This is a genomic window from Psychrobacter okhotskensis (genome assembly GCF_013248965.1).
GTDB lineage: Bacteria > Pseudomonadota > Gammaproteobacteria > Pseudomonadales > Moraxellaceae > Psychrobacter > Psychrobacter okhotskensis.
The window spans coordinates 1-57671 of sequence record NZ_JABRVQ010000015.1 but is presented as its reverse complement, the minus strand read 5'-3'; the positions used below and the strand labels follow the sequence as shown (position 1 = coordinate 57671).

Here is a 57671-nt window from a genome sequence, read left to right as displayed (position 1 = left end):
CGCTGATATCGGCGACGTACCTATCAATACCTTCAATCTCTTAAAAAGTATCGATATCATCGAAAAGTTCTATACAGAAAAAGTCGTGAATCATGGTGCTATCCCATTGACATTGGGCGGCGATCATACCATTGCTTTGCCTATTCTGCGTGCACTCGCCAAAAAACATGGCCCTGTCGGTATGGTACATATTGATGCGCATGCAGATATCAATGATGAGATGTTCGGCGAAAAAATCGCTCATGGTACGCCGTTTCGCCGTGCTGTCGAAGAGAACCTTATCGATGGTAATCGTGTGGTACAGATTGGTCTGCGTGGCACTGGATATAGTGCTGAAGAATTTGATTGGTCGACCCAACAAGGCTTTCGCGTGGTTCCTGCCGAAGAGTGTTGGTATAAGTCGCTGACGCCATTGATGGCAGAAGTCCGTGAAAAGCTTGGTGACGGTCCTGTCTATTTAAGTTTCGATATCGATGGTATTGATCCGGCATTTGCACCGGGTACGGGAACGGCTGAAATCGGTGGCTTAACCTCGACGCAAGCTATTGAAATTATTCGCGGTATGCGTGGCCTTGATGTCGTCGGAGGTGATTTAGTAGAAGTGTCACCACCGTACGACCCATTTGGTAATACCTCTGTATTAGCCGCGAACTTATTGTTTGAGATGCTGTGTATCTTGCCAGGCGTCCGCTACGACGATAAAGTCAAAGCAGTCTATTAATCATCATTCGTTATCTTTTCGCCAAATTTATCCTTTGTTAATAGGGTGATATTGGTTTTTATATTAGATTTAACGATTTTTTTATACGATATTGAATTTTTAGGATGATTAACTCATGACGCAAATGATGCAAACGCCTGCTTCAGCACCAGCCATGCCGTCTCTAACCTGCGGTGAGCTGCTCGTGCAATGGCTAGAGTATTATGGGGTAGAGACGGTATTTGGTATTCCGGGTGTCCATACGGTCGAGCTATATCGAGGTCTACCGAGTACCAGTATTCGCCACGTGACACCGCGTCACGAGCAAGGTGCTGGATTTATGGCTGATGGCTATTACCGTGCATCTGGCAAAGTTGGCGTCTGCTTTATTATCACTGGTCCCGGTATGACCAACATCATGACTGCTATGGCGCAAGCTTTGGCTGACTCTATTCCAATGCTGGTGATATCTAGTGTCAATAAGGTAAAAGATACGGGTAGCGGTGAAGGGCACTTGCATGAATTGCATGACCAACAAGGCATGGTTAGTAAGGTAGCGCTCACCAGCAAAACCATCTGGCAGCCTGAAGCATTACCGAAAGTCATCGCCGAAGCTTTTGCTTTGTTTAATGGCGCGCGTCCGGGCCCCGTGCATATCCAGCTACCTATTGATGTGATTACCGCCAATGCCAGTCATGTCGCCAAGCCTCCTAGCTTGAGTCATATTGCAAAAGGTCAAGATAATACGAATGGCTTGACCTTTCCGCAAGTGATGCGACCGCTGCCCAATCCTGCGCAATTAGATTTGATTGTTGAAACTTTGAAAGCCGCAAAGAATCCCGTGATTCTTTATGGTGGTGGCTGTGTTGACGTCGACCATGATGCACAAAAACTGGCAGAGCTTATCGATGCCCCAACCTTTTTGACCATCAATGCTAAAGGGTTGCTACCACCTAATCATCCGTTGAGTTTGGGTAGCAATCAGTCATTAGATACCGGCCGTGCTGTTATTAGCGAGGCTGATTTAGTATTAGCCATTGGCACTGAGCTGGGTGAGACTGATTATGACGTGTTCTTTAATGGTGAGTTTAAAATCAATGGCACGCTGATTCGCATTGACTGCGATGCTCAGCAATTGCAGCGTCCTTTTAGAGCCGATATCGCCGTATTATCCGATGCGCAAGTGGCTATCAGTGGTCTCTGCACGCGTTTAAAAAATCAAACGCTCGATCATCAAGCAGTAGCGCGAGTAGCTGATGCAAAACAGTCACTTATAGAAAACATGACACCAGATTTTGCGGGTCAAAATGCGCTGCTGCAGCTGATTCGGGATGAGGTAGAAGACGTTATCTTTGTTGGTGATTCGACCCAGCCTGTCTATAGCGGCAACCTTGGCTTTGAAGCGTTGGCAACGCGTCGATGGTTTAACTCATCGACTGGATTTGGCACGTTAGGCTATGGTTTGCCTGCTGCAATTGGGGCTATGATTGGCTCAAACAGTCCGGTGGTTAGCTTGATTGGCGACGGTGGTATTCAGTTTACGATTGCCGAGCTCATCTGCGCCGCTGAGCTTGAGCTGCCGTTAATTGTCCTGCTGTGGAATAACCAAGGCTATGGCGAGATTCGTCGTTATATGGAGGAGGGCGGGTTGCCACTGATCGGGGTTAATATTAAGACGCCGAATTTTGAGCCATTAGCCGCAGGCTTTGGTGCTGGTTATCGTAGAATTACAGCCAAACAGCAACTGCTCGACGCATTGAAAGAAGATATTAAAGGCAAGCAACCTATTATTTATGAAGTTGATGAATCTGATGCATTTCTAACCGAAATGGGTAAGAGTTTTAGTTGTTTTAGTTAAAGGTTAAAGGCAGTGACATTAATAGTAAGAACACTAACAATAGTGAGGCTGGCTATATTAAAGTGTGCTGAATGAAGGACATAAAGAGGCAGATAAAAAACTCATTGCTAAACATGGTATCGATCATACGGTATCGTTATTTATTTAAGAAATTGAAAAACCGAACCATCAGAAATTTACTCATAAGAAACTGAATCGACTCATTCGCTCAACCCAAGGATCGGTCAAAAAGCGAAAGAAACATTGGCGGTCGTCGCCTATCATGGAGGAATAAAATGACGAGTCATATTAGTAAGTCACAGCAGCCAGTTTTAGGAAACAATGCTGTCGATCCCAGAACACCAGAGGGGATACAATGGCGAGCAGCATTGTGGAAATTCCTGTTATTTTCCGCCCTTGGTATCGCCTTATTTATCATTCCATTCCAGTGGGATGGCAAGGTTACTATTTTATTAGGGGTATTGACCGATGCGCTGCAAGGCTGGATAGGCGACTATGTGGTTTACGTGGCCTTAGCGATTGTTACTACCTCCTTTATCGGTGCACTTGCTATTAAGCTGCTACGACCTACTTTGCAGCAAGACTCGATGCTAAAGAAGCTCTTCGATGTTGAATGGTTATGGCTCGCCGCCCGTTTTTTAGGCGCAGTATTTATCTGGATGATCTTTTTACAAGTAGGCCCTGAGTTTATTATTAATCGTAATACTGGCGGCGTTATTTTTGAAGATTTGATTCCGATTTTGATTCCTCTCTTCTTTTTCGCCATCTTATCGTTACCGTTTTTGACCGATTTTGGCTTGATGGAATTTTTAGGGACGCTATCGAGCAAGGTATTTATCAAGCTGTTTAAACTGCCCGGACGCTCAGCGGTCGATGCGATGTCTTCTTGGTTTGGCGCGGCGTCTATTGGTTTGCTCGTGACCATGCAAGAGTATGACAAAAGCTACTATAGCCAGCGTGAAGCGGCGATTATTGCCACGACTTTTTCGGTGACCTCAATTGCCTTTACGTATGTCGTTGCCAAGACTATTGGCGTTGACAATAACTTTGTCTTCTTTTATCTCACCATCGCGTTGACCGGTTTTGTCGCGGCCATTATCATGCCACGTATCCCGCCATTGTCATTAAAGGCCAACACTTACCATTCTGGCAAATGTATGCTAGATGAAGAGATTCCTGCGCAGTATAGTATGCCGCAGTGGGCGCTCAATCGTGCCGTGACGCGTGCGCACTCTATGCCCAGTCTGGCGAGCGTATTTAAGCATAGCGTAAAGAATCTATTTGATATTTATTTCGGCTTAATCCCTGTTATTTTCGCTATCGGCACCATTGGTCTGGGGCTAGCAGAGTACACGCCTGTATTCAACTGGATATCCGCGCCCCTCGTGCCAGTGCTTGAATTGTTAAAGATTCCAGAAGCGGCAGAAGCTGCGCCTGCCATGATTATGGGCTTTGCTGATATGTATCTACCAGCGTTGGTTGGTAAAAGCATTGAAAGTGAGATGACACGATTTATCGTTGGAGCGGCCTCTATTACCCAGATTATTTATATGTCTGAGGTCGGGGCGTTAATTTTGAAATCAAATATCAAGCTCAATGTGTTAGAGCTGTTTATGATCTTCATTCTCCGTACTTTAATTAGCTTAGTTATTATCACCTCAGTAGCCCATCTTTTATACTAGTTAGATATATTGATACTTAGTCAAAATTATCAGATATAACTGATGATTTTGGCTAAGTTTGACGCGATTAATTCTACTTCTACATAGGCTTAACCAATTTTTAGTGGTTGTAAATAATAACTTTTGACTGGTGTTAAGCTATAGTTTATACAATTTAAAAAAGATAAAAAGTGACTGAGTGCCGATGTATATGTAATAACTCAAGCACGCTTAATAGTGTAATTTTTTTATAGTGAATTGACTGTTTTTAAATAGGTTTGATATCAAGCTGATGATGGTTATTTAGTTAAAATCCGACGAAAAATATATGCTACGATTAAATAAAGCAGTGCAATATAGTCAAATAAAATAATGGTGTTCTTTTCACTCTAATGGACTAGATAATAATATGAATATTAACTTCCCTGACCTCGAAAAGCTGATAAAGATAGCTGAACGCTCTAACATAAATTCCTTAGAAGTAACGGATGGTGACGCGCGTATCTTTATAATATGCCGATCTGATGGCAACGAGAGTATCAGTGATAACAACAAGCGCAATCTTGCTAGCACTTCCGGCTCAAAACAGCGAGCGAATATAAGCGCTGAGAGCAATCAAAACGATGTTGGTAATGATGACGCAGTTCTCAATAAAAAAGAGGCAAATGAAGACGCCCAAAAACAAGTAACAGCACCTATGCTAGGCACTTTTTATCGACGCTCAGAGCCTACAGCTGACGAGTTTGTTAAAGTAGGGGATAAGGTAGACAAAGGACAGACGCTATGTATCATCGAGGCTATGAAAATGATGCACGAGGTCAAAGCTGAGTTTCCATGCACTATTAAAGAGGCATTAGTTGATGAAGGTGATGTCGTAGAATATGGACAGGCCTTGTTTGTCATTGAACCAGCCAGCTAAGATTAGCGTACATTGCTTACGTACTATACTTTTTAGGAATATCAGCTTAGGAAAATCGACATGTTCTCAAAAATCTTAATTGCTAACCGTGGCGAGATTGCCTTACGCATTGTGCGAGCTTGTAAACAGTTGGGTATCGGGTCAGTCATAACCCATTCGGAGGCGGATAGAGACTCGCTACCAGTCCGCCTCGCCGATGAGAGGATATGTATTGGTCCTGCTAATGCGACACACAGCTACCTAAATCAAAGAGCGATTGTCTCTGCGGCAAAAATGACCAACGCCGACGCCATTCACCCGGGCTATGGGTTTTTGTCCGAAAATGCAGAATTTGCGGATTTGATTGAGAAGTCGGGTCTCGTTTTTATCGGGCCGACCGCAGATAATATTAGACAGATGGGAGACAAGGTCGCTGCTAAAAAGCAAATGATTGCCGCGAGTGTGCCTTGTGTACCTGGTTCCGAAGGTGCTTTGCCCGCAGATAGCGATCAGATAATCAAGATTGCAAGTGATGTTGGCTATCCTGTCATTATCAAAGCGGCGAGTGGTGGCGGTGGCCGTGGTATGCGAGTCGTGGAACAAGAGGCTGATTTATTATCCGCTATTTCTATGACGCAAACAGAGGCTAAAGCCAATTTTGGTAGTGCTATTGTTTATCTCGAAAAGTACCTACAAGCGCCGCGCCATATCGAAATCCAAGTGCTGTCTGATACCCACGGCAATGCTATTTATCTAGGTGAGCGCGATTGCTCTATGCAGCGCCGCCACCAAAAAGTAATAGAGGAAGCGCCAGCACCAGGGATTACTGATGAACAAAGACAGCGGATAGGTCAAGCTTGCGCGACTGCCTGCCAGCAAATGAAATATAGAGGGGCGGGCACGTTTGAGTTTTTATATGAAAACGGTGAGTTCTTTTTTATCGAGATGAATACTCGTATTCAGGTTGAGCATCCTATTACCGAGATGGTCACTGGGGTCGATATCGTTCAAGAACAAATACGAGTGGCTGCAGGGTTAGAGCTAGCGCATAAACAAAGTGATATTGTTATCACTGGACACGCTTTTGAGTGCCGTATTAATGCTGAAAACCCTGTTACCTTTTTGCCCAACGCTGGCCGTATAGACTACTGTCATATGCCAGCAGGGCTTGGTATTCGAGTGGATAGCCATATCGAATCAAACTATACCGTTCCACCCTCTTATGACAGTTTGATAGCGAAAATATGCGTGCATGATCATTCAAGGGAAGCGGCGATTGAGAAGATGCAAGCGGCATTATCAGAAGCGCAAATTACAGGCATTGATACCAATATCAGCCTTCACGAGCGACTGTTTAAAGATGAAGCATTTTGTCAGGGTCAAGTAAGTATTCATTATCTGACCGAATGGATAAAAGAGAATATCTAAGTTAAGTTTTAATATCTAAAAATAGATCTGAAGCCGACATGAAAGACAAAGATAACGGAGCGTGTGGTAATGGAATTACAATGGCAGCTATGCAGTGAGACCAATCTAACGTTGTTTTTTCCTAAACCTATAACGTTAGAGAAGCAGCAACAGTGCTGGGCGCTCGCCGACAGCATACAGCAGATGCCAGAAGTCTTAGAAGTCGTCATCGGCATGAATACCCTAAGTGTCTTTACCTTCTCCTTGACATGGATCGAGCTTGAAGCGTTTAAAAATAAACTGTCAGCTCTGCTTGGTGACATTCCTTCAAAAACCATAAACGGTAAGCATATTGAAATTCCCGTACATTATGGCGGCAAATATGGCCCTGATTTAAAAACACTGGCCACTGAATTGGGTCTCTCTGTTGAAGTGGTTGTCAAATTACATACCGAGGCGACCTATACCGTTTACTTCATTGGTTTTCAGCCCGGATTTCCTTATCTTGGCGGCTTATCTGAATCCTTATATTTTCCAAGACATGCGACCCCAAGAACCAAAGTGCCTGCAGGTTCGGTTGGCATCGGTGGTGAACAAACCGGTGTCTATCCTTTTGAATCCCCAGGTGGTTGGCAGCTGTTAGGCCAAACTGATATACCTTTATTTGATTTAACAAAAGCGTCTCCTACTTTGCTTAACGCAGGCGATACCTTGAAATTTACCGCTATTGATATTTATGAATAAAACACCTTTAAATCAGGTATCTGCTAATACAAATAAATAGAGGCTATCAATGAAGATTTTAACCACTAGTGCGCTTGCTAGCATCCAAGACTCGGGACGATTCGGCTACCGAAGCATGGGCGTGGATAGAAGTGGGGTAATGGATAGCTGGGCTTTGCAAGCAGGAAATGCGTTGTTAAAGAACGACCTTAACGAGCCTGCTATCGAAATAGCGGTCGGCAGTCTCACGATACAGTTTGAAGAAGATGTGAGTTTTTGCTTAACGGGTGCGCTGTACGAGGCATATATAGATGATAAGCGCATTCCCTGCTATTGGCGTATTAATGCGCAGGCAGGGCAAACGCTTAAACTGCTGCGTCCATTACAAGGTATGTATACCTATCTGTGTGTACATGGCGGCTTTGATATCGAGCCAGTCCTACAATCGTCCAGCACCAATCTAAAAGCCAGTTTTGGCGGTTTTAAAGGTAGATACCTTAAAGCAGATGATGTTCTAAAAGTGAGAACATCCTCAAGCTTACGGGTTATAGGAGTGGCTCGCCTTGAGCCAACCAATAGGATTAGAGTAATAAAAAACAGTGAGTATGAGTACTTTACCTCTGCCTCAAAAGCCGCGTTTGAATCACAGCAATGGCAACTACAAAGCAGTAGCAACCGTATGGGCTATCGCTTGGATGGTAGCGCACTTGAGTTTAATGAAGCTATGCAAATGAGCTCGCACGGTGTCGATATTGGCATGATTCAAGTACCGCCGCAAGGGCAGCCGATTGTTCTGATGGCTGATGCCCAAACGACGGGTGGCTATCCTAAAATTGCGACGGTAATTAACGCTGATATAGGGTTAATGGCGCAAATTCGGTTTGGTAAAACTTGTCAATTTGTCGTCGTAGAGGTAGAGCAAGCATTGCGTGAGCAGCAAAAAAGACAACACTATATTGAGCAAATTAAGGAGTACGCCCATGAAAGTTGATTTAAATGCCGACGTTGCCGAAGGCTGCGGACAAGACGATAAGCTGATGACCATAGTAAGCTCGGCTAACGTGTGCTGTGGATTACATGCCGGTTCTTATGCCGAGATGCTAATCACCTTACAGTTGGCAAAAGAAAATAATGTCAGGGTAGGGGCTCATCCCAGTCTAGACGATAGAGAGAACTTTGGTCGCAGTGATCAAGTTTTAGACGAAGAAGGCTATCGTGCCTTAATGCGGTATCAGTTGGGAGCGACCAAAGCGCTTTGTGACTTGGTTGGTGTGCCGTTAGAGTATGTGAAACCGCATGGCGCTTTATATAACCAAGCCGCTGCTAATGAATCATTAGCAGATATTCTGGTCAGTGAAATTAAGAATTTTGATTCCAATTTAAAAGTGATGGGTTTGTCGGGTGGCTATCTGGTCAAGTCAGCAAAAAATCATGGTCTAGAGGTGATATCTGAAGTATTCGCTGATAGGAACTATGAAAAAGATGGCTCGCTAGTCTCGCGTAGCAAAGACAATGCTCTAATAACGGACACGGATGAAGCGACCAATCATGTGCTACAAATGATTACTGAAGGGTTTGTAACCAGTGTATGCGGTGAAAAAGTGCCGGTAGATGCCCAAAGCGTCTGCTTACATGGCGACGGTGAACATGCCATTCTTTTTGCTCAAGAAATAAAAAAGCAGTTAGAGTTGAAAGGTATTGAGATATCAGCTTAATATCAGATTAATAATAACTTGAACGACCTACTCTGTATAAAACAAGGATGTTTATGAGTACCTTAAAAAAACACAATACCGCTATTTTAGGTGCCGCTTTTTTGATGGCAACCTCAGCAGTAGGACCAGGGTTTTTGACACAAACCGCCACTTTTACCGAAAGCTTGATGGCAAGCTTTGGTTTTGTTATTTTAATCTCTATTGTCATGGATATTGGCGTCCAGCTTAACGTTTGGCGAGTAGTCGCCGTATCCAAAAAGCGCGCGCAGGAAATTGCTAACTTGGTGTTTCCTGGAGTGGGCTATTTGCTCGCTTTCCTGATTATTGCTGGAGGCTTAGCATTTAATATCGGTAATATTGGCGGCGCTGGGCTCGGTATGCAGTCGATGTTCAATATCTCACCCATTACTGGCGCACTGATCAGTGGGGTAATCGCTGTTGCTATATTTCTAGGCCGCGAAACCGGCCCTATCATGGATAAGTTCACTCAGCTAATGGGCTTTATTTTAATTGTGTTAATTATCTATGTAATGTTTAAGTCTGATCCACCATTAGCTGAAGCAGTTACCAAAACCATTATGCCTGATAAGATAGATGCGGTAGCGATCGTAACCTTAGTAGGCGGTACGGTTGGTGGTTATATTACTTTCTCTGGTGCTCATCGGTTGTTAGAAGCAGGCGTCAGCGGAGAAGAAAACCTAGACTCTGTGACCAGAAGCTCGGTCTCTGGCATTTTGATTGCCTCTGTTATTCGCGTCTTCTTATTCCTTGCTGTCTTGGGCGTGGTCTCCAAAGGTATCGCGTTAGACCCCTCAAATCCAGCAATGTCGCCTTTTCAGTATATCCTAGGCAATACTGGTAAAGTTGTTTTTGGTATGGTGATTTGGGCGGCCTCAGTGACCTCTGTTATTGGCGCTGCGTATACTTCCGTATCTTTTATGACCAATTTTCATCCCTTTATCGAGACCCATAAGCGCTATTTTATTATTGGTTTTATTGTCATCTCGACATTCGTCTTTGCCACTATCGGCAAGCCAGCTCAAGTACTTGTATTAGTCGGGACGTTAAATGGCTTAGTACTACCTATCGCTATGGTGATTATACTTATTGCGGCCTATAGAAAAAATATCGTCGGTAATTATAAGCATCCTGTTTGGATTGCTGTCTTTGGTTGGTTAATTGCTATTGCGATGAGTATTCTAAGCGTGATGACTATCGCTCAATATCTTGGTATCAGTTAAGGAGTTTATGATGGATATAGAACAAGTGGCACGGGTGGTTAAACTCGTTGAAAGCAGCCAACTGTATAAAGTAACGATTGAAGATAATGGGCAGTCAGTTACGGTAGTTAATAACGTAAACCAGCAGAAGACTGCCAGCCCTGTAAAATCAAAGATTATCCAAAACAGTACGGATAAAAACAGTGCAGATCAAAATGCTGCAAACCTTGATAGTGCTCTATCACAGGTACGCGCGACGCATGTTGGTCGGGTTTATTTAAGTGAAGATGGTGCAACTGATCATTTAGTTAGCAAAGGCGATCAAATTAAAAAGGGTCAACCGATTTGCTATATTGAAGAATTGACTCGACTGCTACCTGTGGTCAGTGACAAAGAAGGGGTTGTGAGCGATATATTAGTTGAGAATGGGCAAATTGTTGAATACGGGCAGCCTATTTTAGCTTTGGAATTATATTAAAATGATCGTTAGGATCATCGATGATTAGGCGAGCTTAGCATGTGAAGTATGGCTTACATGCTTTAGCTAATATACATATTACTCTCAATATTATTCTTCATATGCAGTAGACGCGGGGCAATGTCTTCTTCTAGTTTAGTACGACTAAGAACAAAACTAGGTGCGCCGCAATTAAAAGTCAGTAAGCCCTCAGTTGGATGCATGATGGCAGTGGCGACAGCGTTGACGTCTTTTTGCCATTCACTAATCGAAAAGCAATAACCATAGTCGTCATAATCTCTAAAGGCTTTATCCAGTCCGCGTCTAATTTTCAGCCAATCATCTTTATACTTACTACGGATGGCATCAAGGATAAATTCTTGCTCAGCAGCGGGCATACTGGCTAAACACGCACGTCCCATTGAGCTTAAATGAATGGGTAGGTATGAGCCGACATTACGTCGCATGGTAGTCGTCCCAGACCCTTGTACGACATTGAGATATACCATCCTCAGGCGATCACGGGTTGCCATAGCGACCGCACTATTGGCATAATCTGCCAGTTCTTCCATATAGGGGGTGACTAAATTGTTGATAGAGATATTCGCCATCATCGTATAGCCAAACCCTAAGACACCGGCAGAAAGCTGATATTTACTACTGTTGGTCGATTGCTTTAGATATCCTAACTTCACAAGAGTATAAGTCAGACGCGTAATTGTCCCTTTAGGCAGCCCAGTTAATTGGCTTAAGTCTTGATTACCCAGATAAGGGCGCTGCGGGGTAAAACAACGCAGCAGCTCTAGCCCGCGTGCCAAAGCGGTAATGAACTGCCTATCGTTTTTATCTCTCATGTCACTAATCGGCTCTAACAGCTCAATATGTGTTGATTTATTAGAGTCTTCATCAGCAAGGATATTAGTTGTCATATACGATTTGTTGCTCTTAGTTAAATTGATTTAAATAGCATAGAATTCACTACTTTTAGGGCGTGTCTTCAATTCACTCGATAGTCATCTAAATGGGCTAAAAATGGCTAAATTTTGCCAAACATCGTCAAATAGCTGGTTAATATCCCGATATTATCTGCACTATTTTTCTTGTTTGACGGCAATTTATCTCATTTTTATCACCATTTTTGAAATGAAGACACGCCCTAGTACTTTGCAAGCCAATAGTTGTACACTGATAGTAGTTTGTTGCTTTTAATAACACTCTATTAATGTACATTGAAATTATTAACATAGCTATTATAAATATAAAGTATTTCGCTATGCGGTATATATGTACTCAATAGTATTACGCCTTCTGTGGATCATATTGCTGTTCTTTGATGAACAACGTTGGAATAAGACCACATAAGAAATACGCGCCTGCCATAAGTAACAGACCTGCGCCGATAGAGTTTTGCATAGCCATATAACCAATGGCAACTGGTGCAATAACTGAGCCCAGTCGTCCGATATTGAACGCACCGCCAATGGCCGTACCTCGAATAGCGGTAGGAAAGCTTTCCGTCAAGTAGGTGGCATTGATCGCATAAGGGATGCCGTATAAGAAACCAAAGGTTATCATTAACCAACCGATGTTCTCTGGAGTATGCATATAGACTAACACTGGAATAAATAGCGCTGTGCCCATAGTGCCGAAGGCAAATACTATTTTGCGACCAATTCTATCAGCCACTAAACCTGCCACGACTTTAGCAAACATCATCGTCAAGTAAGTACCCGCCATATATAGTGCCATCTCCTTAAACTTGATACCCAGTTCAGTTTCTAGATAAGACGGTAGCCAGTTACTTACACCGAAATAACCAAATAGTAATAGCCCTGAACTCATGGACCATAAAATGAACATGATGCGATGTTTTGGATTTTCAAAGATGGCTTTATAAGGGTTTTCAGGTTTTGTGAGTGAGTTTTTCGTACCACTAAGTTTGAGAGCACGAGCCTCTTTCCAAGAATTTGGTTCAGGGATAAGGAAATACATCGATATCGAGAGAATGATAGGTAAGAATGTTAAGAGATATAAGGTACGCCAACCATAGGTAGGAATAATCCAAGCCGAAATGCTTGTGATCACTAAAGACCCTAATGTAAAACCTGTCATCAGTGCTGCAAGTACCGTCGTTCGATGTTTGGTAGGTACCATTTCAGACATCAGGGTATTAGTGGCAATATATAAACTGCCAAGACCCAAGCAAGCGGTGAATCGCAATGCTACAAACTGCTCGTAGCTCTGTACAAAGCCACTAAAACCAGATAACACAGAGAACATCGCTGTCGCAATCACGATAACACGTACTCGGCCAAAACGATCACAGGCCCAACCACCGAAAAATCCACCGATGGCCATGCCAAATAACGACCAACTCCCCAAAGCACCCGCTTGTATATTGGTCAATCCAAACTCTAGCTTGAGACTTGACAGGGTAAAGGCGAGAATCCCAATATCAGCCCCATCACATAACAGCACTAGAAAACAAAAAAAGAAGGCCAATTTCCAAGGTTGCTTTTGGATAGAGCTTGAGCTTGGAGTTGACGTTATAGCAGCACTTTTCACAATGTATATCCTTATTGTTGTGAGAAAGAAATTTTATGGTAACAGCGATATAAACCAGATATCTGCGTCCTAGCAAATACCTCGATATGCTTTGATAATGTAAATACCTTTTAATAATCAAATAAATAGCATTCAAATAAATGACAACTACTCGCTAACTTCTTTAATCATATTGCGGGCAATAATGATCTGCTGGATTTGGGTCGTGCCTTCATACAAACGATATAAGCGCACATCACGATAAAAACGTTCAATGCCATAATCGGCAATATAACCAGCACCGCCATGAATTTGCACGGCTCTATCAGCAACACGGCCACACATTTCGGTGGCAAACATCTTGGCACATGACGACTCGGTAACGACATCTTTGCCATCATCGCGCAAGCGTGAAGCATCTAATACCATCGATTTGGCCGCATAAATCTCTGCTTTTGAATCAGCAAGCATCGCTTGAATCAGCTGAAAATTGGCAATGGGTTGACCAAACTGTTTACGCTCGACGGCATAGCGTAGCGCGTCATCTAACATGCGAGTGGCTGCGCCTGTACTCGCTGCAGCGATATGTAAGCGGCCTTTATCCAGAACCTTCATGGCGGTTTTAAAACCTACGCCTTCTACACCACCAATCAAAGCATCAACAGGTACGACGCAGTTATCAAAAATGACATCACAAGTATGTGCGCCTTTTTGCCCCATTTTTTTGTCGATTTTACCAAGTGTAATACCAGGGGTGTCGCTCTCAACAATGAATGCTGAAATACCGCCCGATCTTTTGTTTTCGGGGTCAGTGCGTGCCATCACAGTAAATATACCGGCTTGAGGGGCATTGGTGATATAACGCTTGGTGCCGTTGAGTACGTAAGTATCGCCGTCTTTAATTGCAGTGGTTCGCAGCGATGCCGCATCGGAGCCTGACTCAGGTTCGGTCAAGCAAAAAGAGCCGATAATTTCACCGCTGGCCAGTCTTGGTAGGTATTTTTGTTTTTGCGCTTCAGTACCATCGATGACCAGACCAGAGGAACCAATACCGTTATTAGTGCCTATTAATGAGCGAAAAGCAGGTGAGGTGCGCCCTAACTCAAATGCCAATGTGACCTCTTCTTCCATCGTAACGCCAAGTCCACCGTACTCTTCAGGAATGGTCAGTCCAAATAGACCCAACTCACGCATCTGACTAATAATCTCTTCTGGCAGGCGGTCATTTTCTGCCACCCAATCTTCTTTTGGTATTAGTTGGTTATTCACAAATTGACGAATAGTTTGGACGATATGGTCGAGTACTTCCTTATCTCTAATCATGTAGTTCTTCCTTGTTGAAATAATATCTAATATTGCTAATAGGGACTTTATGGTTAATTCGAACAAACAGCATAATCGATACTTTATTAAATTACAATACTTTTGGTTTAAAAAACCGCAATGCGGTATTTATAAAAGAAGTAAAGTATTAATGATCTATCTATTTATCAATTTAACTGGCTTTGACTCTTCACAAAAGAAAATAAACAGTATATATTGGTACTGAATATCGCTATGCGGTATTAATAATCATAATTATTAGTGTGTTTTAAGGGTGACAGCAGTTTACTTAAGGACATTACTTAAAGGACAGCATCATGGAAGAGCAAATCATCATTTGTGAAACGTTAAACAATGGCGTGAGTTTGATAACACTGAATCGTCCCAAAGTTCGCAATGCTTTAAACACTGAACTACGCGAAAAAATGGCAGAGATTTTCATCAAATTAAACGATGACCCAAAGACTAAAGCTATCGTGCTAACGGGTGGTGATAAGGTGTTTGCGGCTGGTGCTGACATCAATGATTTCCTAACTACCAAAACGGTTGATGTGTATCTCCGTCATAGCGAGCGTTATTGGGATGCTATCACCAATTGTCGTAAGCCGATTATCGCGGCGGTAAATGGCTATGCCCTTGGCGGTGGCTGTGAGCTTGCTATGCATGCCGACATCATCGTCGCTGGCAAGTCTGCTAAGTTTGGACAACCAGAAATCAAAATCGGACTGATGCCCGGTGCAGGAGGTACGCAGCGTTTGTTTCGCGTGATTGGCAAACATAAAGCCATGAAGCTGATACTAACAGGCGACATGATAAGCGCTGATGCAGCGGATCAAATGGGGCTGGTCTCTGAAGTGGTCGAAGATGAGGCGACTATTAATCGTGCTATTGAAATCGCTGAACAACTCGCAGGGTATTCACCGATTGCTCTAACCCAAATTAAAGAAGTCGCCAATCTCGGGGTGGATATGCCGCTACAAGCTGCCTTAGCTTTGGAGCGTAAAGCCTTTCAGATTTTATTTGATACCGAAGATCAAAAAGAAGGCGCGAAAGCTTTTTTAGAAAAGCGTGACGCGAATTATAAAGGTCAGTAGCTTGTCAAAGCATAGATTTCTCAAAGCATAGAAAGAAACAGCACATATACTTTGAAAACGAGACTATTCAATAAGAGTATATAAATTAACAAGACCATATAAAGGATTATTATGACTGTTAAATCATTAGCCATTATTGGCACCGGTATTATGGGTATGGGTATTGCCCAAATCGCCGCCCAAGCAGACATTCAAGTGCTTTTATTTGATGCCAAAGCAGGCGCTGCCGAGCAAGGACGCCAATCGCTTCAAGCTATGTTAGAGAAGCTAGCGGCTAAAGGCAAATTCACCGATGAGCAGCTACAGTCTACTTTATCGAATCTAACCGTGATTGAAGATATAGCCAAAATTGCCGATGTTGATGTCGTTATTGAAGCAATCATTGAAAATTTAGACATAAAAAAGCAGCTGTTTAAGCAACTAGAAAGCCTTGTCCCTGCCGAGACGATTTTGGCAACCAATACCTCATCGCTAGCGGTGACGGCAATAGCCTCCGATTGTGAGCATCCAGAGCGCGTGGCAGGATTTCACTTCTTTAATCCAGTACCCTTAATGAAAATCGTTGAAGTGATTCCGGGCATTTCTACCAAACTTTCAGTAGTAGAAACGCTTACAACTCTAGCCAAACGCATGGGGCATTTAGGGGTCGTTGCAAAAGATACTCCAGGGTTTATTGTCAATCATGGTGGCAGAGCTTTTGGTACAGAAGCGTTGAAAATATTAGGCGAGGGCGTTGCTAGTTTTGAAGACATCGATCGCATTTTACGTGATGGCGCAGGCTTTCGAATGGGGCCATTTGAGCTGCTTGATCTCACCGGTATCGATGTGTCGCATCCAGTGATGGAGTCGATTTATAACCAATATTACTTTGAGCCTCGCTATCGTCCGCATCCTTTGACCCGTCAAATGCTAACGGGTAACAAGCTTGGTCGTAAAGTTGGTGAAGGCTTCTACCAGTACACAGACGGTCAAAAAGTGACATCAAATACAAATCAACAATTACCTTATAAGACAGATTCCGATACCTCCAACCTCTCAGTTTGGATTGGCGCAGATTTAGCAGAAGATAAACAACAGCTGATTGATCATCTAAACGCTAATGACATCACTATCGACGATAATGATCAGCCAAATCCTGACAGTTTAATATTACTGGCAATTTATGGCGAAGATACCACCAATGCGGCTATCCGCTATCAAGTAAACCCTAAACAAGCAGTCGCCATTGATATGCTGACTGACTTATCCAAGCATCGTACTCTCATGCCAAGTATCGTCACAGAGGATAATTTTGTGGCGCAAGCTTATGCCCTATTTGGGAGAAACAATAAGCTCGGTAAAAGCTCAGATGAGGATTCAGAGGTTGCTGTCGATGCCACGTTAATTACCGAAAGCACGGGCTTTGTGGCGCAGCGAGTCGTGGCGATGGTGATTAATTTAGGCTGTGATATTGCGATGCAAGGTATTGCCACACCAAAGGATATCGACAATGCCGTCAAGCTTGGATTGGGTTATCCGTATGGTCCTATCTCATGGGGAGACGAGCTTGGTGCCGAGCGAATTTTACTCATCTTAGAGCGTATTTATGGGTTGACGGGTGATCCGCGTTATCGTCCTAGCCCATGGTTACAGCGCCGTGCCAAGTTAGGCATCTCATTATTTACTCAACAGAGCAATTTCTCATGCTAATAGCATGGCAATCTTTCTATGGTCAGCTTACTTTATGTATAAAGTGCTACTGGGATGAATTTTTTGCAGCCTCTGTCTGCGTAGACACAGCAAGCAAGAAAAATTTATACCAGTAGTACGATTAAACAATCGTAACTCTTTTATTTAGAATTCACTATAAACCCTACATTTTAATCAGACAAATTCTCAAACACAACAAGGAACAGTTATGTTAGACGCCTATATTTATGATGGATTAAGAAGCCCTTTTGGTCGCCATGGTGGAGCATTAGCAACCGTGCGTCCTGATGACTTAATCGCCACAGTGATGAAGGATTTGGTTGAAAAACATCAATTACCTAGCGATATCTTTGATGAAGTGCTGATCGGTAACACCAATCAGGCCGGTGAGGACTCACGCAACATCGCTCGTAATGCTGCATTGCTAGCAGGACTAGATGTCAAAACCCCCGGTCAAACCGTCAACCGTTTATGTGCTTCAGGGTTATCTACTGTCATTGATGCCGCTCGCGCAATTACTTGTAATGAGGGGGATATATTTTTAGCAGGTGGCGTTGAGTCAATGACCCGCGCGCCCTTTGTGTTTGCCAAAACTGAGCAGCCTTTTAGTCGTGAATTTAAAGTATTCGATACAACTATTGGCAGCCGCTTTCCCAATCCTCTTTTGACTAAAGAATTTGGCAGCGACAGCATGCCGCAGACGGGTGATAACGTCGCTCGCAAATATGGTATCACTCGCGAGCAAGCAGACAAATTCGCCGCAGCCTCGCAAGCTAAATACCAAGCCGCCAAACAAATGGGATTCTTTGACGAGGAAATAACGCCAATCATGGTATCGCAAGGTAAAAAATTACCTGAAAAAGCGATAGCAGAAGATGAGCATCCTCGCGCCAGCTCTACTGTCGAAGCACTGCAAAAACTTAAGCCTTTAAACAATGAAGGTGTCGTCACAGCAGGTAATGCGTCAGGTATTAATGATGGCGCAGCGGCTTTAATTATTGGCTCAAAGCAAGCAGAGGAAAAGTTAGGTTTTAAGCCTATTGCCAAGATTCTGTCATCTGGTGCTATGGGTGTTGAGCCTAATATTATGGGCGTAGGACCTGTTGAGGCCATCAAATTGGCACTAAAACGTGCTGACTTGACCCTTGATGACATGTCCATCATTGAGATTAATGAAGCCTTTGCCTCGCAAGTACTCGGCTGTCTAAAAGGTTTAGATATTGATTTTGATGACAAGCGTGTCAACCCCAATGGTGGGGCGATCGCTGTCGGACATCCGCTGGGTGCATCAGGGGCAAGACTTGCATTGAGCACAGCGCGCGAGCTACAGCGTACGGGCGAAAAATACGCAGTGGTCAGCTTGTGCATTGGCATTGGGCAAGGGCTTGCCATGGTAATAGAACGAGTTTAATTCTTTCGTTAATCCACTGTAAAAGAGTGACAACGTTAACCTCGCTTGCCTTGCCCTTCTTTTAAATTGAATCAACTATATGCCCTCGCCATACTATTTTATTATCAAGGACGACAATAATGACTTCTATACTTAACCAACATGAGGACTACCAACAAGCTGAAGAAGCGTATGGTTTTCCTTTAATTATCAAACAGCTGCTAAACCGTGCAAAAATTGCCTCTACGGATCAAACCATTAGTTATGCCGATAAGGTTACTTATACGTATGCTGAATTTTTTAAGCGCGTTAATCGCTTGGCAAACGTCCTGAAAAACATGGGTTTGCAAGCAGGCGATGTGGTTGCTGTTATGGATTGGGACAGTCATCGTTACCTTGAAGCGTATTTTGCCGTGCCGATGTCTGGCATGATTTTACAAACGGTCAATGTACGCTTGGCCGAAGATAAAGTGCTGTATACCATTAATCATGCTAAGCCCAAAGCTTTGTTGCTAAATGCTGAATTTGAGCCAATGGCGAAAAATTACCGTCATGAAGCCCCTTCTATTGAGAAAATTGTTTGGCTCGATGATACTGGCTTTGATGATGCTGAGTATGGCGAAGACGATACAAAAAACCATACAAAAACTGAGCAAGCTAGCATGCCAGATTATGTCGAAGGTGAATATGAAGCCATGCTAGCGGCGGCTAGTGATGCGTTTGATTTTCCAGATTTCGATGAAAATACCATCGCCACGACATTTTATACGAGTGGCACGACGGGCGACCCAAAAGGCGTCTTTTTTACCCATCGCCAGATCGTATTGCAGACGCTGGCAAGTACGTTAGCATCTGCGCTAAATGCCGAAGGTCAAGGCGCGCGCTACAATGATGTGTACATGCCAATGACGCCATTATTCCATGTGCATGCTTGGTGCTGGCCGTATGGGGCAACCATGATAGGGCTTAAGCAAGTGTATCCGGGGCGCTATCTAGCTCCCACTTTGGTGGATTTAATTGAGCAGCACAAAGTCACGCTTTCACATGGTGTTCCTGCGATTTTACAGATGCTATTAAAAGAGATGGCAGCACGAGGACGTAAGTTTGATGGGCTGAAGTTGTTACTCGGTGGCTCAAAGTTGAATGAAGGTTTGGCCAAAGCAGCCATTGAAAGTGGCATCGAGTTTATGTCGGGATTTGGCATGTCAGAGTCTTGCCCCGTGTTATCGAGAGCGGTGTTCGATGATAAAACGGACTCGATGGAAATGAAGGATCAGCTCAATTATCGGTGTCTTTCTGGCTCACCAATTATGCTCGTCTCAATGGAAATTTGGGATGAAAACGGCAAAGCTTTACCAATGGATGGTGAATCGACAGGGGAGCTTGTGATTCGAGCACCTTGGCTGACCCAGAGTTATTTTAAAAACCCAGATGCTGGCAATGAGTTATGGCGCGGTGGCTGGATGCATACCCAAGATATTGCCTGTATTACCTCTGACGGCACGCTAAGCATTACGGATCGGCTTAAGGATGTGATTAAGTCTGGTGGTGAGTGGGTATCTTCGCTTGAGGTCGAGACTATTTTATCCTTCCATCCCAGTGTCGCTGATGTTGCCGTCATTGGTGTGCCACATGAAAGATGGGGCGAATGTCCTTTAGCGTTAGTGGTTTTAAAACCTGAATATATCGATACCAAAGCGGATGATATTTTAGCCTTAGGTCATCAAGCGGTAGAGAAAGGCCATTTACCAAAGTATGGCGTGCCAAGCGAAATCAAGTTTTTAGCAGAAATGCCAAGAACCAGTGTGGGTAAGCTCGACAAGAAAAGAATGCGGATAATGTGCGCAGAAAAACTCATTTAATCCAAAAATTCTATCGATGACTGCAAAAGATAATTGCAAATTTTTTTTTGAATGTTCAACAGACCCTAATAATTTTAACGTATGTGTCAATAACACGTACGTTCACTGGCATGACGAGACGAAAAAACTATGAAAGCTTTAGCTATATTACCGGAAATCCAAGAGGTGCTGGATAAAGACAAAAACCATCCCATGCATGGCTTCGCGGTTATCTACTCTCAACAAGTAGCGTGGGGCGATATGGATGCTTTTGGTCACGTCAATAATGTGGTCTATTACACTTATGCCCAAAACGCTCGAATTTACTACAACAGTCAATTAAATCTATTTAATGAAAACACTTTTTCCGTCATGGCAGCATCATCCTGTCAATACTTCAAACCCGTGACTCACCCCGATACCTTATGGATTGGGGTTCGAGTTAAGAAAATTGGTAATGCCAGCTTGATTCATGAATATACCTATTATAGTACGGTGTTGAATACCATCGTCGCTAAGGGTGAGTCCGTGCTGGTATATCTTGATAAAACCAGTGGAAAAAAGAAAAATATCGATGACACCAAAAAAGCCGCGATTACTGCTTTTGAAAGTTTTAACTAAAATAGGCTGCATGGGTTTTACACAAAAAGGTGGCGCTGATAGTTATGGTATTAAAAGCACGGTAGCAGCAGAGATTTTAATGAATTTAAATTAACTTAAATGGATTTTCAAACAACACAAGGAATGTGTAGATTATGCTTTATATCAAAAAGTTGTCTTTTGGTTTGGCTGTTCTTGGAGCATGCGTACAGGCACAAGCGATAGATCTTGTCACCAATGGAGATACCACTTTAAGTATCGGTGGTTATGTTAAAGCGGAAGGCATATTTTATTCTCCCGATGAAGGGGAGTCTGAGTTCAAAGGAAGTGGACGACAATCTCGGATTAATGTTAAAACCACGAAGAATGTAGAGGATAAAAAGCTAACGGGTTTTATTGAAGGCGACTTTTATGGTAATGCCGCAAATGGTGGTTCAGACTTGCGGCTCCGCCATGCTTATGTTCAGGTCGATGATTTGACCGTCGGTAAGACGTGGAATGGTCAGTTCTTAGCGGTCTACCCACTTTTGACTGATCAGCTTGACTTTCGGGGCACGGGATTGGGCACCATCTCTGGTGGTGGCGCTGATATTCGTCCAGATTTGACGGTGCACTACACTCATAAAGGGTTTCGTTTTACCGCTCAAGACCCTGTTTATGATGAAGCCAATCTGCCTGATATGGTAGTTAGCTACAAGAATAATATATCTGATCTTAGCTATAATGTGGCGGTCACTGCTCGTGAGGCCAAAAATGGAGACGATTCGGATGTAGGCGTCGGTGCTTCTTTGGCGGGTAAACTAAAACTGGGCAATGACTCGCTACATGCGAGCGTATATAACGGTAAAGGGATGGGCGTCTATTCTACCGTCTGTGTTGGAAGAGCCCTTGGCACGACGGGCGATTTAGATTGTGATGCGGAAGACGGTAAGCTTGTCTCGCAAACGGGCTACACGGTCGGTTACAGGCACAAGTTCACAGAGAAACTGATGAGCAACATGCGCTATGGTGAAATTATGGTGGATGATGAGGCAGATACTTCTGTAAATGTAAAAAGTATCAACCTTGTCTATGAGTATCTACCAGATCTAGACATTGGTATTGAGTGGCGGGATCGTAGCGACAAAACGCTGTCACAGGTAAAAAAAGGTCAGCAAGTTGAAATAATGGCCAAATACGAATTCTAAGCTGAATATAGTCAATCATGTATAAATCCGATACGGTCTCAGGCGCTTAGTCGACTATTTATCGTACTTTCACTTACCTTCTTTGTATTCGGATTAGGTTCAACATACCTTCTGGTTAAAGTTCTTTTGGTTAGTCATTGCTTATTTGGTTGTTAAGAGATTGTAAGCAATGACACCGTTTTTAAGAAAGTCTCAGTTTGGCAAAGGCTTATAAGTGTCGTCTTTCTTGTATCACAATTATAGTAAACCAATTCTATCTATAGTCTCGTTAGCATCATTCAAAAGTTCTGGCCCATTCAGCCCATGCTACATTTATGTCGACTCAGTCTTGACGCCAATACACTTTCACAACGACTTCTGCACGGTTGAGCTCAAATCTCTCTCTTAACATAGGTCGCAGCGCCTTCACCGTGCTAGCCTCTAGTGCGCCCCAAACCTTATCAATTTGCAATGGATGTTCAGTCAAATAATCGCTTAGCTTGCTATCGATTAACGTGGCTAAACTCTGCTCTGAGTTTATTGAACCGATTACGATAGGTAGTACGGTAAAGTTTCCGTCAATACTGCCTTTGACATCGTGATTTATTTTTATATCATCAAAATAGCTTTGATCGGCTGCGTCTTGCGTGACACACACAATCAATGGCGGCTTAGGATTGTCCCAAAGCTCTAGCAAACGTGCTGCTGTTGGCATCGAAGTCTCATCGACGATCAGTAGCGCTTGGCCATCGCGCAAATGCTCAACCTTCTCTGGAAACTCCCTTTTAGTGATAACCGTATCACCTGCCTGCAAGGCTGTCGCCCAATTCCCGCCCGGGGTATTCCCATGGACAAAGACATCGACCCATGCTTGCAGACCATCAGAGTTTTGCCATGCTTTTCTTAGGGTGTAATAACAATGTGGACGAGCGGGGTGCGAGCTGTCTTTTATACCGCTATTTATATGATTGCTAGCAATGACGTTGTGTTCTAAATCAAACAAATACGCATAACCGGCCTCATTCATGGGTATCGAGGTTGGGTTGGTATTTGATGGGTCGTTTTCACTTAATGCCGGAAGGCTTAATGCTGGCACGCCTAATGTAAGACGCAGCATATTTTTGCTAACTCTGTAGCTGTCCTGCACTATAAAGGTTTGCTTGGTCAATTTGATACTTTTTTTACCCAGCTTTTTATCCGCTCTTTGTTTGAGCAAAATATATTGGGTTTGTAACTCATTAGGCTCTGTAATGGGGGTTGCAAACCCAATAAAAAAAGTCTGATCATAAAGAGTTTTATTTTGAGAGTCGGTAGGCTGTTGTTCTTGATTTTTGGGCTGTACTTGTACCTCGATACCCTCAGAGTAGATAGCGGTTAACTGCACGTCTATGTTATTAAGCTCGTTTAAAGACAGCGAGGTAAACACTCCGAGAAACCCAAGTAGCTCATCAAGATGCTCTTCATTGAGATGAGCAATAATGTTCGTTATTTCAGGGTCATTTATCAAGGTGTAGGGGCGTACTTGGTTAGGCGTGCTTTTGTTCGCAGCTAAAAGGGCATCGGTCATATTAATACTCACAAGCAACAGTGAATTGAGGAACAAGATTATTTATTTTTTGGTAATGATAATTGTTTTTATTATCATTTGCGAGTAAAATCGATTTTTATTGTCATATCAAGTTACCGACAACGATTTTTATTGACCATTAATTTTATTAACCGTGAGTGCCTATATGCTACGTGCAAACCAACTGACTATTAGTCGTCAAGGGAATACTTTACTAGACAATGTGAGCTGTGAGATTGCCAGCAATCAATTGGTCGCCCTAGTAGGGCATAACGGCTCGGGCAAATCGACCTTGATTAAAGCTTTGGCAGGCGAGATGAGCAGTAGTAGCGGTAGCATCACTTTGGATGAGCGATCTATTAGCGATTACGGTAGTAAAGAGCTGGCGCGGCAAATGGCTTATTTGCCGCAGCAACTGCCTGAAGCGGCTGGATTTACGGTACGTGAGCTGATCATGCTAGGGCGTTATCCACATCAAAAATGGCTGCAAAAGCCAACCCAAATGGATAAAGAAAAAGTCGCGCAAGCGCTGAGAGTGACTCAAACAGAAGCGTTCGCTGACCGTATTACCGCGACTCTCTCAGGCGGCGAGCGCGCCCGAGTGTGGCTGGCGATGTGTCTGGCGCAAGATACCAGATATCTGTTACTCGATGAGCCACTGGCTGCCCTTGACATACATTATCAAATCGAGGTTATTCAGCTTATTCGTCGCTTAGTCGATGAGCAAGGTTTGAGTGTGGTCATCATTGTGCATGATATTAATTTGGCCGCGCAGTATGCAGATCGAATCATTGCGCTAAAGAACGGTCACGTTTGTCATAACGGTGATGTGTCCAGCACCATGCAACCCAAAATATTGCACGATATATTCAATATCGATATGCAGTTACTTAGCCATCCAGTCACTGGTCAGCCCGTCGCAGTGGCGTAGTGCTCGGTATTTGCTTTTTTTATTCTTTCTTCTTAACTCGCCTACAAAGATATGCTTCTATGCGTCCTGTTTTTTATAAATATAAATCGTCCAAACCGTCAACCGTTTTGCCACTAACAACCCTAAAATGGCTAACCGTTTCAGTATGTTTAGTCTTAACGGCTTGTAATAATGCAACGACCGCACAAAGCGCTGACCAGCTTGATGAGTCACATTCTAAAAATGCTGCAAAAGCAGACAATCATACTGGCGAAACCAACCACACTAACGACACCATTAATATTGCCTCCCCTGACTGGGGCAATGCGGCGACCTTGACCGCTATGGGTCATCCACCGATTGCCACTGGCGATGTCAGAGTGTGGGACAGGTGGGTAGGTACGCCTACCTTGCCGAGCTCAATTATTGATTTGGGCATTCGCTATCAACCCAATGCAGAACTCATCGCCCAATTACCCGTTAATCTGGTGGTGGATAACTTCTTTTATAAGCATGCGCGCAACCTCTACGGGGACGTGCCTGCTGAATCTGTGATGTTTGCCGCCAAGGGGGAGACGGCAACGTGGGCTGACTATACCGAACCAACGCGAGAGCTAGGCATACTGATTGATAACCCTAAGATGGCTGAAGACTATATTGTAAAAAGTCATAAAGACATTAATCTGGCCAGTGAGCGGTTTCGACAGCGCTATCCCAAAGTGAATAAATTCGCCGTTGTGCAGTTTGCCGATGCCAATAATATGCGTATGTATGTGACCAACAGCTTGTTTAAGCCGGCTTTTGACAAAATGGATAAGGAGCTGGTGGTATTAGGTAAAGGAAATAGCTGGGGATTTGTGCCCATACGGATGGGCGACTTGGCACAACTAGATGATGAGACTTGTCTGTTAATTATAGACCCGCTGAGTCCGATAACGCGGGCTGAGATTGAGGACAGTTTGGTTTGGCAACGTCTAGGCTATGGCGATACCCGCTGTGTGGGTGAGCTACCACCGGTATGGATTTATGGTGGTATGTCGTCATTGGTCAGCCTAGCAAATAACTTGTCAGAAGTTTCATTAAAAGGCGGGGATGTACTATGAGCGCCAATGCAGATACTCACAACAACCACAATAACCATATCAATAACAACACTGACAGTGCTCATACGATGACATCAGCTTCTGAAATCGTAACGACTCCAAAACCATTATCGTCGTCATCTTCATTGACGTCATCAAAACAGTCATCGCTGCCACCCAACCAACCAAATCTCCAGACTTCTTTGTTTGCCAGTATGTCTTGGCGACTGTGGGTAATGCTCATCGGACTAGCGGCTTTATCATTATGGAGTGCTTGGGCATTAGTAGATCAAGAGTGGACGCGGCCCGTTAGCGATTTATTGCTGCCCAGTGCGCAATTGGATATTACCAGTATGGCGACGCAGCTGCATATAGTGGCGACCAGTATAGTGGCGCTATTGGCAGGGGGATTGCTGGGCGTCGTCAGTATTTTGCTGCAACAATTGGTCAAAAACCCATTGGCCTCAGACACCACCTTAGGCGTCGGCGTGGGAGCACAATTAGCCATGCTTATCGTGACGCTATTTTTGCCAAGCTTGGCGATTTATGGTGGGCTTTATGTGGCCTTTGCCGGTGCGCTTATTAGTATGGGACTGGTATTTGCTTTGGCAGCACCCAGTCGCTTTAACCCTTTAATTTTAATATTAGCGGGTCTGGTGGTGAATATTTTGCTCGCCGCCGTTGCCAATGTACTGGTGTTGTTTTTCGCTGAGCGTAGCAATGGCATGCTGTCATGGGCGGCTGGCTTTTTGGCACAAAATAGCTGGCATACCAGTACGATGCTGGCGATTACGGCAGTCGTAATGGCGCTCGTGTGTCTGCCGCTGCTAAAGCCGTTAACCCTAATGAGCTTAGATGATTTGCAAGCCAAGCGTTTGGGTGTGCCTATTAATGGTATACGTGCATTGGTGGTGCTCATCGTGGCTATCGTGACGGCTTTGGTCATTAGTGAAGTGGGTCTGATTGGTTTTATTGGTCTTGGTGCTGCCAGTTTGGTCAATGCGCTGGGTATCTCCTCCATTAGCAAACGCTTGGCAGCTGCCTTTGCTCTAGGTGCGCTACTTTTATGGCTGACCAGTAATGTCGCGCTACTGTTAGAGCCGATACTCGATATGCAAATTCCAGCAGGAGCGCTGACAGGTATTCTTGGTGCGCCACTGATTATTTGGCTGATTTTGCGACAGCGCCGCGAGCGTATAGAAACCGTGACACCGATGCTTACAGGCAAGCATATATCCATCGCATTTTGGCGATGGGGTATTGGCGTGCTCGCACTTATCATGCTGGCTTGTCTTTTTGTCCAAGACGTCAATGGCTGGGGGCTTAGTACGGATTGGGCGATCACCCAGCAGTATCGGCTGCCACGCAGTTTGAGCGCGGCGGCAACGGGTCTTATGTTGGCTATCGCTGGCGTATTATTGCAAACGCTTACCCGTAATCCGATGGCAAGCCCCGAGGTTTTAGGTGTGAGCTCGGGGGCGGCACTTGGCGTCATTTTAGGATTTTTGCTGTTACCAAGCTTGGGGTTGTCCGCTGGGGCAGGGATGTTGCTGATATCAGGATTATCAGGGGCGATGGCTGTGCTATTACTAATCATTTGGCTGGCACGCAAGGTAAGCTCAGGCTATCTATTATTGGTGGGCATCGGTATTGCCGCGATGATGGATGGGGTGATGCATATGGTCAAATTATCTGGTGACCCGCGCCTAGAAGCGATGCTGAGTTGGCTATCAGGGACGACTTATAGCGCCCAGCCGAGTACGGTTTGGTATCTTATTGGCATTGCCCTTATTTTATTTGCGCTCAGTTTGCTGATTATAAAACCGCTGCGCGTGCTTGGTTTGGGTACAGGAATCGCTCGTAATTTGGGAGTGGCAGTGACACCAGTGACGCTTGCACTATTGGTATTGGTAGCAGCGCTAAGTACGGCCAGTACACTCGCGGTCGGGCCATTGAGTTTTATTGGTTTGATGGTGCCACATTTGGCGACTTCACTGGGAGCTGTGAAGCTTGAACGGCAATTGCCACTAGCTGCGCTTTTAGGGGCAGGGGTAATGGTGATAGCAGATTGGATTGGCCGTTACGTTATTTTTCCTTATGAGCTGCCTGCGGGCACGATTGCTGCCATTATCGGTGGTGGATATTTCTTATGGCTCATTCGTAAGGTGCCAGCCTCAGCAAATAGATAGCTCATGTCTGCAAGCATTGAATAGCCGACAATTTTGACTTCATTCAGCAGAGGCTTATCTAACCTTATTTGATCAGCATTTTGATAAGAATAACGATGCTAAATTTCAGCAAGATTGGATGACGTGCTCGTCAGGCTAGCCAAATAATAACTAGGAGCAAGTCATGCCGACCATCACCCAATTTTATGGTGCCGCTGCTTAATGAGCAACGCCCCTATAAATAAGGCATCTACCAATGAGTCGCCTATAAACGAAGCCTCGAATAGTAGTGGTAATGGCTTTACCGACAAACAGGTACAGCAGGTGTTACTGACACTACTGCTCGGCGGTACGGTGGTCAGCTTTAGTAATAGTGCGCTCAATCCAGCGATTCCTGTCTTTATGTCGGCGTTTGATGTCGATATCGTGATGGGGGGCTGGGTGTTAAATGCTTATGTCTTGGCCATGAGTGTAGGGCTAATGCTGAGTGGCTACTTAAACAAAAAGTTTCCGTTTAAGCATGTTTATTTGGCGGCAATTTTTGGATTTATGCTGGGCTCAGTCATTGGCATGCTGGCGTCTAGCATGAGCTTTGTCATCATTGCCAGAGCCATACAAGGACTGAGTGGCGGTCTGATTATCCCGCTGTCTATTGGTATGCTATATCAGATTTATCCGCAGAAACAGCACGGCAGAGTAATGGCGCTATGGGGCATTGTCATTATGATGTCGTTGGCGTTTGGCCCTTTGGTCGGTGCTTACTTGGTTGAGCAGTTTGCGTGGTGGACACTGTTTGCCATTACCTTGCCACTCAGTGCGGCGGTCATGGCGATGGTGTGGTGGTTAATACCTGATATGCGCTCACATGATAAAAAAAGCCCTTTCGATACCATTGGGTTTATCAGCTTACTCATTTGGCTATTGACCATGATGGTGTGGCTGAGTACGCTGAAGGTAGACTTCACTGGCGGGCTACTCAGCAGTGATGGCTTATTAAAGATAGCCACGTTGGGTTTATTATCTATTGGGTTTCTACTGTCCGCGATGGTTTGGTGGGCATATGAGCGGCGGCAGAAATATCCATTATTAAACGTGCGCTTGTTCAATAATAAAACCTATTTGCACAGTAATATCATCAGCATTAGCCAAACAGTCGGTTTGATGCTGTGTCTCTTGTTATTGCCCGTGGTGATACAAGATGTGATGGGCGAAAGTGCTTTATGGACAGGTATTGTCCTGATGGTCGCGACGCTCGTGGCCAGTATCACCACGCATTACGCTGGCAAGATGGTAGATAAGCAAGGTGCCCGAGGGATTGGCATCGTAGGAATTGCGATTAGTGCGCTGTCTACTTTGATGCTGGCATGGTGCTTGTATCAGCCTACGCTTTGGCTATTAATGCTAATTATGAGTGTGCGAGGTATTGGGGTAGGTTTGGCGTATCTGCCGACCACTACCGTTGGTTTTAGCAGCTTACCCAAAGACGCGGTCACTGAGGGAGCCGCCCTTAATAACATCAGTCGCCGTATCATCTCTACTATATTTATCACGCTGTCCACCCTTTATATAGGCAGTCGAAGTGCGCAGTTATTAGCAGCAGGTAGTAGTGACGGCATGGCAAGCTCGATTCAAGAAATACTGGTGGTCATCGCGGTGATTTTATTATTCACAATCCCTTCAGCGTGCAAATTACCACGATCCCCATAAACAAACACCCCGTATCGGGGTTTACTTTAACTTATCAAGACGGAAATATCATTGATTTTTGGCACTAGGCATTAATCGCCGCAGAGCAGTGGGCATCATTAATCAATTGTCCTTTTCACCCACTGGATAAAAGTAAGTTAGGTTTCCCTGTATTTGCACAGGGTATCAGTGCCGTTACTACCTTCAAAAGTAATGAGGAACAAGGGAAGGTCGTGTCCAATATTTATTATTACTTTAGTGAACAAACAACGTCCATTTGCTCAGGCGATATTGCCATTATGGATAATGATGGGGTGTTTGTATTGTCTGCTGCCATGGCACAACAACTATCAGCAGACTGCCAAAAGAAACACCGCGAAGATGACGTTAAGTTTCAGCTATTTTTTGATGCTTATCGTCATAATCAGTTAGATCAACTATTTAAGTAGCCATTACTTAAACAACGCTTAAGCAAGCTCTTTTAGCCAAGGATGGCATTCACAATATTGTAAATAATTGTAGAAATAAAAATGATTATCATTTACAATATCATTCACAAACTTAGTACACACAGTATTATTAGCTAAATATAACTTTTACCACTATTTGACCCTCCAATTAAGTGAAGTGAATATGAAACGCCATCATCAAGTTGCTCTATCCGTTCTTACGCTTTGTATCAGTCAACAACTATATGCAGAAACTAATATCGACGTTTCAACGACAGATACAGTCGAAAATTCAGCTGCTAGTGATGAGCCAAACGTGACTTTGGATGCCATTACGGTCACTGCTAACGCCAGAACAGGTACGGCTCTGGCACAAAAAATTAGCGAGATGCCTGCCGTCACGCAGGTAATTACCGAAAATGAGCTGCAGATGCAGGCGACAGGCAATCGTACTACTGGTGACATCTTGGCACAGCTGATTCCGAGCTTGGGTGCCAGTAGTGGTTCGACCAGTAACTACGGCACCACCATGCATGGCCGTCCAGTACAGTTTTTGCTAAATGGTGTACCATTAAGCGGTTCACGCAGTCTTTCACGTGAGCTTAACAGTATTGATACGTCACAGCTTGAGCGGGTAGAGGTGCTTTCGGGTGCCACTAGTATCTATGGTGCTGGCGCGTCAGGTGGCCTGATTAACCTTGTGACTAAATCTCTGGTGGGTTATGGCCCTATTAGACAAACCAGAGTGGGCGTTAGTAGTAGCCGCGACTTTGACTCAGATTCATTTGGCTATAATGTAGGGCAAACCTTAGGGTATGGCGGCGAGCGGGCTTATGGACGCTTAGATGTTGATTATGAGACCAAAGGTGGTAAGTTCGATAGCAAAGGCGACCGAGTTAGTCCTGATGTCAATCAAACGGATCAACAAGATACCGAGTCACTAAGTGTGAATGGTAGCTTAGGTGTAGAGCTAACGGATACCCAACGTCTTGATCTCGCAGCGACTTACTATAAAGATAAGCAAGATACTGACTATGGCCCAGATTATGGTGATAATTTACAGGTCTTGTTAAAACCTGAGGATGCACCACCATCTTTAAAAGCCGTTGATGGCGCCAACGTAGAAAACCAGCCTTATACCGAAAAAAGCTCCGTGAATTTAAATTATAGTGATGATGATTTTGCGGGTTCAGGTTCTAGCTTAAGTGTAACGGGCTACTACAGAAACGAAAAGGGTCGTTTTTATCCTTCAGGTAAAACTGCAGGAGACCAAGCAGCTGAAGTATGGCAGGCAAATGGCCTCACTGATGAAATTGCATTGAAAAAACTAAAGAGCGCTGCAACATTTGTCACTCAATCAGAAGCAGAGATTGAGGTAATGGGTCTGCGTGCAGCGATGCAAACTGAAACCGAAATCGCAGGCAAAAATACCCTATTTAGTTATGGTGTGGATGTCGAACGCGAAAACAGTGAGCAGACCTATTATGGTCAAGATCTAAACACGTTTATTGCTAGTAATGGCTTGACCGCCCAAACCAATGGGCTTACTTACAGTGGTGGACCAGATACCACCATCGATAAATGGGGTGCTTTTGTCAATGCAGATGTTGACTTGACCGACAAGTGGCATACCAGTGCTGGTGTGCGTTACCAAAAATTGAAGTCAGAGACTGATACCTTTACGCCCATCTATGAGCAGCTGCTTGAAGAGTATTTTAATAGTGCTGCTATTAGCGGGACAAGTGCAGCTTATGGCATTGACTATCAAGCAGGCGACGTAGAAAAAGGCAACACCGACCATGACAAAGTACTTTTCAATCTTGGTACCAGCTATCAGATAACACCGAAAGATCAATTGTTTGCCAATTTTTCACAAGGTCTTGATACCGCAGATATACAGCGAGCACTGCGTGATGTGCGTGCCGGTTTCGTGGTTAATTCAGACAATGTTCAACCGATTGCAACCAATAACTATGAGTTTGGTTGGCAAGGAAAACACGGTGATACAGCGGCACGCTTGAGCGGTTTTTATAACGAATCAGACAAAACGGTACGCTTTACCAATGACTATACGGTAGAAGTGGTCGATACCGATGAGCGTGTCTACGGCGTAGAAGGCTCATTCAGTCACGATATTAATGAGCAATGGCAAGTGGGTGGCAGTGTCGCCTATACCCGTGGTCAGTACGACAAAGATGGCGATTGGTTGGAGCTCGATGCCGTGCGCTTGACGCCACTTAAAGGCACCGCATTTGCGCAATACAACTTTGATGAAGGCAGTAATGTACGTCTACAAGCGTTAGCAATTGGCGGTGATGATAAAGCCTTTAAGGATCAACAGAAAGACCCTGATTCTAGCGCATTGCCAGTGACAGGTTATATGACACTAGACGTTTTGGGACAAGTAAAAATGCCAGTAGGCCGAGTAGACTATGGGGTTTATAACTTACTCAATAAGGATTATCTAACGGTCTATCATCAAACAACTTATGGCGACTTGAATCGTCTACCTGCCTCGGGCACAACTTACGGCTTGAGCTACACTGTAGATTATTAAAGAAGGGTACGATGACATGCCCTACAAATCCTTTACGTTATCTAAAAAGGATTTGATCTAAAGATTTGATATAAGAATTTAAGCCTACCCCCATCAGTTGGATGCAACTGATGGGGGTAATTTTATGGCGTACGCCCTAAATATTCCATTTTTTAATAACTGTATTCTACTTATTACACAACTGCCTCAACAGCGGTAAAAGATTTAATGCTAAAATCGCCAGTCATTATTACCCCAGCCGCTAGTGCCTGTGTAAATGGGCTAATCGCATCATCGATCAAATCATGTATTTGATACCGCGCGTACCAATATTATATTAATAGGAAGCTCTCATGATCGTTTGGCAAAAACCGAATGCATTCAGAATACTTTTTACTTTGCGCGGCTCTGTCATACCCCATATTTACCCCCAAGTTTTGCTGATTACCCTACTAAGTGCCATCATTTCAGCGGTTCAGCATTGGTTCCCAAGCTCTTTTTCCTCTTATGGTGCTGCGCCATTTACCTTGCTTGGTATCGCCTTATCGTTGTTTTTAGGCTTTCGTAACAATGCAAGCTACCAACGCTGGTGGGAAGGTCGGTGTTTATGGGGGCAACTGGTCTATGATGCTCGTAGCTTTACCCGCCAAGTCCTCTCTTTTATAGACGATGAAACTGAGACTGGACGCCACACACAGCAGTCTATGATTCATCTGACGATTGCTTTTACGCACGCACTGCGGCACAGGCTTCGCAAGACGTCTCCATGGGAGGATGTCGAGCGATTTGTAGAGCCGGAGCATCACATTAGTATGCGCCAAGCAGGCAATCTACCCGAGTATCTACTGCGCCTAATGGGTAAAAAGCTCGGATATAGTCGACGCCAGCAGCTATCATCAGATCTTATGATACAGAACATGGATGAGCGTGTGACCTCGATGACGATAGTATTGGCAGCTTGCGAGCGCATTCATAATACGCCTTTGCCATTTGCCTATACCTTACTCGTGCATCGTACCACCTATCTATATTGCTTTATGCTGCCTTTTGGCTTGGCAACATCTTTGGGCTGGGTCACTCCTTTGGTTTGCGGTGTCATTGCCTATACTTTTTTTGGTTTAGATGCACTCAATGAAGAAATTACCGATCCTTTTGGCGTTGCTGCCAATCACTTGCCCCTCACTGCTATATCCCGCACCATCGAAATCAATCTGCTCGAAGCATTGGGAGAGACGGAGCTTCCCCCTGAATTAATGTCTGAAGATGGTTATTTACAGTAAATTAGTTATTATCACTTAGATTGAGCACATGCCTTTGTTAAGCCTGTCATGCTATAAAATATCCAGCGTGACAGGCTTTCTTATATTTTGAGGCTGAGAAATGATTTCTGTCTTTTAAATTTATTTAAGACTGAGCATATAAAAGAGAAGGGCTTAACCTCGATAAGTTAAGAAAATAATGATGGTTAATCTTTTGCGGATAACGTTTGAGAGCGATGTTTGGCAGTGATGCTTGAAAAAGCACGCTGAGGCAGCAAAGAAGAGGCGACATCTAAAGAAAAAATGTTATATTTAAGCTCATAAAGACACAGAGTCAGATGAGTTAACCAGACTGTTATTGTTTCAGCTTAAAGATAAGTAGTCTCAAAAACGATGATAATAATGAAGGAAGGAAAAGTTATGCATATCACGGCAAATTTCGATGCGGGTAATATTGACGTTATTAACTTGGACAATAAAAACAACATTCAGTTGGCGATTCGTCCTGACGTTGGCGAAGAGTTTTTTCAGTGGTTTAACTTTCGTTTATCAGGCGAAGTGGGCGAGCAGTATGTGCTGAATATTGTGAATGCAGGGCAGGCATCCTACCTTGCAGGCTGGGAGAATTACCAAGCGGTTGCCTCCTATGATCGGGAGTATTGGTTCCGTCTACCGACCTCTTATACAGATGGCAAGTTGACCATAACAGTAGAGCTTGAATGCGATACCATTCAAATTGCCTACTTTGCCCCGTACAGTTATGAGCGTCATCAAGACTTATTGGCAGCTGTACAAACGCATCCCTTGGTAACCTTAGAACATTTAGGCGAAACGCTGGATAAGCGCGATTTAACCTTAGTTAACATTAGCGATGGCAATAATGAGGTCAATAAACGCAACATTTGGATCACGGCACGTCAGCATCCGGGCGAAACCATGGCTGAGTGGCTGGTTGAGGGACTATTATATAGCCTCTTAGACAGTGATAACGCTACTGCTAAATTATTATTAGAAAAAGCGAACGTCTATATTGTACCCAATATGAACCCTGATGGTAGTGTGCGTGGACATCTGCGTACCAATGCTGTCGGGACGAACTTAAACCGTGAATGGTCCAATCCAAGCTTAGAAAAAAGCCCTGAAGTCTTTCATGTCATTAATAAAATGGAGACGACAGGCGTTGACCTATTTTATGATGTGCATGGTGATGAAGCCTTACCTTATGTTTTCTTAGCAGGGTCGCAAGGCACACCAAGTTATAGTGACCGCCTTGCCCGTTTACGCGATAAATTCTCCGAGGTGTTAAAGATAGCCAGTGCTGATTTTCAGTCCGAAGTTGGCTATGACATTGATGCGCCAGGTACGGCCAATATGACTATCGCAACTCACTGGGTGGCGGAACGTTTTGATTGCCTTGCCAATACTTTAGAGATGCCGTTTAAAGACAATAATAATTTACCTTTTGAGGATACAGGCTGGTCACCAGAGCGTTCTGCTAAACTGGGTGAAGCGTCGCTAGTTGCTATGTTGGCGGTCGTTGATGATTTACGCTAGTGAATAGTTTGATATTATAGTTCATTGAAAATAAAACGATTATATAAATTTAAACGCGCTACTGGTATAAATGTTACTTACGTGCTGCGTTCCCATAGGCTGCGCAACCCATATTTAAAGACAGCATCCCAGTAGCGCTATGTTCTTTTTAGAGTACATCGACTATAGTTAAATATTCAGGTTAATTGTTTGAAGCTTAATCCTTCCTTATTTAATATCTCTCATTTCTCTTCCGCTATTTTTAATTGGCGTTTAAGTGGCTTGATTCCTTCAAGAACGGTCAGCACTCCAGTATAATAGGTTGCTGTGACGACAAGCATGCCTTCTTTTGACCGCTTCTGCTTTGAATTCCGCATTATTGCTCTGCAATTTTTTGGTCATGATACACTCATCATAGAGTGGCTGTTTTACCAAGTTCACCACTACGATTTTTTCAACACGCTCTGATAAATCAGTAAAATATTTGACCCATTGATTTTTCATCCATACGCCTTTAATAATTAATAAGAAGACTTTATTATGCAAACCAAACGTCCACTATATATTCCCTTTGCAGGTCCTGCATTATTAGAAACCCCTTTACTAAATAAAGGCAGCGCTTTTTCATCAGAAGAGCGTGATAGCTTTAATCTGACAGGCTTGCTACCTCATAACATTGAGACGATTGAAGAGCAATCTCTGCGCGCTTATCATCAACTGCGCTCATTCACTAGTGATATGGATAAGCATATTTATCTGCGTAATATACAAGACACTAATGAAACCTTATTTCATCATCTAATTGAACAGCATATTGAAGAAGTCATGCCGCTCATATATACCCCAACCGTTGGCCAAGCATGTGAAAAATTCTCGCAAATTTATCGCCGCAAACGTGGTTTGTTTATCTCTTATCCTGAGCGCCATAAAATCGATGACATGCTGCAAAATGCCACCAAACAAAATGTGAAGGTAATCGTTGTCACCGATGGTGAGCGTATATTAGGCCTAGGCGACCAAGGTATTGGCGGTATGGGGATTCCCATTGGTAAGTTAGCGTTATATACGGCTTGTGGTGGTATTAGCCCAGCTTACTGCTTACCGATTTTGTTAGACGTCGGCACCAATAATCAACAGCTAATTGACGACCCTATGTACATGGGCTGGAGAAATCCACGCATCTCTGGTGATGACTATAATGAGTTTGTAGACTTGTTTATTCAAGCGGTCAAACGTCGCTGGCCAGAGGCATTATTGCAATTTGAAGATTTTGCCCAAGAGAACGCGACGCCATTATTGAATAGATATCGTGACCAATTATGCTGCTTCAATGATGATATTCAGGGTACTGCTGCTGTTTCAGTCGGCACCTTGATTGCAGCGTGTTTAAATAAGGGTCAAAAGCTTAGCGAACAAAAAATAGCGTTTTTGGGTGCAGGATCTGCAGGTTGCGGTATCGCCGAGCATATCATTCGCCAAATGCAGCGTGAAGGGTTAACGGAGGCGCAGGCGCGTAGCCAAGTATTTATGGTGGATCGTTATGGCCTACTTACTGATAGCATGACAGAGCTACAAAAATTCCAAGAACCGTTGGTACAAAAAGAATCGGCCATTGCAAATTGGGATAAAAGTAAGAAGCTTGGTTTAGCCCAAGTGGTGAAACAAGCAAAAATAACGGTATTATTTGGCGTCAGTGGCCAAAAAGGTCTGTTTACCCAAGAGGTGATCGAAACGTTATGTGCTAATACTGAACATCCCATTGTCTTACCGCTTTCAAACCCAACGTCTCGTGTCGAAGCAACGCCGCAAGAAGTGACCAATTGGAGCAAAGGTCGCGCAATTATTGCAACCGGAAGCCCTTTTCCTCACACCACTTTTGAAGGTCAGACTTTCGAAGTGTCGCAGTGTAATAACAGCTATATTTTCCCCGGTATTGGCCTAGGAGTGTTAGCCTCACGTGCGACGGGTATCAGCGATAATATGTTAATGGCCGCAAGCCAAGCACTGGCAGATATATCTATGGAATATGAAAAAGCACCAGGTGCAATATTACCGCCAATTAGAGTCATTAGAGAGATCAGTGAAAAAATAGCCTACGCAGTTGCACGACAAGCAATTGAAGATAAATTGGCGCTACCTGTCACGGCAGAGAATTTAGAACGTCAATTACAAGCCAATTTTTGGTTACCAAAATACCGCAACTATCGTCGTACTTCTTTTTAGTAGTCAAAAAGTAGCTGCTAAAAAGCACTCATAATAAAATATAGTCAGTGAAAAATAATATCGAACCATCACACACTGCTGATATCTATTTTTCTTGCTTGCTGTGCCTGCGCAGACAGAGGCGACAAAAAATTGATATCAGCAATACCGTCGCGTTTTTAGGATATTTTGACTATACATATAATAAGGCCAAACGTTACCGTTAAAAGTAGCATTTGGCTTTTTTCATTATTGTGGTAGTCAACTAATTCAGGACGGCTGATAAGAGGGTTTTATTAAAGTGGTGTCTCTCTTCTTCTAGCGCTACTAAGACGAGTTTTGCATTGCCTCAGGTTTTGACATCGAACGCCATAATATATCAAATAAGGCATCAAAATTTGCATTGAGCGGGGCATCTGCTTGACGAATCGTTTTCATAATACCGAGACGGCTGATAAACCCCATAAACACGTCAAATAAGATATGCAGTGGAACCGTCTCCACCAGTACCCCTCGCTTTTGACCATCCTCAAGCACGCTCAAAAAAGCATTGATAAGCTCTTTATTATTGTAAATAGCGATGTTATGAAAACGCGCTATCGATACCTTCGATAACACCATCACGGCGTCAGGATGAGTGTCGACAAAATCTAAGCACACCCATAACGTCTTACGCAGACGATCTTCTACGCTATCAATACCTTGCAAATGATCCATCATCCTTGTCGCTAGCCTACCAAGCACTATATCCATAATAGTATAAAGTACCGTTTGTTTATCGCCAAAATACTTATAGAGTGTTTGCAACGAGACGTTTGCAGCCTTAGCAATTTGTATCATCGTAATATCGCTAGCATCACTACTAGCAAAAAGCTGGCGTACGGCTTTCTCTATTTTATCTAAAGTAGCAGGGCGCATATCGGACAATGGCGCTAAGGCTAAAGACTCCGTTTGAGCAGTCAAATTAGCAGAGTTGCTTTTATGTTTGCCACGTTTATTTTTGGCGCTTTTTTTATCAATGTCAGTTTTGCTACTTGCTTGCGCTTTTGAGCGAGTGGTTTTCATATTTAGTATCTCCTTGATAATTCTAGCTTATCAATTTTTAAAACCAGCAGTTAATATTTAGGATAATTATAATTACCATTATAATGAACTCTGTTGCAAATGTAAGATTTATTTTATAAGATAAAAGCAACTAGGCTAGTATTAATATGTATTTTTATAACTTTATAAAAGGTAATATTAATTACTATTTTATAATTTTTTATTATATTATCCGTGTAAGAAGTTTAATATCCATTAAAACTAATACCATATCAAGGAAGACTTTATGACTATCGCCTGTTTTAAACCGAAGTGGATGGATGAAGAAATCGAGATGCTGCATGAGAGTGCGCTAAAAGTGTTTAAAGGTTGGGAAGTGCATGATGAAAAATGGCGTGAGAACGGCATGCTTGACCGCGCAGCTTGGCTAGAAGCTGGCGAGATGGGCTTTTTATGCGCCTCGATGCCAGAGGAATATGGCGGCGCAGGCGGTGATTTTCGTCATGAAGCGGCGCTGATTTATGCACAGTCAGAAGCCAATCAAGCAGGTTTTGGCGGCTTTTTGCATTCAGGAATTGTCGCCCCTTATATTTTGCATCATGGTACCGAAGAGCAAAAGCAGAAATGGCTACCCAAGATGGCGACCGGTGAGCTGATTGGTGCAATCGCGATGACTGAGCCGGGTACAGGCTCTGACTTACAGAATATCAAAACCTTCGCAGTCAAAGACGGTGATGATTATATTATCAATGGCTCTAAAACCTTTATTACTAATGGTCAATTGGGCAATTTAATAATCGTGGCTTGCAAAACGGATAGAGAGCAAGGGGCGAAAGGCGTTTCGCTGATTGTAGTAGAGACGGACAATGCGCCCGGGTTTGAGCGTGGCAAGAAGCTAAAAAAGCTCGGTATGGCGTCTCAAGATACCTCGGAGCTGTTTTTTAGTAATATGCGAGTGCCACAAAAGAACCTCTTGGGTACGGTTGAAGGTATGGGGTTTATGCAGCTGATGCAAGAGCTGCCGCAAGAGCGTCTCATCGTCGCCTTGGCGGGGGTTGGTGCCATGAAATTGGCACTGGATCTCACCATTGATTACACCAAAGAGCGCACCACTTTTGGTAAGCCAGTATGGAGTTTTCAAAACACTCGCTTTAAATTAGCAGAGTGTAACAGTCATTATATCGCTTCAAGTGCGCTATGCGATGCTGCTATTGAATCATTACTGGAAAAAGAGCTAACGGTTCAACATGCGGCTTTAATTAAGTATTGGGTGACCGAAAAGCAATGCATCGTCATGGATGAATGCGTACAACTATTTGGTGGTTATGGCTACATGATGGAATATCCAATTGCTAGGCTATATGCTGATGCCCGAGTACAAAAAATCTATGGCGGTACCAACGAGATCATGAAAGAGTTGGCATCGCGTTTTATGTAAAAACTATTTTACGATACCAGTACTTTATATTGGTATTTAATATTTATTATTCAGAACGACCTTTCAAGGAGGAAAGTATGCTCGGACAGATGATGCTACGGCCATTGTTGATTAGCCACTTAATCGATCACGCTGCCAATTACCATGGCGATACGCCCATTTATTCACGTGAGACTGATGGTAGTACAACCCATACTGATTGGACAACCATCCATAGTAATAGTAAGCGCCTCGCAAATGCTTTAGCCAAGCTAGGTATGGAGGAGGGTGATCGCTTAGCGACCATCGCTTGGAATAACCGTCGTCACCTTGAGATATGGTACGGAGTGTCTGGCTCCGGCATGGTATGTCACACTATCAATCCGCGCTTATTCCCGCAGCAAATTATCTATGTGGTTAATGATGCTGAGGATCAAGTACTGTTTTTCGAAAAGACGTTTTTACCGCTAGTATTAGGGGTCAAAGACCATCTGCGCACAGTTAAACACTTCGTTTGTATGACTGCAGTAGATGAAGAAGTCAGAGCATAACTACCTGAGGTTATCTTCTATGATGATCTGATAGATGATGAGTCAGATGAGTATGAATGGCCTGAACTTGATGAGAATGCGCCAAGCTCGCTATGCTACACCTCAGGCACCACGGGCAATCCCAAAGGTGTGTTATATACCAATCGTAGCACGGTGCTACATAGCTTCGCGGCCAGCTTACCTGATTCAATGAATTTATCGTCACAAGATACAGTATTGCCCGTAGTTCCGATGTTTCATGCCAATGCTTGGGGTTTGCCTTATGCAGCTGCAATGATTGGAACCTCATTGATGCTACCAGGGCCAAATCTAGATGGACACAGTTTAGCGGCTATGATTGATGAGTATAAGGTTAATATTGCGGTTGGCGTACCGACTATTTGGCAAAGCTTACTAGTAGCGGCCAAAGAGACGGGTACTAAACTGCCTAGTCTTAAGCGTAACGTCGTTGGTGGCTCAGCTTGTCCGTCGTCTATGATTAAGGCTTTCCGTGATGAGTTCGATTGCAATACCTTACATGCTTGGGGTATGACTGAGACCAGTCCGCTAGGGACCGCCAATCAGCTGAAGGCCAAACATAGCGAGTTATCAGAAGAAGATAAGTTAAAGATACGTCTAACACAGGGTCGTCCGCCTTTTGGGGTTGAGATTCGTATTGTTGATAATGAGCAGAATAATAAGCTGCTTCCTAACGATGGTAAGACCTCGGGTAACGTGCAAATTCGAGGATATTGGATTGTCGATACTTACTTTAATAGTGAAGAGTCGGCACTTGAAGCAGACGGTTGGTTTGATACAGGTGACATTGCAACGATTAATGAGGATGGTTATTTAAGCATCCGTGACCGTGCTAAAGACTTAATAAAATCAGGCGGTGAGTGGATTTCCTCAGTGGAGCTTGAGGATATTGCTATGTCACATCCGGCGGTAGCTATGGCGGCGGTCATCGGCGCTAAGCATCCAAAATGGGATGAACGTCCAATAATTATTACTCAGTTGGGGGTTGGTGAGGAGTTAACGGAGGAAGCCTTAATTGCTCATTATGAAGGTAAGCTTGCAAAATGGCAGCTTCCTGACGCTGTAATCTTTGTAGAGGCCGTTCCGCTTAATGGTACGGGAAAAATGCTCAAAAAAGATATGCGTGAGCAGTATGGTAATTACCTTATTGAGTGCGGTCTGATCGATTAATTAAAGTCGAACGATCGTCTCTCCAATACCCTTATATAGGCTTATAAACCCTAAAAGGAGTAGCTATGAAAACCAGAATTACCGAACTGCTTAATATCAAATACCCAATCATCCAAGGAGGGATGATGTGGGTTGGCACTGCTGAGATGGCTGCTGCTGTCTCAAATGCTGGTGGCTTAGGTATAATCACTGCTCTAACCCAGCCGACCCCTGAAGCATTAATCAAAGAAATTGAACGTTGCCGCACGATGACGGATAAGCCTTTTGGCGTCAATTTAACCATTTTACCTTCCATCAATCCACCGCCTTACGATGAATATATGGATGCGATTATCGATAGTGGGGTCAAGATTTTAGAAACGGCTGGAAGCAATCCAAAAACCTTTATCGCTAAAGCCAAAGCCGCCAATTTAATTACGATTCATAAGTGCGTCACTGTGCGTCATGCGCTATCGGCTGAACGTCAAGGCATCGATATTATATCGATCGATGGCTTTGAATGCGCAGGTCACCCAGGGGAGGAAGACATTGGTGGTCTGATATTGATTCCTGCTGCTGCCAAACAGCTTTCCGTCCCTATCCTCGCTTCTGGCGGTATCGGCGATGGTCGAGGACTGGCGGCCGCTTTGGTATTAGGTGCTGAAGGCATCAACATGGGCACGCGTTTTTGCGCCACTGTCGAGGCGCCAATGCACGATGATATCAAGCAAGCCTTGGTCAATGCCACAGAGCGTGATACCCGTCTGATCTTTAGAACGCTAAACAATACCGCGCGCGTCCTCAAAAATGCCATATCAGAAGAAGTCGTCTCAATGGAGCATCAAGAAGGCGGCGTTGAATTTGCTGAGATACGTCCGCTAGTCGCTGGTGCGCGTGGTCAAGCCGCACTGAATTCAGGAGAGGTGGATAACGGGGTTATCACCGCAGGTCAAGTTGTCGGTCTTATCGACGATATCCCTACTTGTGTCGAGCTCATTGAACGTATCGTCGCTGAGTGTGGTGAGCGCTTATCTGTTGCTTCAAGCTGGATGAAGTAAAATCTATAAAGTTAAGCCATATTAATTTGTTTGAATAATGGTAAACCCTGATATTAACAACATCACCTGAGAAAGTTAAAATTCATACCTAATCCCTACATGCTATGCAAGTAATAGCATGTAGGGATTTTCCGAAAACTTAGACAACAAAAAAACCCTTCAAGCCTAATAGATTTGAAGGGGTTTTTGTTTTTCAATATGTGGTGGGCCCAGTATCAACCACATAACATAAATAAGGTATTGATTTAACTGGATTTATTTAAAAATATTATTACTTATACCAACAGTTATACCAACAAACGAATTGGCGCATATGCTAAATACTTAATTAATATAGTAAAGAAACTGACCTAAAATATTATTGTTATATATTGTTAATATAACTCGCTCTTATGAATAGAGTTATCACAAACTCTAATGTCATTAATACTGGCCAATAACTATTGCAAAATAGCAAAACGTTTATATACATAACTGAGCTATACTGAAGAAACCGTATAAATTATAAAGCTAGTTTATTAAGACCTTTGCAATTTACTAAAAGAATCAAACTTTTCTATTTGATTGTAATCAACAGACGACTTAGTTTTACGAATAACAGATGATAGTTGTTCTGCATTTATATTACTCTCATCCAGTAGTGCCAACTTAGCGGTTTCATTAACGATATATTTAATATCGCTTGATGTATAGCTCGATAGTAAAAGGGCTATACTATCGAGATCTATTGAAGGATCTGTAGGTCTGTCTTTTAGTAAGAGCCTTAACAAAGCGATTCGAGTAGTAACGTCAGGTAGTGGGATATAAATTGTTTTGTCAATTCGTCCAGTACGCAATATCGCGTTATCAATAACACTTGGTCGATTGGTTGCCATTATAACAAGTATACCTTTTTCGCTACATTCAGTAAGTTGTGAAAGAAACTCGTTAACTTCCGCTGAATAATGCTGGTCCATATTGGCACTATCTCGGCTCGGTAAAATAGCGTCCACTTCATCTATAAAGATAACAGAAGGTGCCTTATCATGAGCTTGTTTAAATAACTCTCCTATTTTTTGTTGGGTGCCATGCACGTAAGGACTAGCAATATCTGAAGGCTTAATCTCAAAAAATGTATGATTTAACTCATAAGCTAATTGCTTAGCGATAAAAGTTTTACCACACCCAGGTGGTCCATAGAATAAAACCCCATTTAGTGGCCTAATTCCATATTTTTTATAAGCTATTTTATTTTTTAAAGGTTCAACAATATCTGCTTGTAACAGGGATTTTAATTCATCCATACCTGCCACTTCACTTAGACCAAATTTTTTAGAAGTAGGGGGCAGGGTAGTTTTTTTGGTAAGTTCAATTTGTGAACTAGAAAAAGCAAATTCATAGTAACTTTTAATAAAGCTATTAAGCTGTTCGACAAAACGGTAATTATTAGTACTATTCAACGTATCGAAAATTATAGCCTTTAGTTCGTTAGGTATAAACTGAGTAAAAGTACTCGACTTAGAAATGGCGTGTTGATTTCTATGAGACTCAATTTGAGTGAAAACAGTCTTTTTATCTTCATACCAATCGATATCGTATTGCCAAGGTAGAACGCCAAACAGGCACCGATAAAGTAGGGTAGCTAATGAATAGTTAATATTAGAAGTATCAGGGTTATCCAGATAAGCTAAGTATGATCTTGACACTTTTCTAGTACTATCTTTGAGAGTATTATTGATATTGAATGCGGCTAAATAAACAATAGGCTTCTCTTCTATATAGCTTAGATAAACATTATCAGGTGTGACATAGGGAAAAGATAGTATCTCCGCACTAGCGCATATATCAGCAATATTTTTTACTAATCGACATGCTGTATGAGTAGGAATATAGACTTCACGTTTTAACATGCTATCTAATGTCTCGCCAGCCACAAAATCTTGCGTATAGTAATAAGCTACCCCTCCTTCTACTAAGATTGAGGTTAGTTTAGATGTTTTTAATAGATGTTCTTGGTCTATAACTGAGTATTCATTAAGGTTTGCTTTTAAACTCTCTAGATTTATAGATGCTACACTAGATGGTTTAATGATTTTCAAAAACTTAAGTTCATCAGTTTTTGTTTGGACTCTATAGGTTTCTGAAATATCATTAGCCCGCAAGAAAAACTTGACGTCATACAGACCGTCAATGCTTTCGTTACGATTGAATATATACTGTGTCATAATATTAGCGACGCAGCAGGCTAGTATCGACGTTTTCCATCTCAGCTCGGCTTTCAGGTGTCATTAATCTTGCAACTGAAATGACAGCGTCTTCGAGTTGATCTTTACTTGGATCAGTCTGTAACAAACGTTTTAGCTGTTGAATGCCTGAGAATGCAGCACTTTCATCCGTCCAATCTATGTTGTTAAATTCCTCATCCATATAGACGATGAAGCCAATCCAAAAGCTGATGTCTTCAGTCATAATACTAAATTTTAATGATCCAATATCTTCTTCTAGCTTTTTCGCTCCAACAATGTCTTGTTTTGCGACAATTTGGCGGGTTTGTGACTCAAAATCATAAAATATATTACGTGTTCGGGCATTGCCATTTTGTTCATTTATTTCACGCAAAGATTCTAAGGCGTTCTCCAATGCCAACTCTGCTTTAGGCCATGCGTCCTGTTCTTCATAATTTTCCAGCTCTATCAAGGTTTCTTTTAATTGTGAGCTAACCTTTTCTTTCGTATCGCGGTCTTCGCCCCGCTCATCTAAGAGTTTTTCTGCTTTATCAAGTTCTTGTAGCTTTCCTTCAGCGTCACGATTACCAGTTGAAGCTAGGCCACGTGCTGTTGTTCTTGCTTGATTGATTTCACGTTTTAATGTAGCAGTAGGGGTATCTGTAGATATTTCTGATTTAATCTCAATATCGAAGCTTTCATCTACTGCTGGAATATAGACAGATAATTTGCCACGCCTTGAGGCATCAATATTTAGAGTGATTTCAATATCGCTACCTTTAGGTAAAAAGCTCGGTAAGTCAGCACCTGTAATTCTAAATTCGCCAAATATTGAGTTTAGAAGTGCTTTTGAACCCTCTTTTCCATACTTCATTTCATATATAGGGATAGATATGACATCCTCTTGTATACCGGGACGAATATCCTGCATGGTCTTGAATGTGCTTTTTCCTTTAGCCGGCAGTGTCTTATTCTTCTCTAAACCTGATAGAGGCCAAACTCCTTGCTTAGTAGAGAAGGTGTCATATATCTCTAAACCAATACTTAATGGCAAGGTAGCGCTGGCTATTTTAACACCTTGAATGATGGTTAAACTACTCGGTTCGCAGGCAATAGCATTACCTTCAGGCGTAAACAGTTTAATTTGAAAGTGGTTTGTTTTACCTGTATTAAGTTGTAGCTCCAAAAGCTCAACATCATTTTCCACCGTTAATCTTCCAGATGACCAAGCGCCATCACCACGGATGACCTCTAAAGTAAAGGTAGCTGGCAGGTCAGTGGTCGATCCTTCTCTATCTATCCTAAGGCCTAAATGCTCTGCAGTCTCTACCGTTGTTTCAGGGTATTTAAGCGTTAGTTGTGCTTTGCTCATATCACGTTTTTGTAGATCTCTAGGAATGTCTTTCGTAGAGGCAAATAATGTAGCACCTTTAGCAACTGCAGTCATAGGGTCAATACTGGTATCAATATTTTCTGTGATTTGTTCTTGCAACATACGGCGAAGTGTCTGTTGAAAAGTGGGCCCCCCTACTAAAACAAAGGAGTTTAAATCTGAGCTAGATAAATTATTTCTTTTTATTAACTTTAAAGAAACATCAATTGCTTTTTGAAATATAGGGCTTACGACTGCCTCATACTGATCTAAAGAAATCTCAATCCCCGCCTCTATATCTTCTCCGTCATCATCTTCGCCTAAATCTTCAATAAACCCATCCCATTTGGTTTTAGTCGATAGGGCTATCTTAGCTTCTTCTGCATAGTGCTTTAGAGCTTCCTGCAAAAGTTTTCTTCCTTCAGGTGTAGATACTGTATCCGTTAGTTCATACTGTTCTAATAGCTGAGGAATTAATAAATGATCAGTGATCGCATTATCTAAGTCTTTACCACCCAGATGGTTATCGCCTTCTGAGTCTACCACCTTCATAATACCTTCATCTATATGCATCAATGCTGCATCAAAGGTACCGCCACCAAAATCAAATACTAACCAATAACCATCAGTACTATCTGGTTTAATGCCATAGGCGATAGAAGCAGCAATGGGCTCTTGTAGTAATTCACAATAACCAAAACCAGCCAATTCAGCGGCTCTTTGTGTGGCATCGAGTTGGCGCTGTTCAAACATAGCAGGCACAGTAATGACAGCAGCATTTATGTTCTCGTCTCTCACATAACCTGTTAGCTTTTTAAGCACTTCTGCTGATAATTGCTCAGGACTATATTGTTTATCCATATTTTCTGACACATATTGATAATCTGTGCCCATATTACGTTTAAACTCTTGATAGCCATTGGGTGGTGTGCTTTTGCGCTGCTTAAAATTTCTTACAGCATCTCTAGTTATACCCTGCTTAGCACTCAAGCCAATGAACATTGTTTTTTTCCTGTTAAATAGTACACAAGATGGAGTAGTATCCATCTGTTGACCTTCATCAGATTTTATAATGTTTGGTTCACCGTCTTCCATCATCGCAATTGCAGAGTTGGTTGTACCTAAATCAATACCAAAATCAATTTTTTGACGCATGTTATGTTCCTTAATAAAATTTATAATAATGTTTCATGTGTTCAATAATAAGGCTTACCCAACACTCACTTCTACATCAGCCATTCGAATCATTTTGCCATCGTAGTTCACTTGTGGATATACCACCTTAGTAATAATACTTTCATCAACATTTACCTCATCACTTGGCACAAACCGAGCTTGGATAGACATATTGTCGGTATAGTTCGAACCCAAATAATCAATAAGTTCATATCCTTGATCTTCAAGCTCTGCCTCTAATCGCTCTAATGATTTACTTAATGATTTTATACCTTTGGTATCGTTAGGTAGAGCTTGCAGACGTTTTCGCATACGGTGTATTTCGTCAGCCAGTTTTAATGCTAAAGTATGGTCCATCTCCACATTATTAGATACATTGTTTTCTGTATTTAAATGCGCTAAGTTTGAGTCTGCTAACGCTTGACGTTCTAGTTTTATCTGTTCTAATATGGCGAGAAGTTGGGTTGATAACTCCATGTCGGACTGTACGATATTTTCTTCTGCTTGCTGCACATTAGTTAGAGCTGACTGCACTTTGTTATTTAAAGTAGTATTGCTTTCTTGTTGACGTTTTCGTAAAAGATAAAAGGCTGCTGCTAGCAAACCTAACAAAATTAATAGACCTGCTAAAGTTGCTAAAGTTCGGTTGCTCAGTTGCTGAAAAAGTTCATCATTCTTTTTTTGTGTATCGGTACTTAACGCTTGAATCTGATTTTTAATATCTGTATCAGCAGCTGTAGTATCTTGAGTTAAGACGGATAGAGATTGGTTAGTTTGGCCTATAGAACTCTCAAGAGAGGTTTGCTGCTCTGTTAATGTATCTAACTGTTGTTCGGAAGCTTTTTGAATAGCTTGATACTGTGTTATATACTCTTCCAAGTTAGCTTTGGACTGTTTTCTTTCTTGGTCATGTTGGTCAACTCTTTGACTAAGTAACCTTATTTGTTCGTCTTGTTGTTCAATCCTATTTTCTAGAGCTACTAACGACTGTACACTCACTTTGTCTTCAGCGACAGGGGCTGCAAAAGCCAAGTTAGAGAATGGAATAACTGCTATATATAGAGAAAAGATAATTGCCTTATGCATACTACTGACCTTGAGATAAGTTTAGTTCTTTAAACAAGACTGCTTTACCAATTATAATAAATTTTAACAATAGCTTTTTATCTAGCAGGAGTCTAATAAAAAGCTGACTATAGCAATAAGTATTATCCAACCAATAATGGTACTTAAAAGGGAAGACTCGGGTTCCTGATTCGTATCAGAACTAGAGGACTGATGCTTATTATTGCGAATATCGTCGACATCAGCTTTTTCTGATTCTAGATGGTTCTGAAAGCCAGCAAGTGCATCTTCAGTACCTTCATCGACAACATAAGACTGCAATCTATCGATTATGTTAATACATTTTTGTAATTCGTTAGATAACTTGAAAAGATCTTTATTACTAGTGAAACCTTCCATACTTTTTTTATAAATTTCTATACAGAAATTAGTAATTTTGACGACAAAAGAAGAGGTTAGGTTTATTAGGGTTTCGTCATAATTTCTAGTATCGTATGATATGGTGGTATATGTATCATAGTAAGATTCTTGTAGCCGTCTAGCATCTTCAATGGAGTAGATGTCAGTTTGTAAGCATTCTAGCAAAGGCTCATAAATTTCAAATCTTTCTTTATCTTTTACATTGTCTTCTAAGGTCGCTTTATTTTCAGTGATATTGTCTTTAGTTTCACCATAAGCAGGTAGCTCGTCTGCCCACTCAATAAGCTCGGTTGCTATTTCTATATTATCCAGCTCATTGTAAGCAAAAATAGAGCAACGCTTAGCGGTTTCTGCATATTCATTGACCAGATGCTTAACTTTATAATTATCAACATAAAAGTCTAATTCATGAATTAAGCCTTCATGTTGTTTGAGTTTTTCGACTTCTTCATAAAATCTATATTCTTGCTTATCTTCTAAGATTTTTTCAACGTCTTTGATTATATCTTCAATAAGATTAAGGCAAGGCAATAGGATTTTAGATTCAGCATAATCTTTTGCGTATTCAGGATAATTATAAAATGCTTTTAATAAGGATAAATTATGGTTATTAAAAGAGCTATGGGTTGAGTTTGAAGCATACTCAATAAAGGAGTCGATTATTCCCTCCGTGATTCTACTAGAATCAACAGTATTTTTTGAAGCTCTTAAAACATCAGCCTTAATTTTATCGATATGGGTAACTACTGAAGCGTATTGGTTAATCATGCGCTGAAGATTGTCATAACTCATTCTTGGTGCAGATGCACTAAGAAATGACAGTATACTGGAGTTAATTAACCATGAGAATTTTGGCTCTACACTTTTTCTTACCTGTTCGTCCCATATTTTTTGAGCTTTGAGATAGTCTTCTTCTTCAATAGCTTCAAGAGCAAACTCATCCACGGCATCATATCTATAAAACCAAAAGAGCGCATTTAAAAGTCGATCATTATCACTTTCTAGATGACGAGCAGCATCCTTAATTGTAGTAATATCTCTGTTGACGGGTATATTAGACGAAGTAAAGTCTAAAGGATAGGATGGCACCTTACCGAACTCGATAAAAGTACTCAAATCATTTTTACGTTTTTCAAGCTCTTTATTACTGACTGGGCTTACCAAACCTAAAACCCTATAAGGGTTAGATAAAATTTTGTTCACTGAAAATAAACCTTATAATTGTTTATTACTATAATATAGTTGTATATTATCATATGTATATCAGGTATATGATATTACAAACCCCGATATTAATAGCGTCACCTAAGAAAAGTAAATTTCGTACTCCAGCCCTCTACACTATATAGATAATAGTATATAGAGATTTTCCGACTTATCAGAGTACGATTGATTCATGGCATATGCAGATATTAATGATATTTTAAACACCATGATATTGAGAGGGCTATTACCTGATTATTTATAATGTAGATTATTGTAGGTTAAATGATCTCTAATATTGAGCTCGGATTCGGAACTGAATCCTTAACTTGATTCAAATTTAGTATTCATCTAGCTACTCAACAATCATATTTACTCTTATACGCTGACCTATTTTATTATGTCACTACAATCTTTCTATTAACTATTTTTGACTTGATAACGTACTGGACGATTGAGCTTCTTCACAACTTCATCGTCGATAGCGCGCTTAAGCCATTCAGTTAACTGAGATTTATGGAGCTGAGTACTTTCAATCAGCTCGTCGATAGTGATTGGATCCTCAGCCAAGCGTTGAAGCTCAGAGATAAACAACTTATAAAAATCTATAGGTTCTAATGGCATATTGTCGATTTCGACAGCATCTGTTGAGTCAGCCTCATTCTCAGCTTGTAGCTCAATAGCTGTTCTATTGATTTTTACTGCGTTAACGCCTTCCTTAGACTCAGGTGTGAGCGCAGGTTCAAACTCTGTTTCAGTAAACAATTCAGGCTGTGCATATGTGGAAAATAGATTACCTTTAGGTTCGCTTACCTGATTCACAGGTTCCTCTTTACTGTTCATTAAATCTGTAATTGTGAAAGCTTGAATATCCGCTTCTAACCAGTTGCCACCTTTGGCAACCAAATCGGCATTAGCTGCATCTTTGTCTGTGGTTTGTTTAATCCATAACGGCACCCAAGATTTTTTCAGGTTTTCTTGTGCGCCGCTGAGTGTGCCACCTTTTTTTCCAGAATGAATTACCAGAGAACTATCCGCTAGGCAGTAAATGTATTTGTTACGAGCCATGGCGTTACCGACATTAAACCCAGCTTCAGGGTAGAAAGGCGATATCAATACAACATGGCCATCCATCAGACCCTGTCGCCACTTACTACTGGTTGCAGCTCTTAACAGGCGATCAGCTATTACACCTACGACCATACCCCCTTGTCGCATAGCCCCAATCATCACTGTCTCATCGACACCACGTGCACCACCAGAGATAATGGCGATATTTTCTGATGCTGCTTTACTACCTATCTGGTCTGTAAAGGCGAGGTCTGGATCACTAGCATTGCGCGAGCCGATCACTGCTAAGCCACCTGAATTTAATAAGTCTTTATTTCCGCAGCCAAACAATACAGGAGGGCAGTCTGTTTTCAATCGCTGTTTTAATCGCTTCGGATATTCCGCGTCAGAACGTGTTACTACCCAAAGGCCTGCACGTTGCCATTTCTCCATAGCCAGTGCAAGGCTATGACCACGCTTCAACAATTCAATGATACGCTCCGCACTGATACGCGTATCATGCCAGCCTTGCAGCAAGGATTGAGGATCGCCAACCAATAGGTCAGCTGGTGTAATAGACTTTTCTTTTAACCACAAGGCAAAGCGACCCCATTCTGCATTACTTAGTGGCTTAGCACTTTCGTTACTGGATTTTGAAAAATAGCTCGTTAGTAGCAAGGTTGCTTGGGCTGTAGGAGATAATAAGTTAGATGCATTCATGAGTCTTTCACCGAAGATGAAGCAAGCGCAATAGGGTACACCAAACCGCTACCTGCTTGCTGTAAAAGTGCCGCAATTACTGTGAGTGTCCAACCAGAGTCTACAATATCATCTACTAATAAAACCGGTTGTCCATCATAAGACTGAGTCACAGCAAATACACCATCCAGATTGCGACATTGGTGGAAGCGATTTTGCTGGCCCTTTTGTGCTTGATTATCTTTAACTTTACTCACGGCATCTACAAATGGTAAACCTAATCGATCAGCCAAACGTTGTGCAAAATCCGGTACCAACTCAGAATGATGGCGTGACGGTACGCAACACACCCACTGAGGCGCTGGATTGGGCTGCCAACGTTGTTGAATCATTTCTGCTATAGCTTCAACTAATTCATCACTAAATCGACCTGCATGCTTATTGTCGGCAACCATCTTCCCCCAACCTGCATCACCCCAACGGGACAAAACACGGCCTTCTTGTGCGCGAAGTTTCTGGGGTAGATTTCCGCGAAAGCCATAATCCAGAAACGCATTGGCTGCAACTTGTGCTTTTGGGGTAATCACCATTTCTGCGTGCTTAAGGAAAGTACCTGCACGATGTGCCAAAGTAGGATCAACCAAAATATTGATAACAGGTTGACCTAAGCAAGACGAACATTTACCGCACGGTGTAGGATCTAGATCGTCTAGCGCACGGCGTAAAAATGTCATTTTACAATTAGTATTATCCAGATATTTCTGCACTTCTTGCCATTCCTGTACACGTTGTCCTGTTAAGTGAGTGATTCGGGCATGGTCCATTTTATAGGGCACTGGTGTCCTAACCCAACGGCTGCCATCTTTGATTACTGGCGCCGGACTTTCGACACTCAGCAGCTTCAGTACTTTTTCAATCTGGCTATGACGCAGATTAGTTTGCTCTTCCATACTGCGAATCGACAAGCCGTCGCTGTTTTCCAATACCTGTAAAATCTCATTCACTTGCACTTCTGAAGGAAAAGCCGATTCTCGGAAGAACTCATGAATATTATGATCTTCCATACCCGACATCAACATACCCACAGCATGATCAATACCGCGACCAGCACGACCCACCTGTTGGTAATAGGCAACGATAGAGCTTGGCGCCTGATAATGAATTACAAAGCTTAAATCAGGCTTGTCGTAACCCATACCTAGCGCCGTGGTGGCTACTAACACCTTTAACTGGTTATTGAGAAGCAGATTTTCTAGATGCTGACGATAGGTATTACTGTCTTCAAAGCTATCATGTGTAACACTGCCGTGGTATGCCTTGGCATCTATATCATTAGCGACCAGCCACTCGGCTACTTGCTCAGCATCCCTTACTGTTAAGGTATAAACGATACCTGTACCCGGTAACGTAGGTATCACCTGTGCTAACCAAGCTAATCGTGAAGCCTGATCAGGCAATATCATGGTTTGTAGAGCGAGACTTTCACGAGTTAGTGGACCACGATGAATATTGATATCACCCAGCTGGGTTTGTATGTCTTCGATTACACGGTTGTTAGCTGTCGCTGTAGTACCCAGTACTGGCGTGTTGGAGGGTAACTGGCGTAAGATATTTGTAATACGGCGATAATCTGGGCGAAAGTCATGACCCCAATCAGAAATGCAGTGCGCTTCATCAATCACCATCAGAGCAATGCGGTCAGCAATGGGCTGTAATACCGTTTCGATAAAGCTGTCGTTAGCTAAGCGCTCAGGAGAAATCAACAAACAGTCTATTTCATTATTAAGAATGCGCTGAGTCACCGAATGCCATTCATCGATATTCGTAGAATTCATGGTCTCCGCTACTATACCCAAACGCTGGGCTGATTCGATCTGGTTGCGCATCAGGGCGAGTAGGGGCGAGATAATAATCGTTGGCCCCATACCTCGGTCACGAAAGATTTTGGTACTGATAAAGTAAACCGAGCTTTTACCCCAACCGGTACGCTGCACCACTAGAAGTTTCTGTCGAAGATTGACCAAAGCATCAATGGCTTCCCACTGTCCATCACGGAACTCTGCTGTCGGGTTTGCCAAGGCAGTTTGCAATAGTTGTTGGGCTTGGATCCGGTTCATTATCACTCCTTGATTTACACGTTTAGCTCGCCGCTCATAAGTTTGGGTAGTAGGAGGTCACGAGCTTGAGCGAGCTTCTTGTTCTATTCTTTTAACTCGTATGCCTGTTCGAATATGTTTTCTACCTGAGTCTTAGACCCCAATTTATTCTAAAGTACCTGATAAAGAATAAGATTTAAGAAGTTAACTACAAACTTTGTATTTTGAAAACTTGGCTACATTTTTAGTAACTAAGCTCTAGTTAGGTAGGCTGTCAAAAATATTAAAATATAGGTTTCTGAACCAAAAATACTTTGTAACGTTTCTGGAGTGGCTTGCTCAATCGCCCATATAGCACCTTGCAGTGCTGATCAATGTTAACTGTAGTTTCACGAACGTCTTGCCAGCGCGCCCCTTCTGGAATTTAGAAATAGTGATTTTCTGCAAAGGCGGCGTACTCTATATCGCCATCTGATTCAACTAAAGCTTTCTCAAACTCTTCATCGAACATACGCTTAAAGAATAGTGATGGGAAGATATACTACTTGTAGTCGCCTGTATTGATGGTGCCGCGCATAGTAGTGGCGGCGTCCCAGTTGTATTTCTCTAATTCTTGTTGGGTCATCATATTGATGCTTACTCGATAAGCAAAGTGGTTTCAAACGCTTTATAAATACTCTCAATCAAATGGGCTAAAGGAATAATGTCATTATGGTAAACATCTAATTGTGATAATCTCTCGAAAGGTATTCTTACGTTAATATAATAACCGAAAGAAATATTGAACAAGGTTCTATTTGAATTTAAAACTTTATCTTGCCACTGACACTTGCTTTTCCAATCGAAGCTTATGTGCTCATCTAACAAAGCTTCGGTCTCTTTCCAAGCCTCCCTTCTGACTCTACCCGTGTATTTATGAAAATTACGTTTGGTATAGAGGTTTTTTTTAAAATCATCTTCGTCTAGCCAAAGACCAGTGATGTATGATTGCCCCATTAATTTGATATGGTAGTTTTTCTCTATAGCGTAACATTCACCATCAATATTTAATTGAGGGTTAAATTGGGGTTCATTGCGAAAGATATGATAACCTTGACCTTTGGTATTACCAGGGTATATCTCTACTACAAGATCGCCTGTTTTTTTATCTACATTAAATAACACTTCGTTAGCCCACCCCTTTGTAAATGTGGTGCCTAATCGGTCTCTATAAGCGAGCTTTTCTATTGCTTCGTTATTATCACAAAACTTTATAATTGCTGATTCAATTCTTCTAAAAATAGATTTAGCGTTAACGTTTTTTAGAGACCCGATCGGTGTCTCGGGTAACCAGCTAAAGTTATGTTCTTTGACTAGTTGGATAAAATCGGTGAGGAATCGGTTTGTATTACCTGTCGTCTTTTCAAAACTAGCGACTTTGACGGCTATCGCCATTAATTTTTTCCAATTCAAATCAAACGGCGTAATTGCTTCTTGGTTATTTTCGAAAGGCTTATTCTGCTTATTGAAAATATTGAGTATTTGGTTATAGAGTTGAGAAGTGCAGTCGATGTTATCTCTTTTAGCTTCTACAACAATGAGTATATTGTTTATAGTAATTACTAAATCGCAAATTGGATCATACTCAGAATTGTGATTTTGTTGCCAAAAATTAGACATAGCACTTTCGCTCAACGAAACGGCGAAGACCTTGTCAAACTCTTCAATTAGACTGGTCCTCTTTTGGATCTCTATTTGTACCTCTGTATCGCCATCAAGATCTTCAAATAACCTGTTGTACAAATCTGAGTCATCGATGATTGTTTTCAGTACTTCATGGAAAAACAGCGCGTCTTCTTGTAAGCATATTGCTAAAGCTCTCGTTAAGTCATTTTCTAGTTGATAGCTTCTATTTTTCTTAGTGTATGTTTTAAAAATATTTAAGTGCTTATTCATCATAGAAACCTAGTTAGTATAGTTTTAAACTTATCTTCAGCTTCAAGGCTGGCTTGCCATGCTTGTTTTAAATCAGCCATAGCTTCTTCAAACCCCAATATCACACATACCACCTGAGTATTTCGTAAAACCTTAAAAGCGCTGCTAAGTCATTTCTGATTTGACTTAGCAGTACTTTTCTTTGCTAGGTTATGCTAAACATACAGTTCTTTATTCTATTGAGGCTAATAATAGCACACCCCAAAAAATGATGATATTAACACCTAAGCAGTAGAGTTCGACCAATTTTTATATACTGACAAAAGTCGGTATATGATTTGTTCTATATAATATACATCCATAGGCCTTGTAAAATAACCCGCCTAACAATTAATCATAATTATTGAAACGAACAATTGAATTTAGAATAGTACATAACCTAGAAAATAATTTATTAAGTAGTTCATTATACTTACGTAATAGTTACAAGTAATGAGCGAATTAATATGATAGCTGCTTTGAGTAATGAGTATGACCCTTCTATTGGAGAATTAGCACAAGCTTGTGCAATAACCTTCAAAGGTAACGCTAGTAATAATCTGCAACAAGACGCTTTTTTCTTTTTGGATAATTGGTATCAAGAAGACTTAGGCGTGATGGCAGTGACATCAGTCGAGCTTCCTTTTTGTTTAGCAGTATCTGATGGCGTGGCAAGCTCTAATTACTCACAACATTGCTCCAAGGCGGTGGTAAAAGCAATTAGCCGGTTGTGGAGTCATAATACAAAGCCAACGGCCGATGCTATTCATCAGCTGGTTAATCAAACCAAGCATTCATCTAAGCGTCATGGTGCCGCGGCAACCCTCGCAATGGTGGTTGGAGAGTTAAATAGTGATGGAATAATAAAAGTAACAATAACGCATGTAGGTGATAGTCGTGTTTATTGGCTGCCCAAAGGCGCGACACAATGGCAGTGTCTGACACGCGATCATAACTTGCTAAACGAACTCATTGACCAGCAGGCACAAGAAGAGGGTCACCAAGCGAATTTTTCTGACTATAACCGAGAAGGGATGGCGGGAAGCTTATATAGCATTACTGAATGCTTTGCATTGACCACTGATGACAGTTATACAAGCAGTGAAGCACCCGAAAGTATGTCTCGAACAATTGAGATTAGTATTGGTGATTATATCTTGGTTTGTACGGATGGTATTCATGACTTAGTGCCAAGTCATGATTGGCAACCTGTCAGTGCGGAGACAGATTTACAGGAATGGCTAATCACTCTTAAAAATCAGGTCTATGATTCAGATGGTAATGCATATGATAATGGCACAGCTATTTTGCTTCGTTTTGATTGAACCATTGTTTTAGTAATGAAGCTATAAACTTATCATTGAACGATTTAACTGAGAAACCCATATGCCCACGCACCCAATCGCAAGCTATACAAAGTCAGCACGTCTATTTGCGTTATATCAATGTCTGCCTAGAAGTGAGTCTGATGCTGTGTCGCTGACAGAGTTGATGATTGGTTATGGTGATAATTCAGAG

General features: G+C 42.4%; 41 protein-coding genes and 1 pseudogene (1 of these 42 running past the window's edge). 29 read left to right on the top strand and 13 right to left on the bottom strand.

All coding sequences use genetic code 11. The features are described 5' to 3' along the window. From speB to HQR03_RS08705, 10 genes are all read left to right on the top strand, one after another. Positions 1-721, top strand: partial view of an agmatinase gene (gene speB, locus HQR03_RS08750; protein WP_101212050.1) — the 3' portion only. 248 nt of this gene lie to the left of the window's left edge; 721 of the gene's 969 nt are visible here — the last part of the coding sequence; the start codon falls outside the window, past its left edge; it ends in the stop codon at positions 719-721. A gap of 115 nt (positions 722-836) precedes the next feature. Then, complete coding sequence (locus tag HQR03_RS08745; protein ID WP_173239905.1) at positions 837-2558, top strand: 5-guanidino-2-oxopentanoate decarboxylase; 1722 nt, start codon at positions 837-839, stop codon at positions 2556-2558. A 275-nt stretch (positions 2559-2833) separates the two neighbouring features. Beyond that, a complete protein-coding gene (locus HQR03_RS08740) occupies positions 2834-4240 on the top strand; it encodes a YjiH family protein (protein ID WP_173239904.1) in 1407 nt (468 codons plus the stop codon). A gap of 388 nt (positions 4241-4628) precedes the next feature. Then, positions 4629-5138 carry an acetyl-CoA carboxylase biotin carboxyl carrier protein gene (accB, locus tag HQR03_RS08735; RefSeq protein ID WP_173239903.1) on the top strand — a complete coding sequence of 170 codons (510 nt, stop codon included), beginning with the start codon at positions 4629-4631 and terminating at the stop codon, positions 5136-5138. 60 nt (positions 5139-5198) lie between these two features. After that, positions 5199-6545 carry an acetyl-CoA carboxylase biotin carboxylase subunit gene (gene accC, locus HQR03_RS08730; protein WP_173239902.1) on the top strand — a complete coding sequence of 449 codons (1347 nt, stop codon included), beginning with the start codon at positions 5199-5201 and terminating at the stop codon, positions 6543-6545. Between the two features lie 69 nt (positions 6546-6614). Beyond that, positions 6615-7268: a 5-oxoprolinase subunit PxpB gene (gene pxpB / locus HQR03_RS08725; protein WP_173239901.1), complete on the top strand. Its 654-nt coding sequence runs from the start codon at positions 6615-6617 to the stop codon at positions 7266-7268. A 49-nt stretch (positions 7269-7317) separates the two neighbouring features. Further along, entirely contained in the window at positions 7318-8238 is a 921-nt protein-coding gene (locus HQR03_RS08720; RefSeq protein ID WP_173239900.1) for a 5-oxoprolinase subunit C family protein, read from the top strand. Then, the gene (pxpA, locus tag HQR03_RS08715; protein ID WP_173239899.1) at positions 8228-8962 is read left to right on the top strand and encodes a 5-oxoprolinase subunit PxpA; all 735 of its coding nucleotides are present in this window, start codon (positions 8228-8230) and stop codon (positions 8960-8962) included. Before HQR03_RS08720 ends, pxpA begins: the two co-directional genes overlap by 11 nt. Positions 8963-9015: 53 nt before the next feature. Next, positions 9016-10203 (top strand): NRAMP family divalent metal transporter, encoded by a 1188-nt coding sequence (locus HQR03_RS08710; protein WP_173239898.1) that lies wholly within the window; start codon positions 9016-9018, stop codon positions 10201-10203. A gap of 7 nt (positions 10204-10210) precedes the next feature. Further along, positions 10211-10660: an acetyl-CoA carboxylase biotin carboxyl carrier protein gene (locus tag HQR03_RS08705; RefSeq protein ID WP_244952008.1), complete on the top strand. Its 450-nt coding sequence runs from the start codon at positions 10211-10213 to the stop codon at positions 10658-10660. A 62-nt stretch (positions 10661-10722) separates the two neighbouring features. Here the strand turns inward: HQR03_RS08705 and HQR03_RS08700 are convergent, their stop codons facing one another. The 3 genes from HQR03_RS08700 to HQR03_RS08690 all read right to left on the bottom strand — a co-directional run bounded on the left by HQR03_RS08700 (position 10723) and on the right by HQR03_RS08690 (position 14506). Continuing rightward, positions 10723-11568 (bottom strand): IclR family transcriptional regulator, encoded by an 846-nt coding sequence (locus HQR03_RS08700; protein ID WP_025650885.1) that lies wholly within the window; start codon positions 11566-11568, stop codon positions 10723-10725. Between the two features lie 370 nt (positions 11569-11938). Further along, positions 11939-13204, bottom strand: a complete 1266-nt coding sequence (locus HQR03_RS08695) for an MFS transporter (protein WP_101212060.1) — start codon at positions 13202-13204, stop codon at positions 11939-11941. A 147-nt stretch (positions 13205-13351) separates the two neighbouring features. Continuing rightward, complete coding sequence (locus HQR03_RS08690; RefSeq protein ID WP_173239897.1) at positions 13352-14506, bottom strand: acyl-CoA dehydrogenase family protein; 1155 nt, start codon at positions 14504-14506, stop codon at positions 13352-13354. Between the two features lie 317 nt (positions 14507-14823). Here HQR03_RS08690 and HQR03_RS08685 point away from each other — a divergent pair, with 317 nt between their 5' ends. The 6 genes from HQR03_RS08685 (at position 14824) to HQR03_RS08660 (ending at position 22307) form a co-directional block, all read left to right on the top strand. Next, positions 14824-15600 (top strand): enoyl-CoA hydratase, encoded by a 777-nt coding sequence (locus tag HQR03_RS08685; protein WP_101212062.1) that lies wholly within the window; start codon positions 14824-14826, stop codon positions 15598-15600. Between the two features lie 105 nt (positions 15601-15705). Further along, entirely contained in the window at positions 15706-17289 is a 1584-nt protein-coding gene (locus HQR03_RS08680) for a 3-hydroxyacyl-CoA dehydrogenase (RefSeq protein WP_173239918.1), read from the top strand. A gap of 208 nt (positions 17290-17497) precedes the next feature. Next, positions 17498-18700, top strand: a complete 1203-nt coding sequence (locus HQR03_RS08675) for a 3-oxoadipyl-CoA thiolase (protein WP_173239896.1) — start codon at positions 17498-17500, stop codon at positions 18698-18700. Between the two features lie 119 nt (positions 18701-18819). Next, positions 18820-20541 (top strand): fatty acid--CoA ligase, encoded by a 1722-nt coding sequence (locus HQR03_RS08670; RefSeq protein WP_101212064.1) that lies wholly within the window; start codon positions 18820-18822, stop codon positions 20539-20541. Between the two features lie 129 nt (positions 20542-20670). Beyond that, positions 20671-21141 (top strand): acyl-CoA thioesterase, encoded by a 471-nt coding sequence (locus HQR03_RS08665; RefSeq protein WP_010199738.1) that lies wholly within the window; start codon positions 20671-20673, stop codon positions 21139-21141. A 134-nt stretch (positions 21142-21275) separates the two neighbouring features. Next, complete coding sequence (locus HQR03_RS08660; protein WP_101212861.1) at positions 21276-22307, top strand: hypothetical protein; 1032 nt, start codon at positions 21276-21278, stop codon at positions 22305-22307. Positions 22308-22629: 322 nt separating this feature from the next. Here the strand turns inward: HQR03_RS08660 and HQR03_RS08655 are convergent, their stop codons facing one another. Next, a complete protein-coding gene (locus tag HQR03_RS08655; RefSeq protein ID WP_173239895.1) occupies positions 22630-23853 on the bottom strand; it encodes a siderophore-interacting protein in 1224 nt (407 codons plus the stop codon). Positions 23854-24019: 166 nt separating this feature from the next. Here HQR03_RS08655 and HQR03_RS08650 point away from each other — a divergent pair, with 166 nt between their 5' ends. From HQR03_RS08650 to HQR03_RS08615, 8 genes are all read left to right on the top strand, one after another. Further along, on the top strand, positions 24020-24784 hold the full coding sequence (locus tag HQR03_RS08650; RefSeq protein ID WP_025650730.1) for an ABC transporter ATP-binding protein: 765 nt from the start codon (positions 24020-24022) through the stop codon (positions 24782-24784). A gap of 59 nt (positions 24785-24843) precedes the next feature. Further along, positions 24844-25866 carry a TroA family protein gene (locus HQR03_RS08645; RefSeq protein ID WP_173239894.1) on the top strand — a complete coding sequence of 341 codons (1023 nt, stop codon included), beginning with the start codon at positions 24844-24846 and terminating at the stop codon, positions 25864-25866. Next, positions 25863-28034 carry a Fe(3+)-hydroxamate ABC transporter permease FhuB gene (fhuB, locus tag HQR03_RS08640; protein ID WP_173239893.1) on the top strand — a complete coding sequence of 724 codons (2172 nt, stop codon included), beginning with the start codon at positions 25863-25865 and terminating at the stop codon, positions 28032-28034. The genes HQR03_RS08645 and fhuB overlap by 4 nt, the downstream gene beginning before the upstream one ends. A gap of 201 nt (positions 28035-28235) precedes the next feature. Continuing rightward, positions 28236-29720, top strand: coding sequence for an MFS transporter (locus HQR03_RS08635; RefSeq protein ID WP_025650727.1), 1485 nt, complete (start codon positions 28236-28238; stop codon positions 29718-29720). A 212-nt stretch (positions 29721-29932) separates the two neighbouring features. Next, positions 29933-30148 carry a hypothetical protein gene (locus HQR03_RS08630; protein WP_173239892.1) on the top strand — a complete coding sequence of 72 codons (216 nt, stop codon included), beginning with the start codon at positions 29933-29935 and terminating at the stop codon, positions 30146-30148. 184 nt (positions 30149-30332) lie between these two features. Beyond that, the gene (locus tag HQR03_RS08625) at positions 30333-32705 is read left to right on the top strand and encodes a TonB-dependent receptor (RefSeq protein WP_173239891.1); all 2373 of its coding nucleotides are present in this window, start codon (positions 30333-30335) and stop codon (positions 32703-32705) included. 332 nt (positions 32706-33037) lie between these two features. Then, the gene (locus tag HQR03_RS08620; protein ID WP_025650724.1) at positions 33038-33964 is read left to right on the top strand and encodes a bestrophin family protein; all 927 of its coding nucleotides are present in this window, start codon (positions 33038-33040) and stop codon (positions 33962-33964) included. A 399-nt stretch (positions 33965-34363) separates the two neighbouring features. Continuing rightward, positions 34364-35497, top strand: coding sequence for a M14 family metallopeptidase (locus tag HQR03_RS08615; RefSeq protein ID WP_173239890.1), 1134 nt, complete (start codon positions 34364-34366; stop codon positions 35495-35497). Between the two features lie 270 nt (positions 35498-35767). Here HQR03_RS08615 and HQR03_RS08610 read toward each other — a convergent pair whose 3' ends face one another. After that, positions 35768-35980, bottom strand: a complete 213-nt coding sequence (locus HQR03_RS08610) for a hypothetical protein (protein ID WP_173239889.1) — start codon at positions 35978-35980, stop codon at positions 35768-35770. Positions 35981-36016: 36 nt separating this feature from the next. Between HQR03_RS08610 and HQR03_RS08605 the strand changes: the two genes are divergently transcribed. Continuing rightward, entirely contained in the window at positions 36017-37699 is a 1683-nt protein-coding gene (locus HQR03_RS08605) for an NAD-dependent malic enzyme (protein ID WP_025650720.1), read from the top strand. 306 nt (positions 37700-38005) lie between these two features. On the opposite strand, the gene HQR03_RS08600 is transcribed toward HQR03_RS08605, so the two are convergent. Then, positions 38006-38743 carry a TetR/AcrR family transcriptional regulator gene (locus HQR03_RS08600; protein WP_025650719.1) on the bottom strand — a complete coding sequence of 246 codons (738 nt, stop codon included), beginning with the start codon at positions 38741-38743 and terminating at the stop codon, positions 38006-38008. A 265-nt stretch (positions 38744-39008) separates the two neighbouring features. Between HQR03_RS08600 and HQR03_RS08595 the strand changes: the two genes are divergently transcribed. The 3 genes and pseudogenes from HQR03_RS08595 (at position 39009) to HQR03_RS08585 (ending at position 42915) form a co-directional block, all read left to right on the top strand. Then, positions 39009-40160, top strand: coding sequence for an acyl-CoA dehydrogenase family protein (locus HQR03_RS08595; protein WP_173239888.1), 1152 nt, complete (start codon positions 39009-39011; stop codon positions 40158-40160). A gap of 77 nt (positions 40161-40237) precedes the next feature. Then, positions 40238-41878, top strand: a pseudogene (locus HQR03_RS08590) (long-chain-fatty-acid--CoA ligase). A gap of 65 nt (positions 41879-41943) precedes the next feature. After that, entirely contained in the window at positions 41944-42915 is a 972-nt protein-coding gene (locus HQR03_RS08585; RefSeq protein ID WP_173239887.1) for an NAD(P)H-dependent flavin oxidoreductase, read from the top strand. Between the two features lie 518 nt (positions 42916-43433). Here HQR03_RS08585 and HQR03_RS08580 read toward each other — a convergent pair. From HQR03_RS08580 to HQR03_RS08550, 7 genes are all read right to left on the bottom strand, one after another. Further along, positions 43434-45119, bottom strand: a complete 1686-nt coding sequence (locus tag HQR03_RS08580; protein ID WP_173239886.1) for an ATP-binding protein — start codon at positions 45117-45119, stop codon at positions 43434-43436. Between the two features lie 4 nt (positions 45120-45123). Beyond that, positions 45124-47646 (bottom strand): Hsp70 family protein, encoded by a 2523-nt coding sequence (locus HQR03_RS08575; protein ID WP_173239885.1) that lies wholly within the window; start codon positions 47644-47646, stop codon positions 45124-45126. A gap of 54 nt (positions 47647-47700) precedes the next feature. Then, entirely contained in the window at positions 47701-48753 is a 1053-nt protein-coding gene (locus HQR03_RS08570) for a coiled-coil domain-containing protein (protein ID WP_173239884.1), read from the bottom strand. Between the two features lie 81 nt (positions 48754-48834). Continuing rightward, on the bottom strand, positions 48835-50355 hold the full coding sequence (locus HQR03_RS08565) for a hypothetical protein (RefSeq protein ID WP_173239883.1): 1521 nt from the start codon (positions 50353-50355) through the stop codon (positions 48835-48837). Between the two features lie 420 nt (positions 50356-50775). After that, on the bottom strand, positions 50776-52125 hold the full coding sequence (locus HQR03_RS08560; protein ID WP_173239882.1) for a DNA-processing protein DprA: 1350 nt from the start codon (positions 52123-52125) through the stop codon (positions 50776-50778). Continuing rightward, complete coding sequence (locus tag HQR03_RS08555; protein WP_173239881.1) at positions 52122-54221, bottom strand: RecQ family ATP-dependent DNA helicase; 2100 nt, start codon at positions 54219-54221, stop codon at positions 52122-52124. Before HQR03_RS08555 ends, HQR03_RS08560 begins: the two co-directional genes overlap by 4 nt. A 615-nt stretch (positions 54222-54836) precedes the next feature. Further along, positions 54837-56138, bottom strand: a complete 1302-nt coding sequence (locus HQR03_RS08550; protein ID WP_217271574.1) for a hypothetical protein — start codon at positions 56136-56138, stop codon at positions 54837-54839. A gap of 482 nt (positions 56139-56620) precedes the next feature. Between HQR03_RS08550 and HQR03_RS08545 the strand changes: the two genes are divergently transcribed. Continuing rightward, positions 56621-57478, top strand: coding sequence for a PP2C family protein-serine/threonine phosphatase (locus HQR03_RS08545; RefSeq protein ID WP_173239879.1), 858 nt, complete (start codon positions 56621-56623; stop codon positions 57476-57478). The last annotated feature ends 193 nt before the right edge of the window (positions 57479-57671 follow it).

What these genes read in the sequence shown, in the direction of transcription:
- HQR03_RS08745 (WP_173239905.1), top strand. Translation starts at nt 837, where the DNA reads ATGACGCAAATGATGCAAACGCCTGCTTCAGCACCAGCCATGCCGTCT.
- HQR03_RS08740 (WP_173239904.1), top strand. Translation starts at nt 2,834, where the DNA reads ATGACGAGTCATATTAGTAAGTCACAGCAGCCAGTTTTAGGAAACAAT.
- accB (WP_173239903.1), top strand. Translation starts at nt 4,629, where the DNA reads ATGAATATTAACTTCCCTGACCTCGAAAAGCTGATAAAGATAGCTGAA.
- accC (WP_173239902.1), top strand. Translation starts at nt 5,199, where the DNA reads ATGTTCTCAAAAATCTTAATTGCTAACCGTGGCGAGATTGCCTTACGC.
- pxpB (WP_173239901.1), top strand. Translation starts at nt 6,615, where the DNA reads ATGGAATTACAATGGCAGCTATGCAGTGAGACCAATCTAACGTTGTTT.
- HQR03_RS08720 (WP_173239900.1), top strand. Translation starts at nt 7,318, where the DNA reads ATGAAGATTTTAACCACTAGTGCGCTTGCTAGCATCCAAGACTCGGGA.
- pxpA (WP_173239899.1), top strand. Translation starts at nt 8,228, where the DNA reads ATGAAAGTTGATTTAAATGCCGACGTTGCCGAAGGCTGCGGACAAGAC.
- HQR03_RS08710 (WP_173239898.1), top strand. Translation starts at nt 9,016, where the DNA reads ATGAGTACCTTAAAAAAACACAATACCGCTATTTTAGGTGCCGCTTTT.
- HQR03_RS08705 (WP_244952008.1), top strand. Translation starts at nt 10,211, where the DNA reads ATGATGGATATAGAACAAGTGGCACGGGTGGTTAAACTCGTTGAAAGC.
- HQR03_RS08700 (WP_025650885.1), bottom strand. Translation starts at nt 11,568, where the DNA reads ATGACAACTAATATCCTTGCTGATGAAGACTCTAATAAATCAACACAT.
- HQR03_RS08690 (WP_173239897.1), bottom strand. Translation starts at nt 14,506, where the DNA reads ATGATTAGAGATAAGGAAGTACTCGACCATATCGTCCAAACTATTCGT.
- HQR03_RS08685 (WP_101212062.1), top strand. Translation starts at nt 14,824, where the DNA reads ATGGAAGAGCAAATCATCATTTGTGAAACGTTAAACAATGGCGTGAGT.
- HQR03_RS08675 (WP_173239896.1), top strand. Translation starts at nt 17,498, where the DNA reads ATGTTAGACGCCTATATTTATGATGGATTAAGAAGCCCTTTTGGTCGC.
- HQR03_RS08670 (WP_101212064.1), top strand. Translation starts at nt 18,820, where the DNA reads ATGACTTCTATACTTAACCAACATGAGGACTACCAACAAGCTGAAGAA.
- HQR03_RS08665 (WP_010199738.1), top strand. Translation starts at nt 20,671, where the DNA reads ATGAAAGCTTTAGCTATATTACCGGAAATCCAAGAGGTGCTGGATAAA.
- HQR03_RS08660 (WP_101212861.1), top strand. Translation starts at nt 21,276, where the DNA reads ATGCTTTATATCAAAAAGTTGTCTTTTGGTTTGGCTGTTCTTGGAGCA.
- HQR03_RS08655 (WP_173239895.1), bottom strand. Translation starts at nt 23,853, where the DNA reads ATGACCGATGCCCTTTTAGCTGCGAACAAAAGCACGCCTAACCAAGTA.
- HQR03_RS08650 (WP_025650730.1), top strand. Translation starts at nt 24,020, where the DNA reads ATGCTACGTGCAAACCAACTGACTATTAGTCGTCAAGGGAATACTTTA.
- HQR03_RS08645 (WP_173239894.1), top strand. Translation starts at nt 24,844, where the DNA reads ATGCGTCCTGTTTTTTATAAATATAAATCGTCCAAACCGTCAACCGTT.
- fhuB (WP_173239893.1), top strand. Translation starts at nt 25,863, where the DNA reads ATGAGCGCCAATGCAGATACTCACAACAACCACAATAACCATATCAAT.
- HQR03_RS08635 (WP_025650727.1), top strand. Translation starts at nt 28,236, where the DNA reads ATGAGCAACGCCCCTATAAATAAGGCATCTACCAATGAGTCGCCTATA.
- HQR03_RS08625 (WP_173239891.1), top strand. Translation starts at nt 30,333, where the DNA reads ATGAAACGCCATCATCAAGTTGCTCTATCCGTTCTTACGCTTTGTATC.
- HQR03_RS08620 (WP_025650724.1), top strand. Translation starts at nt 33,038, where the DNA reads ATGATCGTTTGGCAAAAACCGAATGCATTCAGAATACTTTTTACTTTG.
- HQR03_RS08615 (WP_173239890.1), top strand. Translation starts at nt 34,364, where the DNA reads ATGCATATCACGGCAAATTTCGATGCGGGTAATATTGACGTTATTAAC.
- HQR03_RS08610 (WP_173239889.1), bottom strand. Translation starts at nt 35,980, where the DNA reads ATGAAAAATCAATGGGTCAAATATTTTACTGATTTATCAGAGCGTGTT.
- HQR03_RS08605 (WP_025650720.1), top strand. Translation starts at nt 36,017, where the DNA reads ATGCAAACCAAACGTCCACTATATATTCCCTTTGCAGGTCCTGCATTA.
- HQR03_RS08600 (WP_025650719.1), bottom strand. Translation starts at nt 38,743, where the DNA reads ATGAAAACCACTCGCTCAAAAGCGCAAGCAAGTAGCAAAACTGACATT.
- HQR03_RS08595 (WP_173239888.1), top strand. Translation starts at nt 39,009, where the DNA reads ATGACTATCGCCTGTTTTAAACCGAAGTGGATGGATGAAGAAATCGAG.
- HQR03_RS08585 (WP_173239887.1), top strand. Translation starts at nt 41,944, where the DNA reads ATGAAAACCAGAATTACCGAACTGCTTAATATCAAATACCCAATCATC.
- HQR03_RS08580 (WP_173239886.1), bottom strand. Translation starts at nt 45,119, where the DNA reads ATGACACAGTATATATTCAATCGTAACGAAAGCATTGACGGTCTGTAT.
- HQR03_RS08575 (WP_173239885.1), bottom strand. Translation starts at nt 47,646, where the DNA reads ATGCGTCAAAAAATTGATTTTGGTATTGATTTAGGTACAACCAACTCT.
- HQR03_RS08570 (WP_173239884.1), bottom strand. Translation starts at nt 48,753, where the DNA reads ATGCATAAGGCAATTATCTTTTCTCTATATATAGCAGTTATTCCATTC.
- HQR03_RS08560 (WP_173239882.1), bottom strand. Translation starts at nt 52,125, where the DNA reads ATGAATGCATCTAACTTATTATCTCCTACAGCCCAAGCAACCTTGCTA.
- HQR03_RS08555 (WP_173239881.1), bottom strand. Translation starts at nt 54,221, where the DNA reads ATGAACCGGATCCAAGCCCAACAACTATTGCAAACTGCCTTGGCAAAC.
- HQR03_RS08550 (WP_217271574.1), bottom strand. Translation starts at nt 56,138, where the DNA reads ATGATGAATAAGCACTTAAATATTTTTAAAACATACACTAAGAAAAAT.
- HQR03_RS08545 (WP_173239879.1), top strand. Translation starts at nt 56,621, where the DNA reads ATGATAGCTGCTTTGAGTAATGAGTATGACCCTTCTATTGGAGAATTA.